We start from the raw sequence: 57,671 nt of genomic DNA, 5'->3' as shown, positions 1-57,671 counted from the left end.
CATCTGTAATTGAGCTGATTCATACTGCGACTTTAGTTCATGATGATGTGGTTGACGACAGTAATCGCCGTCGCGGATTTTTCTCGATCAATGCGCTTTGGAAAAATAAAATCGCTGTTTTGGTTGGGGATTATTTATTATCAAAAGGATTATTGCTTTCTATCGATAATGGTGATTTCGACTTACTCCGAATTATCTCTGTTGCTGTTCGTGAAATGAGCGAAGGAGAATTACTTCAGATTGAAAAAGCCCGCAGACTTGATATTACCGAAGATATTTATTATGAAATCATCCGAAAAAAGACCGCTACACTTATTGCGGCTTGTTGTGCACTTGGTGCAAAATCGGTAATTGAAGATGATATTCAGGTAGAGAATATGCGTAAATTCGGTGAGTTAATCGGAATGGCTTTTCAAATTAAAGATGACTTATTCGATTACAGCGAAGAAGCTATCGGTAAACCAACCGGAATTGATATTAAAGAGCAAAAAATGACTTTGCCTTTAATTCATGTTTTAAATACTTGTACTCCGCAGGAAAAAAAGTGGCTGATAAACTCCATCAAAAACCACAACAAAGACAAAAAACGCGTTAAAGAAGTTATTGCTTTTGTAAAAGATAATAATGGTTTGGCTTACGCCGAAAATAAAATGGTGGAATTCCAACATGAAGCACTTTTACTTTTAGAGAATTACCCCGATTCTGAGTTTAAAGATGCTCTTATTTTGATGGTGAACTATGTTATTGAGAGAAAGAAATAAATTTCTTAATTAGATAATTAGAAAATTTGTCAATTAGATAATTGCACTTATTTCTTTGTTAATAAGGGTTTCGATATATCTATTTGGAATTTGGAATTTTTTTATTGAAATTTTCTCCAGTTGATGCAACCATTTCTCAGTCTAACTCGTCTATGCTAATAGAAGTCTGTTAGTAAACCAAAATCAGAACGCTTATTAATGAAAATTATTCATTTACATCAGGAAGAAACCAAACTTATAAAGCTGGCTGTCGAAAATAATCGACAAGCCCAGCAACAAATATACAGTCGGTTTTCTTCAAAAATGCTAAGTGTTTGTCGACAATATATAAAAGACATTCAATTGGCCGAAGATGTAATGATCACGGCATTCATGAAAGTGTTTACCAACTTAAACAGATTTGAACATAAAGGAAGTTTTGAAGGCTGGATTCGCCGAATAATGGTGAACGAATGTATCTCCTATTTAAGGGTTCATAAGAAAGTCAAATTTACTGAAGATGAGATTTATGTTGAAGAAAGTTTTAATGCAATTGATAGTAAATTTTCAACAGATCAAATTCAGTTTTTAATTGATGCTTTGCCGGACGGCTATAAAATGGTTTTCAATTTATACGCCATTGAAGGATACAAACACAATGAAATTGCCAAGATGTTAGGAATTAATGAAGGAACATCGAAATCGCAATTATCGCACGCCAGAAAAATGCTGCAAACACAAATTACTATTTTAAAAAAACAAGATAATGGAACCGAATAATTTTGAAAAGGATTTCCGTGAAAAATTAAACCAACGCAAAATTGAACCAAGCGATAAAGCCTGGGATCGATTAGATGCGATGTTGAGTGTTGCCGAAAACAAAAAACCTAAGAAAAAAAGAAATTGGTTGTATATCGCAGCAAGTATTGTTGGATTTTTATTGGTTGGAACTTTCTTTTTTAATCAGAAGAAAAACGAAGTTGAAACTCCAAAAAATACTATTGTAATTAAAGGAGATCAAAATAAAGATTCGGTTGTAAAACCAACTTTAAATATAATTAATTCGGTTGAAACGGAAATTGCTATTTCTGAAAAAGACGCAACTCAAACTTCAACAAAACTTTCAGTTGCAAAAAAAATAAATCGTAATCAAAACACAAATAAAAGCATTAAAAATGAATCAAATCAAATAGCGGAGTCTTCAATCATCATCAAAAACAATCAGGAAAAACAATCAATCAATAACCAAACTTCAGTTGCCGAAACTCCAAAAAAGGAAAATGTTGATCAATTGCTGAATTCAGCCGAAAAAACTGTTATAGCTGAGAATTCGGCTAAGCCAAAATCGAAAGTTAGAGTAAATGCCAACGATTTATTAAATCAGGTTGACGGCGAATTAGAGCTTTCCTTTAGGGAAAAAGTAATTACTAAAGTCAATAAAAACTATCAAACGGTAAAAGTGGCTTTGGCAAACCGAAATCAACAAGAGTAAATTAATTGCAATATCATATTAAAAAGTAAACAATCAACAATTCACAATTAATCATCATCAATCAACAATCAATTTAAAAAATCAATCATGAAAAATTTCACCATTTATCTCGTAATTCTAATCTTTTTGTTTGTTAGCAAAGTGCTGGGTCAGGAGACTTTTGAATCAAAAGCAAAAAAAATCGCCAACAAAATAGAGAAGATTACCAAAGAAGAAAAAGCAACTTTGAAAGAAGAAGTTGAAGCTGTAAACGTTCAATTATCTGAAGGAAAAATTACACAGGAACAAGCAGACAAACGTAAAAAGGAATTGGCAGAAGCCAGAGCAGTTATTATTGAAGAAAAAGTGACTTTAGCCCAAAACGAATTGAACGATTTAGTACAGCAAAAAGTAGACGGAAAGATAAAAGAACAGGATTCAACAAGAAAAAATAGATTAGTTATCTACTGGGATGAAAAAAACTGGAATAATAAAAAAAGCAAGGACTCGATTCGCGGTGAGAGAAGAACAACCTCGCAATTTGTATTTGCAATGGGTTTGAACAATATGATGGTCGACGGGAAACTTCAGGATTCGAATTATAGTTTTATAGGTTCACATTTTTACGAATGGGGTTTTACTTATAATTCAAGATTAATGAAAAATGACAATTTATTGCATGCTAAATACGGTCTTTCATTGATGTACAACAACATCCGTCCAACAGACAATCGCAGTTTTGTAGTCAATGGCGAGCAGACAAATTTAGAAGTAAACGCTATAAACCTGGATGAATCTCGTTTTAGAAACGTATATATTGTATTGCCGGTTCATTTAGAGTTTGATTTTACAAAACCTAAAGTAAGTAACGGAAAAACCTACTTCAAGACGCATGAAAGCTTCCGTTTCGGAATTGGAGGTTATGCAGGAATAAACGTGAAATCGAAGCAAATCCTAAAATACGATCAGGACGATTTAGATTATAAAACAACCATTAAAGGAGATTATAATGTAAATAATTTTATTTACGGATTAAGTTCTTACGTGGGTTACAAGGCTTTGAGTTTGTATATAAAATACGATTTGAATCCATTATTTCAGGATAATTTAACAGAGGAAAAAAATATCTCTTTGGGATTACGTTTAGATTTAAACTAAGAGCAAAGTTTGAGTTTAGTTAGTTGAAAAAGCGCTTTGAGAGAGGCGCTTTTTTTATGATTTTCCTTAAAATTTCTTTTATGGAAAACCATAAATTTCAAGAAGGATTTATGTATTTTTACAAGCTTTCAACTTTAAAAATATTTTACGTTTTGATCTCACAAAGTACAATTGATTCTGTTTTTGAAACTGCTCGTGTAGAGGAGGTTATTGGTGATTTTGTTAATTTAAAACGTGCCGGAAGTAATTTTAAAGGTTTGAGTCCTTTCTCAGATGAGCGCTCTCCGTCGTTCATGGTGTCGCCAGCAAAAGGAATTTGGAAAGATTTTAGTACAGGAAAAGGAGGGAACTCTGTTAAATTCCTGATGGAGCATTCGCAATTTACCTATCCCGAAGCCATTCGCTATTTAGCTAAAAAATACAACATAGAGATCGAAGAAACTGAACAGACTGATGCTGAAAAAGCCATAACAGATGTTCGTGAAAGTATGTATCTGGTTTCAGAATTTGCAAAAGATTATTTTCATAAAACACTTTTAAATTCAGAGGAAGGAAAAGCAATTGGACTTTCTTATTTTAAAGAGAGAGGCTTTACCAATGAAACCATCAAAAAATTTAGTTTAGGATATTCACCGGAAACCTGGGATGCTCTTACCAAAGAAGCATTGGGTAAAGGATATAAACTGGAATTTCTGGAGAGCACAGGTTTAACAATTCCTCGGGAAGATCGTCCTTTTGATCGTTTTAAGGGTCGTGTAATGTTTCCGATAGAAAGTATGTCGGGACGTGTTTTGGGTTTTGGAGGGCGTATTTTAACGAATGATAAAAAAGCAGCGAAGTACTTAAACTCGCCGGAAAGTGATATTTACCATAAAAGCAAAGTCCTTTACGGGATTTTTCAGGCCAAACAATCCATCGCCAAACAAAATAATTGTTATTTGGTTGAAGGATATACGGATGTAATTCAGTTTCACCAGTCCGGGATTGAAAATGTTGTAGCCTCTTCAGGAACTGCTTTAACGCCAGATCAGATTCGATTAGTGAATCGTCTAACCAGAAATATTACCGTACTTTTTGATGGGGATGCAGCTGGATTAAGAGCTTCTATCCGTGGAATCGATTTGATTTTGGAAGAAGGAATGAACGTAAGGGTTTGTTCTTTTCCTGATGGAGAAGACCCGGATAGTTTTGCCCGAAAAAATTCTCACGATGATTTAGTCGCTTATTTAGAAGAAAACAGCAAAGACTTTATACAGTTCAAAGCTTCAATTTTGATGAAAGAAGCCAAGAACGATCCTATTAAAAAAGCAGATTTGATTCGGGATATGGTAACGAGTATTTCTAAAATACCAGACCGTATTCAACGAGAGGTATATACTCAGGAATGTGCACGAATAATGGATATCTCTGAGCAGGTTTTGGTAAGTACATTAGCGCAGTTGATTCAAAAAGATATTGCAGAAGTTAATAAAAAGCAAAAGCAGGACCAGAAACCTTTTCAGGTTTATAGAAACCAAAATCCAAATGCTGGTTTTTCAGGAGGAGATCCGGAAGATCCAAGAGTAGGGCCGCCAGAAGGTTATCCGGGAGAACCAGGACATCCGGAACAGCAACAGGCTGAAAAAGTTGATATTCTGTATCGTTTAGAGCGAAAAGTGATTGAAATTCTATTGCTTTACGGAGATAAAACCGAAGAGTTCGAAGATGTCCTTTTGAAAAGTAATGACGAAGGAGAAATCGAAATGGTTACGGAAAAGAAACAATATAAAGTTCATCAGCGTATTTATTTGAGTTTGCAGGAAGATGAAGTTGAGCTTTCTAATAATTTATTCCGTGATATTTTTACAGATATAATGGCATTTTATCACCAAAATGAAAAGTTTAGCCTGGAACAATATTTAATGCGTTTGCAGCCTGATTTTGCTCAGGAAGTAACGGATATATTGATGGAAGATGAAAAAGTAACGCTGCACAACTGGGAGGGGCAGAATATTTTTGCAAAAGACAAACAAGCAGGTATAGCCCAATATGTTACCGAAACCATTATGTCTATGCGCTGGTTTTTGGTCGACCGAATTATCGAAGAATTAAAAAGCTCTATACAACCTGATAATTCAGATAATACAGAGCTTTTGTCTATGGTTGTCGATTACTCAAAACTAGTTAATTCATTCTCGAAAAAACTCGGAAGAGTTATGTCGAGATACCATTAAATAATTTCTAAAGTCTTCGCTTTGTTAACTAAGTCAACTAAATTAGTAACATTCAATTTAGTCAATAATCTTAATTTGTAAGTACTGATCGTTTTTTCGTTCAGATTTAAGATTTTAGAGATTTCATTGTTTTTCTTACCATCACTTAAATAGCGTAAAACTTCAATCTCGCGATTTGACAGTTTTCTGTACAAACGTTCGCTTTTGCTTTGTTTAGCAATTAGAGCCATGTTTTTACGAACAGTTTCGTTGATGATAATTTTTCCTTCGTGTACTTTAATAATAGAAAGACCTAAAGTTTCAAGTTTTTCTGTTTTGTGCACATACCCGGAAACTCCTGCTTTGATTGCATTTGGAGCATACATTTGTTCAGCGAGGTCACTAAAAATTACAATTTTTGTTTTTGGGAAGTTTTTCAGGATTGATTTAACTTCAAAGATGCTCGAAAGACCTTCTAATTCTAAATCTAGAATTAGGATGTCGATCTCCTTCGTCTGAAGAATATCTCTAACCATTGAAAAATTGCCTACATTGGCAACAATTGAAATTTGATCGTGGTCTTTAAAATAAGACTTAACGCCAAAGTGAGTCACAGGATGATTGTCTGCAAGACATACTTTAATCATAATTTTTACCTTTTTAGAATTGTTTTATCATGTTTTTGGAGCTGTAAAATTAATAAATAAATTCTGTAATTAATCGATGGTAAATGTTAAAAAGTTTTATTTTAACGTTTTTGGTATTATGCAGACCGGTATTGCATCCATTTTATGCTTGTTGCTGGTGTTTAACCTTTTATAAATTTCAAAGACAGATTTTTCTCTCCCATTGAAGTCAGCTGCCGTCTTTCCTGACTCCGCTGATAACATCGCCCATTCAAGTTCGTCGTAACTTGCTCCTAATTGATCTTCATCGGTTCTGTTGTCACCAAATAATCCATCTGTTGGAGCTGCTGTTAAAATTGATTGTGGAATTGCTAAAAATTCCCCAAGAGCATATACATCGGATTTCATTAGATCGGCAATCGGACTTAAATCGACACCTCCATCGCCATATTTAGTATAAAAACCTACTCCAAAATCTTCGACTTTGTTTCCTGTTCCTGCAACTAATAGTCCATGCAATCCAGCCAAATAATATAATGAAGTCATTCTCAAACGGGCGCGCGTATTAGCCAAAGACAAGCTTACCTTAGCTTCGTCATCAGTTTTTGGAACGGAGCCTTTAAAAGCTTCAAAAGTGGCCGTCAAATCTGTTTTTATATCTGAAACGTTTGGAAAACGTTTTTTTAATTGTTCAATATGCTCTCTTCCTCTCGAAACCTGACTTTCAGCCTGATGAATTGGCATTTCTACACATAAAACCTGTAAACCGGTTTGAGCACACAAGGTAGAGGTTACTGCCGAATCAACTCCGCCAGAAATTCCGATTACAAAACCATTTACTTTTGCGCTGCTAGCATAATTTTTTAACCACTCTACAATATGGGTATTTACTTTTTCTGTCTGAATAGTGCTTTTTTTAGTCATAATAGTTCAAGTTTTAAGATACAGGGATGTATATTTGCACAAATATTTTAAATAAGTGTTTATTTAAATTATGCAACACAAATCTAATTAAAATAAAATGAAAATATATCGCTTTGCAGTGGTTCTGTGCTTGTTTTTTTTGTCTTGTGATCAAAAAAGTAAAGTAGAAAAAGAAGTTGAAGAAATTCCTGTTGATATTAAAGTAGAACGTTTTGATAAGGTCTTTTTTGAGACAAAACCAGAAGATCTTGCTAAAGTAAAAAGACAATATCCTTTCTTTTTTCCGGCTGGTAATGATGATAATGTTTGGTTAAATAAAATGCAGGATCCTTTATGGAGAGAAGTTTATACTGAAGTACAAAAAAAATATTCGGATTTTGAGCCTGTACGCGAGGAGTTCAATTCTCTTTTTCAACATGTAAAATATTATTTCCCTAAAACTAAAACACCTAAAATAATTACAGTAATTGGAGAAATGGATTATAATGCCAAAGCAATTTATGCAGACAGTCTGGTAATTGTTGCTTTGGAATTATATTTAGGAAAAGATCACAAGTTTTATGAATTCCCGAATTATCTGAAACAAAATTTTGAAGAAAAGCAAATTATGCCGGATGTGGTTTCGAGTTTTGCCTACAGAAATATTCCAGCTTTTCCGGATAGAAATTTAGTTTCTCAAATGATTTTTGAAGGAAAACAATTGTACGCAAAAGATTTGCTTTTGCCTGAATATTCAGATGCTGATAAAATTGGGTATACACCTGAACAGATAAAATGGTGCGAAGAAAATGAAGCGTATATGTGGCGTTATTTTATGGAAAAGGAAATCTTATACAGTGATGATCCTAAATTAACAACCCGATTTATGACACCGGCGCCGTTTTCTAAGTTTTATTTAGAAATAGATAATGATTCGCCCGGAAGAGTTGGTGCATGGATTGGATGGCAAATGGTACGCTCGTACATGAAGAACAACAATGTTACTTTACCGGAATTATTAAAAACAGATAATAAAGAGATTTTTGAAAAGTCAAAATATAAACCTAAGAAATAATGTCAGATACAATAAACTCAGAAATTAAATTCAATATAGAATTAGACGAAAACCGCGTTCCGGAAAAATTAACATGGAGTGCGCAGGATGGCGGAGTGCAGGCTGAAGAAGCAAAAGCAATTATGTTGTCTATTTGGGACAGCAAAGCTAAAGAAACAATGCGTATTGATTTATGGACAAAAGATATGCCGGTTGATGAAATGAAAATTTTCTTTCACCAAACTTTAGTAGCAATGTCAGATACTTTTAAACGTGCAACTGATGATGAGAAAATGTCGGACACAATGAAAGATTTCTGTGATTATTTTGCAGAAAAACTGGAACTTACGAAGTAAAATTTATTTAAAATTCCAATAAAAAAATCCCAAATTCCAATTTGTAAAACTTGGAATTTGGGATTTTTTTATTGTATTAAAAACTTATTTAGAGACTGGTTTTAGAGATTTCTCTTTTATGTCATTTATAATTTTATTGTAAGTACCTATTATAATCGCTGTTGTAGGTTTATTTGTGAAACTGTTCTCGTCTTCTATCGAGCCTCCCGATGTTTGAGAATAAATTATTTCTCCAAGATTTAAATCATATACTTCTAATGTAACTTCTGCAAAAGACATTTGTTTTTTATAATAAAAATGATCTGCAAAGTCAAAATCACTCAAATCATTTTTTGCATTTTTACATTTAATATTTACATAATAATCGAAATTAGCTCCTTTTTTCAAATCTAAAATTGTTGATTTACTTGGATTAAGGCGAACTTGTTGAGGTAGTAATAATGATTTTTCATCCAATGAATATTTTACTCTCTCACCTAGATATTCTGAAAAATCTTTTAAAACCAAATTGGTAATTTTGTCCTTAGCGTATGGATTTACGGCAATTTCACCGATTAACCATTTTCCGTTAGAGAAATCTATGCCTTGCGTATGGCTTTTACTGATTACGAAATAATGAGTAGTGTTGCAAGAAGTAAGGAATAATAAGAATAGAAAGTAAAAAAAAATCTTCATAATGATAAGTTGGTTTTAAGCAAATATAATTTATTTTCTTTGTTGAGAATTTTCTGCAAATAAAAAATCCCAAATTCCAATTAATACTTGGAGTTTGGGATTTTTTTTGTTCTCATTTCTGAATTGGAATTTTCAGATTTGGAATTTATTTTTTAAAATTGACTATTGTTTTTAAAAACCTCCTGATTAACTTCATCAATATAAGATAAAAGTTCTTCTTTTCCGGTTGATTCTGTTGATGAGGTTACAAAATATTGAGGCATTTCTTCCCAGTTGTTTGCAAACATTTGCTTTTTGTAAGCGGCAATATGTGAGTCAATTTTTGTCTTGCTGATTTTATCTGCTTTTGTAAAAATAATGCAAAACGGAATTTCGCTTTCTCCCATGTACGACATAAATTCGATGTCAATATTTTGAGCTTCATGACGAATGTCAATCAAAACAAAAGCGCAAACTAATTGCTCTCTGGTTTCAAAATAATCGGTAATAAACTGCTGGAAAACTGATTTGGTCTTTTTGGATACTTTCGCATAACCATAACCTGGTAAATCCACTAAAAACCAATTATTATTGATTTTGAAGTGGTTTATTAATTGAGTTTTTCCGGGTCTGCCTGAAGTTTTTGCTAAATTTTTATGATTAGTAAGCATATTGATCAACGACGACTTGCCTACGTTTGATCTTCCGATAAAAGCATATTCCGGCAAAAATTCTGCAGGGCATTTTGCCACTTCAGAATTGCTGACAATAAATTCGGCGGTTGTAATTTTCATGTTTTTTGTTTTTAAACCTCCTAAAAGTCGAAAGTTAGATGCTATAAATTCTTTTTAACGAGCCATTCTTCAAGAAGTTTGTTGAATTCCTGAGGATGTTCCATCATAGCAGCGTGTCCACATTTGTCTATCCAGTACAAAGTTGAATTAGGCAATAATTTATCAAATTCTTCGGCAACATTTGGTGGTGTAACGGCGTCATTTTTACCCCAAATAATACAGGTTTCCACTGTCATTTTTGGTAAATCTTTGGCCATATTGTGACGAATTGCACTCTTGGCAATCGTTAAGGTTTTAATTAATTTGATACGATCGTTCACAGTTGCGTAAACTTCATCAATAAGTTCCGGAGTAGCAATTGAAGGGTCATAGAACACATCTTCTGCTTTCTTTTTGATGTATTCATAATCACCTCTTTTTGGGTAACTATCTCCCATAGCGCTTTCGTAAAGACCAGAACTTCCGGTAATTACAAGTCCTGCTACTTTTTCAGGATATAATTTTGTATGATAAAGAGCAATATGTCCGCCTAACGAATTACCTAATAAAATTACCTGATCAAAGCCTTTAAAAGTGATGAAGTCTTTTACGTATTTCGCAAAGCTTTTTACATTGGTTTTTAAAATGCTTTGAGTGTATATTGGCAAATCCGGGATGACAACTTTGTATCCTTTTGTTGGAAAATATTCGGCTACAGCATCAAAGTTGCTAAGGCCTCCCATTAAGCCATGTAAAATAACGATAGGAGTTCCTTCTCCAGCTTCATAATAGCTGTATTTGCCTTCTTTTTTGTAGTGTTTGTCCATCTAATTTAATGCCAATTTCAATTTGGACAAATATAGGGTTTAATAAATAAAAATGAATTTTTGCTACCGTTTTTTAACTAGATAATTTTCGTAGAATATCTAACTGCTTATAAATCAGATTTTAGAGATGTTTTTGGTCGAATTGCTAAATGTTAAGAAATATGTATAATAGACATTTTTTTAAGAAAAATGGTGCATAATTTTTTTGATTGATTAGTGTAATTAGGAATTCAGTAATAATTAGCTAAGGGATTGATTGATCGTAATTTAGGCGTAGTGGTAGGAAAGTGGTTAAACTTATTAACAAAGTGGTATATTGTGGTAAAATGTGGTAATATTTTTTATATTTTTGTCCTATAACATATTAATTGATTTTTCTTGAACACAATTGTTGGAACATATGAGTGTAAAGTCGATGCTAAAGGGAGGCTAATGATGCCTGCGCCTTTGAAAAAGCAATTGGCTTCTTCTCTTCAGGACGGATTCGTTTTGAAGCGCTCTGTCTTTCAGCCATGTTTAGAATTGTATCCGATGGATGAATGGAACCTGATGATGCAAAAAATCAACAAGCTCAATCGTTTTGTAAAAAAGAACAATGATTTCATTCGAAGATTTACTGCCGGAGTTAAAATGGTAGAAATTGATGCATTAGGAAGATTATTGGTGCCAAAAGATTTGGTAGCTTTTTCAGGTATTGCTAAAGATGTGGTTTTTTCATCTGCAGTTAATATTGTGGAAATTTGGGATAAGGATTTATATGAAAAATCAATAAGCGGCGAAGATATGGATTTTGCAGATTTAGCCGAAGAAGTAATGGGAAATATTAATGACGACGACAATGGAATATCATAATCCGGTTTTGCTTCATCCTACAGTTGATGGTTTAAATATTAAACCTGATGGCATTTATGTAGATGTTACGTTTGGAGGCGGTGGTCATTCAAAGGAGATTTTGAAAAGATTGGGGCCAAACGGAAGATTATTTGCTTTTGATCAGGATGAAGATGCACTTGCAAATGCATTGCCGGACGAAAGGTTTATATTAATTAATGAGAACTTTAGATTTATAAAAAGATTTTTGCGTTTTCACGGAGTAAAAAGTGTCGACGGAATTTTGGCTGATTTAGGGGTTTCGTCCCATCAATTTGATGTTCCGGAAAGAGGTTTCTCAACCAGATTTGATGCCGAACTGGATATGCGGATGAGTCAGAAAAATGATTTGAATGCTTACCGGGTGGTTAACGAATATGAAGAACAGGATTTACGTCGTGTTTTTTTTGATTATGGGGAATTGAAAAACGCACCAGTTTTAGCAAGAACAATTGTAGAAGCCAGAGAGAAATACCCAATCAAAACGACAGACGAATTGAAGGATGTTTTAGCGAAATATTTACCTGAAAGAGTAAAGAATAAAATATTAGCTCAGATTTATCAGGCAATTCGAATTGAAGTAAATCAGGAAATGGATGTTTTGAAAGAGTTTATCGAACAGTCATTAGAGATTTTAAATCCGGGTGGAAGATTTTCAGTAATCTCATATCATTCTTTAGAAGACAGATTGGTAAAAAGATTTATCAAAAATGGAATGTTTGAAGGAGAACCTGAACGTGATTTTTATGGAAACTTTTCAGTTCCATTTAAAACTATCGGAAAATTAATTGTTCCGGATGATGCTGAAATCAAAATCAACAACAGAGCAAGAAGTGCAAAATTAAGAATTGCAGAGAAGATATAATATTAAGGTAGAAAAATGAAAAGCGGAGTATTTGGTATATTAAAAGCAAGGTTTCTTATAAATGATGACGCTGTAAAAAACTGGCGATTCATTGTCTTTATCATTTTACTTGCCATAATTATGATTGCCAATACACAGCGATACGAACAAAAGGTTTTTGAAATAGCAAAACTGAGCAATGAGGTAAAAGAATTGCGATCTGAATTTGTAGACCGACGTTCTGAACTAATGAAATTAAAAATGGAATCAACGATTTCGGATAAAATGCTTGAAAAACAGATTTTTCCATCAACGGTTCCTCCAGTAAAAATAGAAGTTAAAAAAGAAGAAGAAAAAAGTTTCTTTAAAAGAATATGGCAGTAGACGATAAACATATATCCTACAGAATTTACCTCGTAGCAGTTTTCATCTTCGTGATGGCAATTGCTATTGTCGTTAAATTAACCAATATTCAATGGGTTGAAGGAGATTATTACAGAAAACTGGCGAAACAGCGTACGGTTAGAAATTTTGTGATTCCGGCAAACAAAGGAAATATTTATTCGGCAGACGGAAGTTTACTGGCAACATCAATTCCTAACTATGAAATTAGATTTGATGCCAAAGCGCCAAAAACAGAAACTTTTGAAAAACACATAAAAGCGTTATCAGATTCATTGGCTACTGTTTTGGATAGACCGGGAGGTTATTACGAACAGGAATTAAGAAAAGCAAGAGCCAATAAAAACCGTTATTATTTGATTGCCCGCAAGTTAAGTTATACGGAATATGTAAAAATTAAAGGTTTTCCATTATTCAATTTAGGAGCTTTCAAAGGTGGAATTATAATTGAACAGGAAACGGTCAGAAAACATCCGATTGGGAAAATTGCTGAAAGAACTATAGGTTATGACCGAATAGATCCGGCAACAGGAGTAGAAGTTGGAAAAGGAATTGAATGGGCTTTTAAAAGTTATCTGAACGGTAAAGACGGTAAAATTCTAAAACAAAAAATTGCAAAAGGGCAATGGAAACCTATTCGTGATGTCAATGAAGTTGATCCTCAGGATGGTTATGATGTAATTTCAACAATTGATGTTTTTATCCAGGATATCGCGCACCACGCTTTATTAAAACAGCTGGAAGATTACGAAGCTGATCACGGTTGTGTGGTGGTAATGGAAACAGAAACAGGTCATGTAAAAGCGATTTCGAATTTAGGAAGAGCAGAAGACGGATCATATTATGAAACTACAAATTATGCGATAGCAGAATCTCATGAGCCTGGATCTACTTTTAAATTGGTCGATTTAATGGCAATTTTAGAAGATAAGGTAGCAGATACAAGCACGGTTTATGATAGTCACGGTGGAGAAATCAGATACTACGGACGTGCAGTTCGTGACTCGCATAAAGGTGGTTATGGAAAAGTTTCATTAGCCCGCGGATTCGAACTTTCGTCAAATACAGTAATGGTTCAGGCGGTTTATGAAAATTACAAAAATAACCCCTCTAAGTTTGTAAATCATATTAATGGATACGGATTAAATAAGACATTAGGATTGCATTTTAAAGGAGAAGGAAGGCCTTATATTCCGCAGCCTGGAGACAAACATTGGTCAGGAACTACGCTTCCCTGGATGGCTTTTGGATATAATGTTTCGGTTACGCCAATGCAGACTTTAACATTATATAATGCAGTTGCAAATAATGGCGTAATGGTAAAACCACAATTTGTATCAGAAATTAAAGAATGGAATAAAAGCATTAAAAAGTTTGATACAGAAGTGATTAATTCAAAGATTTGTTCGCCTGAAACGCTTAAAAAAGTAAAAGCAGTTTTGCAAAATGTGGTTAAAAAAGGAACAGGTTCTAAGTTATATTCAAAAGATTTTCCGATGGCAGGAAAAACAGGAACAGCCATGGTAAATTATAGTAAGGCAGGAAGAGAAGGAATGTATTATGCTTCTTCTTTTGTTGGATATTTTCCGGCAGATCATCCTAAATATTCTTGTATTGTGGTAGTGCATAAACCAAATACATCTAAAAATAATTATTACGGAGCAGATGTTGCGGGACCGGTTTTTAAAAGAATTGCCCAAAAGATTTTTACAGATGCGCCTTCAACCAATAAAATTAAACAGCTGGATTCTAAAATTCCAAAACAGGAAATCAGCTATGATAAGTTTGATAAAGAATCAAATAAAAAAACGAATCAGATTCCAAATTTAAAAGGAATGCCGGGAATGGATGCTATTGCTTTATTAGAAAACTTAGGTTTGAAAGTGAAAGTAAATGGAGTAGGAAAAGTAAAAAAACAGTCTTTACAAGCTGGACAAAATATTAGTAAAAACACAACTATAGTATTAGAATTATCGTGAAAATACTGAAAGACATATTATATAAGGTAGCGATTGAATCGGTAACAGGTTCGACAGAAATCGGCGTTCACAAAATTGATTTTGATTCAAGGAAAATTGAAGAAGATGATGTTTTCGTGGCCATTCGCGGATCACTTTCAGATGGTCATGATTATATTGAAAAAGCAATTCAGTTAGGTGCGATTGCTGTTATCTGCGATACACTGCCTCAAAATATTGAAAAAGGAATTACTTATATCAAAGTAAAAGATACAAATACCGCATTGGCTTTTATGGCAGCTAATTTTTTCGGAAATCCTTCTGAAAAATTAAAATTAGTGGGCGTTACTGGTACAAACGGAAAAACAACAATTGCTTCATTATTGTTTCAATTGTTTGAAAAAGCAGGATTTAAAGTTGGTTTATTATCAACTGTAAAAATCATGGTAGATGAAACCGAATACAAAGCAACTCATACGACACCAGATTCTATTACGATCAATTATTATTTAAATGAAATGATTGAGGCTGGTGTGACACATTGTTTTATGGAAGTGAGTTCGCATGGAATTCATCAAAAGAGAACAGAGGCTTTGCATTTTGTAGGCGGAATTTTCACTAATCTTTCGCATGATCATTTAGATTATCATCCAACTTTTGCAGAATATAGAGATGTAAAAAAAACATTTTTTGATTCATTGCCGAAAACAGCTTTTGCTTTATCAAATATTGATGATAAAAACGGAACTGTAATGCTTCAAAACACAGTTGCCAGAAAATTTACATACGCCTTAAAATCTTATGCCGATTTTAAAGCAACAATATTAGAAAGTCAATTATCTGGTTTGTTATTAAAAGTAAATGACAATGAAGTTTGGGTAAAACTGATTGGGACTTTTAACGCTTACAATGTTTTGGCAATTTACGGAACTGCAGTTGAACTGGGAATGGATAGTTTGGAAGCATTGCGTTTACTGTCTGATTTAGAAAGTGTTTCGGGTCGTTTTCAGTATATAGTTTCAGAAGGAAATATTACTGCGATAGTTGATTACGCACATACGCCGGATGCATTGGATAATGTTTTAAAAACGATTAATGATATCCGTACCAAAAATGAGCAATTGATTACTGTTGTTGGTTGTGGCGGAAATAGAGATAAAACCAAGAGACCAATTATGGCTAAAATTGCTTCAGATTTGAGTGATAAAGCAATTTTAACTTCTGATAATCCAAGAAACGAAGATCCGGAAGCGATTTTAGATGAAATGGAAAAAGGAGTGGAAGCTCATAATTATAAAAAAACATTAAGAATAACCGACAGAAAACAAGCTATAAAAACGGCTTGTCAATTGGCTCAGCCAAATGATATTATTTTAATTGCCGGAAAAGGCCATGAAACGTATCAGGAAATAAATGGTGTTCGTCATCATTTTGATGATATGGAAACGGTAAAAGAAATTTTAGATCAACTAAGAAAATAACAAAAATGAAAATTCCAAATTCCAAAAAACCAATTGAAACGTTGGAATTTGGAATTGAAAAATTGGATTTTAAAATAGAAAAATATGCTATACTATTTATTTGAATATTTTGACAAAACATTAGATATACCTGGAACGGGAGTTTTTCAGTATATCACTTTTAGATCGGCTTTAGCATTAATGCTTTCGTTGCTTTTGTCTACGATTTACGGTAAGCGAATCATCAACTTTTTGAGAAAACAGCAAGTAGGTGAAACGGTTCGTGAGCTTGGTCTACAAGGACAAAATGAAAAAGCAGGAACGCCAACAATGGGGGGACTGATTATCATTTTTGCAACACTTGTGCCTGTTTTGTTATTTGCTCGTTTGCATAATATTTATATCGTATTGCTTATTGTTACTACGCTTTGGATGGGAATAATTGGTTTTATTGATGATTATATTAAAATATTCAAAAAAGATAAAGAAGGTCTTAAAGGAATTTTTAAAGTAATTGGCCAGGTTGGTTTGGGACTTATTGTTGGAACAGTGCTTTATTTTAACCCGGCTGTAACGGTGCGAACTGATACAGGAAGAACTGACATTTATAAAAGCGGAACAAATACAACGGTTGTTTTGCCAGCTCCTATTGAAGAGAAATCGACGGCAACTACAATTCCTTTTGTAAAAAATAACGAATTTGATTATGCTGAAATATTAGCATGGACAGGTGAAGGATATGAAAAATGGGCTTGGTTGATCTTTATTCCGGTTGTAATTTTTATCATCACAGCAGTTTCTAACGGCGCTAATTTAACAGACGGAATTGATGGTCTCGCGGCCGGTACATCGGCAGTGTCTGTCCTCGCGCTCGGAATATTTACATTCGTTTCGGGAAATATTATTTTTTCTAATTATTTGAATATCATGTATATCCCAAATTCGGGGGAAATGACGGTATTTATATCAGCTTTTGTGGGAGCTCTAATTGGGTTTCTTTGGTATAATTCCTATCCGGCATCTGTATTTATGGGAGATACGGGAAGTTTGACTATTGGTGGAATCATTGCGGTTTTAGCAATTGCAGTTAGAAAAGAATTATTGATTCCGTTATTGTGTGGAATCTTTTTGGTGGAAAATTTCTCAGTGGTTTTACAAGTGAGTTATTTCAAATTCACTAAAAAGAGATATGGTGAAGGACGCAGAATTTTCCTGATGTCGCCACTACATCATCATTATCAGAAAAAAGGATATCACGAAAGTAAAATCGTGACCCGTTTCTGGATTGTTGCCATCATGTTAGCCATATTATCAATCGTTACTTTAAAATTAAGATAGATGAGGCTTGTAGTATTAGGTGGTGGAGAAAGTGGTGTAGGTACTGCTATTCTCGGGAAGAAAAAGGGATACGATGTTTTTGTATCCGATTTTGGAAAGATAAAAGAGAGTTATAAAGAAGTTCTTATCATTAATAAAATTGCGTGGGAAGAAGAACAGCATACAGAGGACCTGATTTTGAATGCCGACGTGGTAATGAAAAGTCCGGGAATTCCAGAGAAATCTCCCATCGTAAAAAAGCTTATTGAAGCTGGAGTAAAAGTGATTTCTGAAATTGAATTTGCAAAACCTTTTACAGAAGCGCTCACAGTTGGAATTACAGGAAGTAACGGTAAGACAACAACAACAATGCTGACGTATCATTTATTGAAATCAGCAGGTTTGAATGTGGGCCTGGGAGGGAACATCGGAAAAAGTTTTGCCTGGCAGGTAGCCGAAAATAAATTTGATGCATACGTACTTGAACTCAGCAGTTTTCAACTCGATGGAATTATAGATTACCGGCCGGATATTGCCATAATTACGAATATTAGTCCGGATCATTTAGACCGATATGAGTATAAATATCATAAGTATATCGATTCAAAGTTTAGAATAACAATGAATCAGACCGAAAGCGATTATCTTATTTACGATGCAGATGATGAGGCAAGCGCAGAATGGTTAAAAAACAACACAACAAAAGCAAAATTAATTCCTTTCTCGCTGACTAAAAAATTCGATGAAGGGGCTTCTATAAATAACAACAAAATGGAAATAAAGATCAACCAAGAAGAGTTTACAATGGAAACAGAATACATTGCGTTAGAAGGAAAACATAATATGAAAAACGCAATGGCAGCAAGCTCTGTAGCAAAATTGATGCAAATTAGAAATGCAACAATTCGCGAAAGTTTATCAAATTTTCAAGGTGTCGAACACCGTTTAGAGAAAGTATTAAAAATTCAGAATGTTCAATATATCAATGATTCAAAAGCAACAAATGTTAATGCTACATTCTTTGCTTTAGATAGTATGAACGTTCCAACAGTTTGGATTGTTGGTGGTGTTGACAAAGGAAATGATTACAATGAATTGATGTCATTAGTTCGTGAAAAAGTAAAAGCAATTATCTGTTTAGGAATCGATAATCGTAAAATCATCGAGGCTTTTGGCAACGTAGTGGATATTATGGTTGAAGTAAACAATATGAGCGACGCTGTAAAGACAGCACAAAGATTAACAGAAAAAGGCGACGCTGTTTTATTGTCTCCAGCCTGCGCAAGTTTCGATTTATTCGAAAACTACGAAGACAGAGGAAAACAATTTAAGCAAGCTGTACACAACTTGTAGAAAAAATGTTGTTTCAAGTTTCAGGTTTCACATTAGGAGAAACCTGAAACCTGAAACAAGAAAAACTTGAAACTAATAATTATTATGAAAGAGCTAGTAAACAAATTAAAAGGAGATAGAGTAATATGGTCATTCGTGGCTTTATTAGCGCTGTTTTCGTTTATGCCTGTTTTTAGTGCAAGTAGTAATCTGGCTTACATTGGTCATGGAACCGGAAACACTTTGGGTTATTTGGTAAAACATTTAGCACATATCTGTATTGGTTTCCTGATTATTTATTGGGTGCACAAAGTGCCATATCATTATTTTAGGGCGATTTCAAAAATAGCTTTGCCGGTTGTTTGGTTCTTATTGCTTTATACATTACTGAAAGGAACTGTAATCGCCGGAGCAAATGCAAGTCGTTGGATTCAGGTGCCATTTATCGGGATCACGTTTCAGACTTCAACTTTGGCTTCTATTGTGCTGTTTATTTTCGTAGCACGTTATTTGTCAAAAAAGAAAGAGGAAAATGAACCTTTTCAGGTTTCATTCATACAGCTTTGGGTACCGGTTTTTATCACATTGGCACTTATTTTACCAGCGAACTTTTCGACTACAGCGTTGATTTTTGCTATGGTTATGATGTTAACGTTCATTGGAAAATATCCATTAAAATATATTGGTTTTATTATAGGTTCAGGAATTGCAATGTTGGCGTTTTTCCTTTTGGTAGCTAAAGCTTTTCCGGATTCGAGATTCTTCAGCAGGGTATCAACCTGGGAAAGTCGTATTACGAACTTCACCACCGACAAACCTGATGAAGATGATTATCAAATTGAGAAAGCAAAAATTGCGATTGCATCTGGAAGATTAGGCGGATTAGGACCAGGGAAAAGCGTTCAGAAGAATTTTTTACCACAATCTTCTTCCGATTTTATTTATGCCATTGTAGTTGAAGAATATGGTTTAGTGGGAGGAGTTTCGATATTGCTTTTGTATTTATTGTTATTGTTCCGATTTGTCATTGCATCTCATAAAGCAACGACGTTATTTGGGAAGTTAGTTGTCGTCGGACTCGGTTTTCCGATGATATTTCAGGCGATGATTAATATGGCGGTTGCAGTTGAATTATTACCTGTAACGGGGCAGACGCTTCCGCTGATTAGTAGTGGAGGTAGTTCGATTTGGATGACTTGTTTCTCTCTCGGAATTATCATTAGCGTTACTAAAAAGGACGAAGAAATAGCTGAAGAAAAAGAAGAGAAAGAAAGACGAAAAGAAGCACTTCAGAGATTAATTGATAAAGAATTGGCAGAAGAAGATTTACCTGCTGATGAAATATACGAAGAAGAAGGAATGATGTATTCAATTGAGGACAATTCGAGAAATCCTATGAATGCAGTTTTAAATAAATAAGTTAAGAACAGTATAGTTTTTAAAGAGTAAAATTTTTAAAAGATGACAAATTATAAATTCATATTAAGCGGTGGCGGTACAGGAGGACATATCTATCCTGCAATTGCAATTGCGAATGAATTAAAATTACAATTTCCTGATGCTGAATTCCTTTTTGTAGGTGCGCAGGATAAAATGGAAATGCAAAAAGTACCTCAGGCAGGTTACGAAATAAAAGGGCTTTGGATTGCTGGTTTACAGAGAAAGCTAACGTTGCAAAATTTGATGTTTCCATTAAAACTGGCAACAAGTTTATTAGAGTCCAGAAGAATCATTAGACAATTTAAACCAAATGTAGTTATAGGCACAGGCGGTTTTGCCAGTGGGCCTTTATTGCAAGCCGCAGGTCAGGCAGGAATCCCAACAGTGATTCAGGAACAAAATTCATTTCCTGGAATTACTAATAAATTATTAAGCAAAAGGGCAAATGCAATTTGTGTTGCGTATGAAAATCTAGAGCGTTTTTTTCCAAAAGAAAAAATTGTTTTGACAGGAAATCCGGTTCGTCAGGATTTGATTGATATTGAAAGTAAAAAAGACGAAGCAATCGCTTTTTATGGTTTAGATCCGAGTAAGAAAACGCTTTTGGTTTTGGGTGGAAGTTTAGGCGCCAGAAGAGTGAATCAGTTAATTGAAAAAGAATTGCAGAATATGCTTTCGCAGGATGTTCAGATTATTTGGCAATGCGGGAAACTATATTTTGAGGATTATAAAAAATACAATCAGCAACACGTAAGAGTTGTTGATTTCATTGAAAGAATGGATTTTGTTTACGCTGCAGCAGATGTGATTATTTCACGTGCCGGAGCATCATCGGTTTCGGAGTTGTGCATTGTGGGGAAACCGGTAATTTTTATTCCGTCGCCAAATGTAGCCGAAGATCATCAGACAAAAAATGCACAGGCAATTGTAGAAGCAAAAGGCGCTATTTTATTGAAAGAATCAGAATTAGACAGTCAGTTTAGTATTGTTTTTGAAGCTTTATTGAAAGATGACGGAAAGCAGAAACAATTAAGTGCAAACATTAAAAAATTGGCTATGCCGAATGCTACTAAAGTTATTGTAGACGAAATTAAGAAGTTGTTATAATATAAATTTTGCTCAAAATTATACAACACAAGAAAGAAAACAGAATGCTATTTTAGTCATTTTGGGTTATTAAAGAAGATAAAATACAAAGGCTTAAGCGCTAGTTTTTTACAAAAGAAAACTAGATGTAAATAGCCCAAAAAATAAAAATAAAAATGAATTTAAATCAAATACAGAACGTTTATTTTATTGGCATTGGAGGCATCGGAATGAGTGCTCTGGCCCGTTATTTCAAATATATCGGGAAACAGGTTTCAGGTTACGATAAAACGCCATCAATGTTGACAAATGAATTGATTGAAAGCGGTATTGATATTCATTTTGAAGATAATATTAATTTGATTCCAGGTGATTATTTTGTAGAGAATACGTTGGTGATTTTTACGCCTGCCGTTCCAAAAACACATTCGGAGTGGAATTATTTTATCGAAAGAAATTATGAAATTAAAAAGCGTGCTGAAGTTTTAGGAATCATTACGAAAGACACTTTTAGTTTCGCAGTTGCCGGAACACACGGAAAAACAACAACCTCAAGTATACTAGGACATATTTTATATGAGAGTGGAGCAGATGTAACTGCATTTGTGGGTGGAATAGTTGAGAATTACAATTCTAATTTAATTGGAACCGGAAAAACAGTAACTGTTGTAGAAGCGGATGAATTTGACCGTTCGTTTTTGCATTTGCATCCAAATATTGCTTGTATCACTTCAATGGATGCGGATCATTTAGATATTTACGGAACAAGCGATGCTATTGAGGCTTCGTTTGTAGAATTTGCTTCTAAAGTTGAAGACAAAAGTAAACTCTTTATAACCAAAGAATTGCCTCTTGAAGGTGTACAATGTGCTATAAATGAAGATGCTGTATATAAGGCGTTCAATGTTCGTATTGAAGATGGAAGTTATGTTTTTGATGTACAGACGCCATCAGAAATCATGAAAGACCTGCATTTTGGATTGCCTGGAAAACATAATTTAATGAATGGATTGATGGCTATTGCAATGGCCAAAACGTTTGGCACCCCGACCGACTCCATTGCAAAAGCCATTGCTTCATTCAACGGAATCAGAAGACGTTTTTCTTATCAGATTAAATCTGATAATTTAGTTTATATTGATGATTATGCGCATCATCCAACAGAAATAAATGCTGTACATCAGGCTGTTAGTGAATTGTATCCCGGACGTAAAGTTTTGGCAATTTTTCAGCCACATTTATTCAGCAGAACGAGAGATTTTGCTGATGGATTTGCTGAAAGTTTATCACAATTTGATGAAGTGTTTTTAATGGATATTTACCCGGCACGCGAATTACCAATGGAAGGAATTACATCTGATTGGTTGTTAGGGAAAATGACAAGTTCGAACAAAAAAATTGTTGCAAAAAATGATTTATTAGCGGAAATCAAAGCCAGTGATGCGCCAATAATTGTGACAATAGGAGCTGGTGATATTGGTGAAATGGTTCCGTCAATTAAAAAGATGCTAAATGAAAATATTTAATTGGACAAATATTCGATTGGTTCTCATTTTTGGGCTTGTACTTTTTTTGTATTCGTTCGCACAACATCGAAATGGAGATCGGAAATTGAAAAAATCCATGGTCGTTTTTGTAGGAGAAAATACGCTTTTTGTAAAGCCTGAAATGGTTAATAAATTGTTGATAGAAAATAAAAGAGACGCTTCCAGTATCCGAAAAGATGAACTAGATTTGAATAACATAGAAAAAACCCTTGATACGCAAGACATGATTGAGAAGTCAGATGTTTTTGTAAGTATCGACGGAGTTCTAAAAGCGATAGTAAAACAGAAGACACCAATAGCGAGAGTTTATGATGGTGATAACTCTTTTTATATTGACTATGAGGGTGATAAAATGCCTTTGTCAGACAATTTTACGGCGCGGGTTCCTCTTGTTTCGGGGGCAATAAATGAAAAAAATAACGAAGATTTAGCTACCTTATTTCGCACAATTTATGACGATGCGTTTTTGAAAAAAAACATCATTGCAATTCAAATTATGCCTAATGGTAGCCTAAAAATGTTTAATAGAAATTATGATTACTTCATCGATTTTGGCAGAACGATGAATGTTGATAAGAAATTTAGAAACTATAAAGCCTTTTTTCAAAAAGCAGTTTTAGATAGTTCGTTATACAAATACAAAAAAATTGACCTGAGGTTTACGGAACAAGTAGTTTGCACAAAATAATAGAAAATGGAAAAAGATAACATTGCAGTAGGTCTAGATATTGGAACAACCAAAATAGTTGCCATGATAGGCAAGAAGAACGAGTATGGCAAGTTGGAAATTTTGGGTATTGGAAAATCCAAAAGTTTGGGTGTTGCAAGAGGTGTTGTAAACAACATTACGCAAACCATCCAATCGATTCAACAAGCTATTTTAGAAGCAGAGAATAATTCAGGTTACAAAATAAAAGATGTGGTTGTGGGGATCGCAGGACAACACATTAGAAGTATTCAGCATACAGATTACATCAGCCGTAGTAATCCGGAAGAAGTAATTGGCGAAAAAGATATTCAGCTTTTGATTGACCAGGTAAATAAACTGGCCATGTTACCGGGAGAGGAAATTATTCACGTTTTGCCGCAAGAATTTAAAATCGACGGGCAATCTGAAATTAAAGAACCAATCGGAATGTACGGTGGAAGACTGGAATCTAGTTTTCACGTAGTAGTTGGACAGGCTTCTTCTATCAGAAATGTTGGAAGATGTATTCAGAGTTCAGGAATTGAATTATCTGGCTTGACATTAGAGCCATTGGCTTCGGCAGATGCTGTTTTGAGTCAGGAAGAAAAAGAAGCTGGTGTTGCGCTTATCGATATCGGTGGTGGAACAACAGATTTAGCCATTTTTAAAGATGGTATTATTCGTCACACTGCTGTAATCCCTTTCGGAGGAAATGTAATTACGGAAGACATTAAAGAAGGCTGTTCTATTATTGAAAAACAGGCAGAGCTTTTAAAAATAAAATTCGGATCAGCATGGCCGGGTGAAAATAAAGACAACGAAATTGTTTCTATCCCGGGATTAAGAGGCAGAGAGCCAAAAGAGATTTCGCTTAAAAACTTATCTAAAATTATCCATGCACGTGTGGTGGAAATTATTGAACAGGTTTTTGCAGAAATTAAAGCTTACGGACACGAAGATCCTCGTAAAAAATTAATTGCAGGAATCGTTCTTACGGGTGGTGGAGCTCAACTAAAACATATTAAACAGTTAGTAGAGTACATTACCGGAATGGACACCAGAATTGGATATCCAAATGAGCATTTAGCAGGAAATTCAAGCGAAGAAATTTCCAGCCCGTTGTTTGCAACAGCAGTTGGTTTGGTAATGAACAGCATCGAAAATAGCACACAAAGTGCTGTTAGAATGGAGTTGGTTAACGAGCAGCCAAAAGTGGTTTACAGAAATGTTCCACCACAGGCACAACAACCGGTACAACAACGATACGAAGTTGAAGAAAACTACGTTGAAAGAGTAGAAACTATAGAGCAGTCAAGAGAAGTTAGAAATAATACTACAGTTGAAGCAGAATCTACCGAAACAAAAATAAGAAGATCATTTTTTGATCGTTATGTCGATAAAATCAAAGATTTTTTAGACAACGCAGAATAAAATAGTAATAAACGAAAAGGATTACTTTTTGCCCCAAGTCAAGAAGTAAAAAATGTATTTAATAAGAATTTCAAAACCAAAAAGATGATGAGCAACTCAGAATTTGGAAGTATTTCATTTGATTTACCAAAAAACCAATCAAATGTAATCAAGGTAATAGGTGTAGGAGGAGGCGGAAGTAACGCGATCAACCACATGTTCAAACAAGGTATTAAAGGGGTAGATTTTATCGTTTGTAATACAGATTCGCAAGCACTTCAAAACAGTGCTGTACCAAATAAAATTCAGTTAGGAATGAACTTAACAGAGGGTCTTGGAGCAGGAGCAAATCCTGATGTAGGGCAACAATCTGCTATTGAAAGTATCGCCGATATCGAAAAAATGTTAGACCGTGGTACTAAGATGGTATTTATTACCGCTGGTATGGGTGGTGGAACAGGTACAGGTGCTGCTCCGGTAATTGCACAATTAGCAAAAGAAAGAGAGATTTTAACGGTTGGTATCGTAACAATTCCGTTTCAGTTTGAAGGGAAGGTTCGTCAGGAACAAGCCCTTTTAGGAATCGAAAAATTACGTAAGCAAGTCGATTCGTTAATCGTAATCAATAATAACAAATTAAGAGAAGTATACGGAAATCTTGGTTTTAAAGCCGGATTCTCTAAAGCGGATGAAGTTTTGGCAACAGCCTCAAGAGGTATTGCTGAAGTAATTACGCACCACTATACTCAAAATATCGATTTACGTGACGCAAAAACTGTTTTGTCAAACAGTGGAACTGCGATCATGGGATCTTCTGTTGCTACAGGTGAAAACAGAGCGAAAGAAGCTATTATTTCGGCTTTGGACTCTCCGTTATTAAACGACAACAAAATTACAGGAGCCAAAAACGTATTGTTGCTTATCGTTTCTGGATCTAATGAAATCACGCTTGATGAAATTGGAGAAATCAATGATCATATCCAGGCAGAAGCAGGTTATAACGCTAATATTATCATGGGAGTTGGTGAAGACGAAACTCTTGGTGAGGCCATTGCGGTAACTATTATTGCGACTGGTTTTGATGTTGAACAACAAAATGAAATTGTAAATACAGAACCTAAAAAAATCATTCATACGTTAGAAGATGAGCAAAGAAGTGTTCATAATTTAACGAATAAATCGGTTACATCTTTTGACTTAAATGCTGAAACACCTACTGCGAAATCAGAAGAAAAAGTTGTCTTTGATTTAATGGAAGATGAGCCTTTTGCTAATACTCATAATCCTGTAGTTCCAACTCCTGTTGCTCCAGTTGCAGTTGCTCCAACTATCAATCAGGAAGAATTGGTGGTGATGTCAGAGTTTATCAAAAATCTTGATGTAACTTTTGAAATCGTTTCGCCAATTACAGATATCGATTTTACTATTTCAGCTCCGGCAGCAGAATTTGTTCAGGAAGTAAAACCAGTTCAGCAAAGAACTTTTGAAAGAGAAGAACAAACAACTTTCTCTTTTGATTTGCCTCTTTTCAGATCTGAGCCAGAAGTTAAAAAAGAACCTGTTGTTGAAGAGACTAAGATTTTATTCGAATTGACAAACGAAACACGTAATATCAAAGTTAACGACCCTGTACAGTTTGTACCGGTAACAGAAGTTGCTGAAAACGGAGTTATCAAATATTCTTTAGAAGAATATATGGAGGTTGAAAATGATTTGATGACATCAAAACCAATTGAAAAAGCGGTAGAAGATGTTGTTCCTGCAGAATTAAATATCACTTTAAAACCTAAAGTTGATTTTGCTCAGGAAGCTGATTATTCAACAACTTCAAATGTTTCTCCAATGGAATTGACTATAGAAGAAACGTTACGTTTGCGAGCTGAAGAAAGAAGAAAGAAACTGAAAGAATTTAACTATAAATTCCATAATAATGTTTCAAGAATTGATGAACTTGAAAAAGAGCCTGCTTACAAAAGATTAGGTATTGATCTTTCAAACAATCAATCGAATACAACCAATTCAAGAATATCTGTTGGTACTGATAGTAATAACGATTTACAATTGCGTTCAAACAATTCATTTTTGCACGATAACGTAGATTAGTTTTACATTCATAATATTAGGATAACCCGAAAATTGGATTTAATTTTCGGGTTATTTTTTTTATCTTCGCACAGAATTTCGAAATTTGACTTTTAAAAGAATGTTTTAAAAGAAATATTGTCACCCTGAGCGAAGTCGAAGGCTCATTACCTTAAAAGGGCTTCGACTTCGCTCAGCCTGACAGCTGATCAGAGTCAAAAACAATTCAAATGAACATATCAATATATAAGCCCGGCTTATTTAAATAAAATAAAACAATGAGTTTACAAACATTAATCATGGACGAGATCAAAACCGCCATGAGAGCTAAAGATACAGTTGCATTAGAAGCATTAAGAGCTATTAAGTCTGAAATGTTATTGGCTGCAACAGCTACAGGTTCAAAAGAAGAGTTAACTGAAGACGATGAAGTTAAATTACTTCAGAGACTGGTTAAAACCCGTAAAGAAAGTGCCAGAATTTTTACAGAACAAAATCGTCCTGATTTAGCTGAACCAGAATTGGCTCAGGTTGCTGTAATTGAGAAATTCCTGCCTGCTCAATTAAGCGAAGAAGAAGTAGAAGCAGTAATAGCAAAAATCATTGCTGAAACTGGAGCTTCAGGAATTGCTTCAATGGGTAAAGTTATGGGATTAGCATCTGCTCAATTAGGCGGAACAGCTGAAGGAAAAACCATTTCTGCAATTGTGAAGAAACTTTTAGTATAAAAAAATTTAGATTTTAGAGTTCAGATTTTAGATTGAATCTGAACTCTAAAATCAACAATCTACAATAAAAAGACCGCGTAGTTCAACTGGATAGAATATCAGATTTCGGCTCTGAGGGTTGGGGGTTCGAACCCCTCCGCGGTCACTAAAACAATAAAAAAGCCTGTAAATTCAATAATTTACAGGCTTTTTTATTGTTTTATAAAATTATCGATAGTTTTTGAATTATCATTAATCTCTTATTTTTATTAACATCACTTGTTCGAATCCTTATAGGACTCTGAGCCTTTGTTTTTTATTCTGGCAATTGCATCATAGAGTATAGCGAGGGAGAAATAAAAAAATAAACGGAATTTCATTACTTGCCGCAAGACAAGTGCCACAGGTTTTATTCGCTCTTTCTTTGCATAGTATTAAACAAATAAATATTATGCAAAACGAAAAAAACAACACACATGAGGAATTAAATTCCTCATCTTCTACAAGTACAAACACTATTGTAATTGTACATGGAGCATGGTCATCTGCAAACGACTGGCATTACGTTGCCGGCTATCTTAACTCCGCAGAAAATAATCTTATTGTAGTAAATCTTCCGGGACATGGTAGTGATGAAACACCCGTATCTAAAATTAGTTTGCAACTTTATGTATATGAAGTTTTAAAAGCAATTGGCAATGCAACGGATGTTACCCTTATCGGCCATAGTTTTGGCGGTATAGTTGTGAGTGAAGTAGCCGAACTGATTGCTCCGCAGATTAAAAAACTAATTTATATAGCTGCCTTTGTTCCTAAAAACGGAGATAGTTTGCTGTCACTTGCACAAACTGATTCGGAAAGTCATGTAGGTAAAAATCTTATTGTTGATGAGCAAGCTGGAGTTGCCAGTATAACTAAAGAAGCAATTACAGACGTTTTTTTAGCTGATGCTCCAAAACCAGTTGCAGAATATGTAACCAATAATCTAAGACCTGAACCTTTGGCTCCACTATCCACTCCAGTTACTTTAACAGAAGGTAATTTCGGAAAAATTACTAAGGTATATGTCCACAGCCAAAATGACCATACCATTGGTTATTCACTTCAACAAAAAATGGTTGAAGATGCAGGGATCTTAAGAACTTACTCGCTTCCTTCAAGCCACACACCATTTATAGTATTTCCTCAAATATTATCAGCAATTATAACTCTGGAATCTAAGTAAAACACATTTCAAAAAATAAATAACAGTTTAATATTAAAATCATGAAAAAATTAAAATTGATTCAACTTCTCGTTGTAGCTTTTATCTTCATTTTATCATCATGCTCAAATGACGATAACCAGCCTGAAAATCCAAAAAATTATGTCCTTGTTCATGGAGCATGGCAAGCTCCCTTTGTATGGCAGGGAGTAAAAGCTAACCTTGAAAAACAAGGTAATAAAGTAATCGTTGTTGAGTTACCGGGCCATGGTGATGATGTTACTTCTCCAGCTGCAATAACATTAGATGTTTATAAAGAAAAAGTTATTGATGCAATCTCCACAATAGATGGTAAAGTTATTTTAGTAGGTCATAGTCTTGGCGGTATGATAATTTCTTCGGTTGCAGAAGCGATGCCTTCTAAAATTGAAAAACTGGTTTATGTTGCGGCTTATTTACCGCTTTCAGGCCAAACATTAGATAACCTGGCACATATGGATCCTGATTCTCAGCTTGGGGTTGCGGGTAATCTAATTTTTAATTATGATCAAGGTATTGTAGATGTAAAACCGGACCAGATCGTTAATCTATTTATTCAGGACGGCACTCCGGAAATTCAAAACCTTGTAGTAAAGAACTATCGAACAGAGCCTTTAACTCCATTTATCAATCCTGTAGTACTTACTGAGCAAAATTTTGGATCCGTTAAAAAAGTGTACATCAAAACTTTACAGGATCACGTTGTGTCACCGTATTTACAAAACAAAATGATTGAAACAGGGAAAGTTGAATCTGTATACCAGATCAATACAGGGCATAGTCCATTCCTTTCACAGCCCGACGAGTTGTCATTGATATTGACAAAAATAGGAGCCAATTAAATAATAACAAATAATAACAAATAATAATCAATTAATAAATATATCATGAAAAACTCAATTTTATTAGTAGCATTGCTATTGCTTACAACTATTACAGCTTCATCACAAACGAATAAAGCTAAAAACGAAAACACTATTGTAATAATCCATGGTGCCTGGTCATCGTCAAATGATTGGCAGCACGTTTCAGAGGACTTAATTGCTGGTGGCAATTCAGTTGTTTCCGTTAATCTTCCCGGACATGGAAGTGATAATACTCCAATTTCAGCAATTAGTTTAAAACTTTATGTTAATGAAGTTAAAAAAGCCATTGGAAACAAACAAAATGTTGTGATAGTTGGGCATAGCTTTGGCGGGATTATAGCAAGCCAGGTTGCAGAAGATATTGCGCCTCAAATAAAAAAGATAATTTACATTGCGGCTTACGTGCCAAAAAACGGAGAAAGCCTGTTGACTATCGCTCAAACTGATGCAGATAGCCACGTTGGTAAAAATCTTATTGTAGATGAGAAATCGGGCATTGCGAGTATAAAAAAAGAAGGTATTGCAGATGTTTTCCTTGCCGATGCTCCTAGGCAGATTGCAGACTACGTAAGCAATAATTTAAAACCTGAACCACTAGCTCCTTTAGCTACTCCGGTAACGCTGACTGACGGCAAATTTGGCAAAATCAATAAAGTGTTTGTTTATAGTTTAAATGACCATACGATAGGTTATCCACTTCAGCAAAAAATGGCAAAAGATGCTGGTATAGAGAGATCATATTCTCTTCCATCGAGCCATACACCATTTATCATGTTCCCACATGTTTTGGCTCAAATCATCGCTTTAGAAGCAAAATAAATATCAATATCAATATCAATATAAAAGTTAAGAATCATTTTACTCAGTAATCTTCGGTTGAGTTTTTACGGAAACATAATGATCCATCACTTAAATTATAAATAACAAAAACAAATGGAAACAATAGAAAATATTTTAGAAGCAGAAAAATTTACGCACAAAACTGCACCAACAAAATCTATAAACGTAAATGGTAGCGATTTTACCTACCGTTCTTTTGGAAGACAGGAAGGAATACCAGTACTGTTTTTGCAACATTTTACAGGGAACATGGATAATTGGGATCCTGAAGTTACAAATGCAATTGCCAGTAACTACCCTGTAATACTATTTAACAACAGAGGAGTTGGAAGTTCTAAAGGTACTACTCCTGACAATGTATCTGAGATGGCACAAGATGCTGTTGATTTTATCCGTGCCTTGGGTTACAATAAGGTTAACATTTTAGGTTTCTCACTTGGTGGTTTCATCGGGCAAAAAATAGCCACAGATTATCCGGAACTGGTCAATAAGCTTATATTGGCAGGTACAGGATCCATAGGTGGAAAAGCGATCGCACAATTGGAATCACATCTGGAAAAAGCGTTTGTTGATGGACCGGACAGGGTATTAATTAATCTTTTTTTTAACAAAACGCCAAGCAGTATTAAAGCTGGTGAAGCTTTCTTAGAAAGGCTGGCTGAAAGGAAACTAGACAGGGATTTGCCGACCAGTCAGGATGCAATTGCAAACCAGGCAAGAGCTATCATAGGCTACGGTTTGGCGACAGATGAAGACAACAAACAGCTAAAGTCTATTAAACAACCTGTACTTATTGTTAATGGAATTCAAGATAATATGGTTGATTCTATAAATTCATATATAATGCTTCAGAATATTCCAGATGCAAAACTGGTACTTTGGAGTGATTCGGGTCATGGAGGAATTTTTCAGTATTCAAAAGATTTTGCCCAGGAGGTAAACTCATTTTTATTGAACTAAAATCGTATTACAATTATATAATTATAGGAATTTATAAATTGAAAATCCGGTTGCTGCGCTATTGACAGAAGTGAATTCTTGTATTGAGTAACAGAATGCAAATGTTTTAGATGTAGATCAATGAAAGCAGTAATCGATTTTAACTATAGTACATGATGCCAATTTTAGTGCCTGCGCAAATAGAAAATGACTGTAAATTTTATGGGTTGTTAATTATAGTAATCTTGTTCACAGCTATTTTTATAATGTTGATACAAAGACAAAAAAAAATAGTAATACAAATGAAAAATCTGGAACTGGAAAAGCGAATTAATGAAAAGGACAGGGAACTGAAACTACTCCAAAAAGAAATTGAATTGCGAAATCGGAAACTTTCTGCCAGAGCATTATATCTTTCCGGTAGAAATCAACTTATCAATAATTTGATTTTATTTATAGAAACTATCCCTGAACTTTCCATAGTCCCAGCTTTAGACAAGCAGATAAAACATTTAAAAGATTATTTAAGAGACGATAATGAATGGGAAACATTCATTTCCCATTTTGAAGAGGTAAATCCGGGTTTCCTGGCAAGACTTCGAAAACTGCATCCAGCATTAACATCTAATGATATGCGTTATATTGCCTATATCTATATGAATTTGTCGACGAAAGAAATTTCAAGTCTTTTGAATATAACAATATATGCAAGTAAAAAAAGAAAAGAAAGAATCATTGCGAAGATGAATCTTCCTAATTACATAACCCTATATTCATACCTTTCAAATACTTAGAAAAAATGTCTCCAATTTGTCTCTTAATTGTATCCTTTTTTTTAAGCGATTTAGAATTGTGTTTTACTTACTTCTTAAGTAATTGATTAATTTTGACACAACAGTCTTGTAAAGAAGTTTTTGAATATAATATTAACAATAAAATAATGGACAAACAGGGACTAAAAAATTACATCATAAAAAATTTGCCATTTCCAGATCGCACTTTAGATGATGTAGTAGAATATTTTGAAGAGATTTCTATTTCAAAAAATGATTTTTTTCTTAAGGAGGGAAAAATAAATGAGCACTATTTCTTTTTGCAGAGTGGTTTCATGAGAGCCTTTACATATGATAGCAATGGAAATGAAATAACTACAAATTTTTATCAAAAAGATAGCGTGGTATTTGAAGTTTCATCATTTTATTTAAAAACTAAATCAACTGAGAATATACAAGCTGTTACAGATTGCAGAGGTTATGCAATTAGCTATGAACAATTAAATTTGTTGCTGCATGCTATTCCGGAATTTAGAGCATATGGGGTAAAAATGCTGGCTAGAGAATATGTATTATTTAAGAAAAGAGCATTAGAATTAATTAATCTTAGTGGTGAAGCACGATATGAGAACCTTATCACTACTAATAAGGAAGTATTTCAGTTTGCCCAGCTAAAACAAATAGCTTCTTATCTAAATGTCACGGATACTTCATTAAGTAGAATAAGAAGAGAATTTTTAAAAAAATAGATCAAATCTCGGGAATCAATAAATAAATTATTACATGGTAAATACTACCAGATTTTTTATAATCACTTTTTTTTCTTTCTTATCATTGTCTTTTTTTGGTCAGGGAAATGTGAATGAATTGATGATTAAAAAACAACTTTCCTTTAGTACAAAACAGACAATTGATATTAATGGAAAACCTTTAGATTTCACTGCTATAGCGGATGAAATATTTCTTAAAAACGATGATAATAAAATTATAGCTAGTGTATTTAGCTTTTCTTACATAAAAAAAAGTAAAAAGAATGAGGTCAGACCTGTTGTTTTTGTATTTAATGGCGGTCCCGGCTCATCATCTATTTGGCTTCATCTGAGCAGTATTGCACCTTGGAAAGTAAAATTGACTCCGGAAATAAATTCTTCTAATTTACCTCCATTTGAATTAGAAGATAATGCAGATTGTTTGCTGGATGTAGCAGATTTGGTTTTTATCGACCCTGTCGGTACTGGTTTTAGTCATATCATTGAACCTGGAACTCCACAGAATTTTTATGGAGTAGATCAGGACGCCGAATCGATGGCTCAATTTATAGAAAAATGGTTAATTAAAAATAACAGATGGAATTCACCAAAATTTCTGATCGGAGAAAGCTATGGAAGTCAGCGAGTTTCAGTTCTTCCCAGAGCACTTATGGGTGGGGTAACTTATACTGGTGCAATGAGAGGCATAACACTAAATGGAATTATTATGTTGGGAACTACCTTAGAATCACCTTTAAAAAAGTTAACAGCTGATGAAAAATTACAAAGAGCAGCATCATTACTTCCAACGTTAGCAAATACTGCATGGTATTATAATAAAGTAAATAAAACATTATATACTTATGAGGAATTTCAAAAAGAAGTTTTAGCATTTGCAGAGAAAGATTATTTAAATGCACTTTTACTGGAAAATCAGCAAAAACTTTCAGCGGCAGAAAAGATTGCTATAATTGATAAACTTTGCACTTATACAGGATTGTCTGGAGATTTTTTTTTGTCAACCCTTGAAATAAAACCAAATCTTTTCGCAGACGGACTTTTGTCTAAAGAAAATTTACAGATTGGAATCTATGATACAAGATATAATCTTCCACTTCTACATTCGGGTAATGATCCAGTTGCAGACGATCCGGCAATGGGAAGGTACGTTCCTGGATTTACTGCAGCATTTAGAGAGTTGCTAGTTTCAAAATTAGGCATTGACATTCAGGATTCTTATAGAACTATTGACTGGAAAAATATTTCGTTTCAATGGCAATGGTCGCGAAAAGAAACAAAAGAAGGTCCTGATTTTACAGACGATTTAAATGTCGTTTTACGCAGAACTCCCAATCTAAAAGTATTTATAGCGGGAGGAAGTTATGATTTGTCTACTCCGGTTGGATATGCTAAAAAAACTACCGAAAAAGCAAATTTTTCTGGGAACAGAGTCATTTTTAAAGAATATGAATCTGGTCATATGTTATATTTAGGCAAGACTGGAAAATTATTTAGTGATGATCTAAGAACGTTTATTTTAAGTTGTTCAAAATGAAATTGAGATAATCTATAAAAAATTAGAAAATTGTAGAGTCAGAGTCCTATTTACTTTTGCATCATAAAAGGCCAGCAAAGAGTCTGCTATTCTAAATAAAAGGTTCGAATTTTGTACCATCAGGATCACTATAAAAATAAAAAAGCCTGAGAATCTAGATTCTCAGGCTTTTTTATGCTTCGAAAATTCTTTCTATTTTTTTTAGTTTTTAGAAAGCCAGTGTTTGTAAACAATTATTCTTCACAAATTTCTTTCAGCTTGTCAAGAGCCTTTGGATACTTCTCGTTCATATAATCTACAAACTCTTCTGTTGTGTCTAAGTCAACAGTAACGGTTGTAGTGCCATTGTTTTTTTCGAAGGTATAGTTTTCGAATCCGTTTGCCCATTTTTCTACTTCTGGTCCTTCTGTTATTTCCTTATCATCTTTTAAAAGTCCATAATGTTGAATAGAAACAAACTGGTTGGGAATGTTTATGGCTATCCTGGAAACCATACCTCCCTTTTCTCCTTTTTCATCTACACCTATAAACAGCATTTTACTTCCCTTGTCCCAACTTCCTTCATAGGTAGAGGTGGGGTTGAACAATGCGGTCCATTGTTCGTAAGTTGATTTATTGGTAATGCCAAGCATAAAATCATATATTTTGGCTACAGGTGCATTGATGCTTACTTTAAATTGTAACTTTTTCATAATGTTAAATATTTGGTTAGACTTTTTTTCAAATTAATCCTATTATAAGTTTTTTAATTTTCGTGCTTGCAATATCCAAGATAAAACATTGGTTTAGGGTATTTTATTTTATCAACTGATTTCCCAATTGGATTTAAATAACCATTTGCAATTAAAATTGTGTCTCCAAGTTGTTCAATATTTTTATCATCATATTTAAGCAGTAAAATATTTCCTTTTTTCTCCCACTTTCCTGTCCACCATTCGTTATATCCAAAAACACCAGTCCAGTTCAGCTCAAAGGTTTTGTCTTTACGAAATAGGATGTATGCTTGGTTTTGAGTTCCTTCATAACAAGCTCTAAACTCGACTTTACTTTCAAGCTTTTCAGAGTCAAGTCTGTAAGGAGATAAAAAAGTATACAAAATTGTTAATGAGCAAATTACTACTGGAAAATAATTTTTGAAATTTAAACTATGTCTGTTTCGAACAATATTAATAATTGCTTTAATTCCATAAAGTATGATTGTTATGAATGTTATTGGTATTAGTAATGTCAAAATAATATAAATAACCCCTGATAGATTTTTATTAATGTGATGATAAAATATTGTCAGCAACAGATAAACGCAACAAATTATTGTCATCCAAATTATTGATCTTTTTATCTTCTTCGTTTCTTCCATAAAAATTACTGCCTAAGGTATTTATAGTTGTCATTAAACAGCTTCAATTTACTGTATTTAAAAGATTCATACATTTGTAATGCTTTACGAAATGAAGTTAAATAAATAGAGAATTTAGTGACAGTTTCCTATTTCTCAGATCCCTTTTTTAGAATTTTTCACCAGAATAAAAATTGCAAATACAAAACACAGTAGGTAAATAACTGCTAGTGCAGGCTTCTCAAATTTTAAAGTTTCAAAATCGAATTGCTTGTACAATGTGACGCCTAAAATGATGGCAACAATCCAAAAGATAAAGTTTACTACTTTTTTATTTTCCATGATTTCAATGTTTTATAAATATGTGAATTATTCTTTCTATTACAATTTCAAAAAAAAACTAATAACGAAGATAGGAAAGAATAAGAAATTATTTATGTTTTTTTTGGATATGCATTTCTCAAAAAAACAAAAGCCTCTAATCTAGCTCCGATAGCAGTGGTATCCTTTTGTGGTGGGGTTCACCCACAAAAGATATAGCGGATAGCGGGACAAAACGTGTATTGAAAACGTGATTCTTCTGCTCCAAAACAAAAATAGAAACAAGAAAAAAGGTCTTAATAAACATACTTTCATGTCAATTAAAACCTTTTTCAGTAAAATGAATTATATAATTAATCAATCACAACTTCTGCCAGATTTTGATTTTCTTTGATTTTACCAAGCTGAATCGTTTGCAGTTTTCGTTCGGTAACACCGTTTTTAGACGTATAAACTTCAACCATAACTGTTGTTGGGCCATTTTCGGTTAAGGTTCTTTCGCCAAAATAATTCGATTTAACTATGTATTTTCCTTTAACAGCATTTCTCAATAAATATTGTTCCGGACCATAACCTTGTGTGAAATCTTTAGAGAAACGGGCACCAATTTCGGTGTCCCGATGTCCGTAATAACATTCTTCATTGGTTGGTTCTATAATATGCAGGTCAATATCGGTATCCATTTGATTCCAGTTTAGGATAATACGAATGGCAACTGGCATTTTGTTCAAATATTTTTTATCCAGTTTGTCTGTTTTAATACCGCTGTGTTCCTGAATCATTCTGTTTAAATCCATTAAAATAATATCTTCAACGCCAGAATATTGTCCGCTCATTTCGCCGAAATAATTTACTTCTAAGGCTTTGATTAATTCATCAAAAGCAGCCTGATATTGTTTGTTGTCTTCCAATGTCAAAGCTAAATCACGATGCGCCTGCGGTTCCTGTTCTCTCCATTTTGCAACCTGGCCGGCGGTAAACAAAGCATCTTCATACGTTCCCCATTGGCGCAATACATAAGTCAGGGATTTGTATAATTGATGATTCTCTAAACCTAAATCGGCGATGTTGCTTAGTACTAACAAGGCTTTTTCTTTGTCGCCATTGTCATAAAAGTAGTTGGCCACATCAAAATAGAAATTCGGATTGTTGATTTGGTCGTCGCGCAATTCAAGATATACATTGTATCTTTTTTCTGCCGGGGCATTGGCTAAAGCTTTCAAATAGATTCTGTCCGGATTCCAGGTGTTTGTTTTTGTTTGATTAAGGCTCGAATAACCAACCGTAACATCCAGATTCGAATCTGCCACATTTTGACTCTGGATTGCATTATCAGCAACAATTGCAGTACCAGAACCAACGGCAACCCCTGCCACTTTTCCGGCCAGTGCTTTTTGAATACTCGTAGCAGGAAGTGTTATGCTCTCTGAACGTACCATCATGGCAGAAGCAGCGGGTAAATCTCTTTTTTCTTTTCTATCTTCTTCTTCGTCTGCTCCAACAGATTCTCTTTGGCGTTGGGTTCCGTATCCAACAGTCACAACTTCCTGTAATTCCTGATGCGCGTCTTTCATTGTAATATTGTAATTTCTTCCACTTGCAACTCTTATTTCTTTAGTATCCATCCCAACATAACTAACCTGAAGCTTATCGCCACTTACAGCATCAATACCAAATTTGCCATCAAAATCTGTAGTGGTGCCATGACGAGTGCCTTTTACTAAAACAGTTGCTCCTGGTAACGGCATACCACTTTGATCCAAAACAACACCTCGTATATTCCCACTAATATTGCTGACATTTTTTGGATTCTTTGGCACAGGTACAGGCTTCGGAATATTGTATTTAGTATTCTTTTCCCACCAGGTTTTAAGCTGTTCGTAATAACTGGCTACATTTTCCCAATTGCTAAATTTCTTTGCCTGTGCGCTCGCCATTTGCTGCTTCATGACGTTATCAAACTCCGCTCTTAATTCGGCAGGCGGAATAATATCATATTGAATATAATCGTGCAGACTTTCTAAAACGATAAGTGAGGTGTTTTGCGTTACAATACCGTATCGTTTTCCGAGAGCTTCAATCTCGTCAGCGTTTGTTTTGTATTGAATTTCAAGATTGGCAATTTTCTTTTGTGCCCACAATTTTTCGATACTAATTTCGCCCGAAACCGGAATTGTAGCATCAATATGAATCGTTTTTTCTAAAACAGGTTTCTCGTCATAACCAAAAAGCAAAACCACATCATTTTTGCTTTTTAATGAAATTCCTGCAACACTAAAACTTCCAGAAACCGGCGTTCCGGCCATTGGATACAAATCGGTTATTAGATAGTTTTCTTTGATTCCAAGAAATTTCAAACTTTGATACATTAATTTGTCGTAAGCATCTTCAATTTTTAACTGATTCAGGTTAATGAAATTTCCGCCTGTTTTTATCGCGTTGTAATTCAAAAAAGCATAATCTGATGAGCCTAGCGAACTAATCGTATAAATAGGTTTTTTGCTCGTAGTCAATACGTTTGCACTCAAAGAAGACAAGCCGTCCGTAAAGAATAAATACTCGTCATGAACCGGCAATTTTATTTTTGAGAATCGGGTACCGCCATCATAAACCACGTTTCCCAAAACTGATTTCAGGGCAGACCAATCACCATTTTGAATTGTATAAGTATTCTTTTTATCAAAGTTATAACCGGCAAAGTACAAAGTTACCGACACGTTTTTCAACTGACTAAAATAGGCTGAAAGCAATTGCAATTCTTTCTTAACGTTTCGGTTTTTACAGCTTAGCGAAACATCCCAGATTAAACCAATAGTAGTTAGGTTTTTCTTTAGTATTTTAGGATTATCCAAAATAGTATTGGCATAAAAATAATGCTGATCATCTACGCTTTGCGCAACGACACTCGGAATTTCAGCACGAATCGGAATCGTAATAACTAATTTATCCTTAAGCTGATAATTTACTTTTTTAACTGAAGTCACATAAGACTGATTCTGATTTTCTAACGCCAGAATTCCTTCATCATTGGCAATGGTTGGTGCCACGGTTGCCCCCAAAACCGCGACATTCAACTCAAAAACATCCAGTTTCCCGGAAGAACTGCTCAGCATTTGATACGATAAATGTGTGGAATCAAAACTGCTTAATTCCTGTTCATAACCAATAATTACAATGCGTTCTTTTCTCGGCATTAAAGGATAAATGCGGGTTCTGAAATTATTTCCTTCTACTTTTTCGAGTAATCCTGGATCGACACGACGATGTTCAACGGCTTCAAAAACCTGTTTTCCTTTGTTTTTATTTACCGGAACCGCCTCACGCATTTTTCCGTTGATGTCAATCGCATATCGCGAAACCGAAACTCCTTCCGGCAACGGAAACATCAATTCGGCTTCCATCTGGCGATTGGTTCCGTTATAAAAATGCATTTCAGTGGTCGTGTACGCAATATTACCTACGATTTTTACAGCGACCTTAAGTTGATTCAGCCTTACCAAAGAAGAATCTTTACCTTTTACATTCAGTTGCGGACTTTGAGCCTGAGTAAAAAATCCGAAGAATAACAGCGAAATTAGAAGTATGTTTTTCATAAAATATAGTTTTAAGTTTTCCAGAAGAAACTTCTCTATTACTATAGAGTACTATTTTTATAAAAAGGTTGGGACGAATGAAAAAACTTCTTCATAAAAAGTCTTATAAAGAAGTTTGTTTTAATTTTTAGTAGTTTTTTAAGGAGCTATTTACTTCGTCAGTCGCTATCGCTCGTGTCCTGCTGTCCTTCCAAATCTTTTGTGTCCGTCGCGGCGGACACAAAAGGATTTTCCCTCCCATCAGGGCTAGGGCACTCTTTTTCAAAAGAAATATCATTTTATTATTTTATACTATTTCGATTTTACTTTGAATTTTCCAGAAAAGCATGAATATAATTCACCACCAAATTCACATGCTGATGTTGTGGCGCATGTCCGGTTTGTGGCAAAACAATAAGTTGCGCTGTCGGCAATTGTCGCGTTAACGGATACCAATTTTCGACTGCAAAACTAATATCGTGATCGCCGCAAATAATTAATATTGGCGTTTTTGTCGTTTTAAGTTTTCCTTTAAAATCATCTTTGTCTTCGGTTAAACCGGCGCTGCCCTGAAAATAAAGCTGAAAAACATCCATAGTCGACGGAATTTTAGAAACATCAATTCTTTGTGCAATTCGGTCGTGCGACGCTTTGGCTTCGATTTTACTGCCTTCAGATAAGGGCTCAAAAAACAAGACAATTTCATCATCAAAATCATTTACAGGTTTTAAAGCTGCATCCAGAAAAGCCTGTTCCAGTGGAACGACTCTTTCACCCGGAGGCCCTGTTCCTAACAAAACCGTTTGTGTAATAAGATCATCAAATAGGAGCGTGGCAACTTGTGTTACCAATCCTCCGTAAGACCATCCCATAATGATCGTTTTTTTGATTTTCAGAAAATCGGCGAGATCTTTTACATCTTTGGCAACTTCTTTTAAATCGGTTGCTAAAGTTCCGGTCGAATAACCAATTCCGCTATAATCAAACGTAATAACCTGATAATTTTCAGCCAACTGATCTAAAAATAAAGGATCCCAGGTATCAAGTGTTCCTCTGAAACGGTTTACTAAAATAATTGGCGTTCCTTGCCCGATAGAGCGATACGCAATTTTACGTCCTGGAACATCGGCAAATTCGGTGGTTGAATTTAGCGCGCTACTTTTTTGTGCATTCATAATGGATAAGTTTGTTATAAGCATCAAAAAAACAATTGGAAATGTAAATGTTCTCATTGCTTTTGAATTTCGGGTTAATGATAAACTTCAAAAACAATTTTAATGCCTTGATTAAAAATATTTATAATCCTGTATTTTTGAGGTATGGGGCAGCTTAACAGTTTTATTTTCTGCTTTATTTCGCTAAGCGAAAATGTTTTTTAGCGATATTTAGAAAAATTATATTTCGATTGTACTGCCTATTTTGGGTAAATAAAGCTGAAGATTGGTATTGGTAAAATCTGTGATTGCTTTTTCATGATCCATTACAATGAAGCCAAAAGTGTCATAATGCACTCCTAGAATTTTAGTAACCCCAACCAATTTTGACGCTTCAATCGCTTCTTCAACTCCCATAGTGAGGCCATCGCCAATTGGGAAAACGGCAAAATCAAGTTTGGTGAATTTCGGAATAATCTGCATGTCCAGAGTTAGCGCTGTATCGCCGCTGTAATAGAAATTTCCGTCAGAAGTGGTGAGCACAAAACCGCAGGCAATTCCGCCATAACTTCCATCCATAAAACTGCTCGGATGCTGTGCAATAACGCATTTTACGCGTCCAAAATCGAAATCAAATTTTCCGCCCGGATTGATCGGATGCGCATTTTCGATGCCGTTTTTTAAGAGCCAGTTATAGATTTCGAAATTCCCCAGAACCTTGGCTCCGGTATTTTTGGCGATTCTTTCCACGTCCAGAATATGGTCATAATGCGCATGCGAAATAAAAATATAATCAGCTTTGATGGCATCAACATCAATATCTTTTGCCAGTTCATTGGGCGTAATAAAGGGGTCAAAAAGAATGTTTTTTCCATTGGCATAAACAGAGAAACAAGAATGCCCGTAATAAGTTACTTTCATAATAAATAGATTTATAAATTAATAATGGTCTATAATCAAAATAGTTAACTTCTTTTATCCAAAAAATATACCACTGAAATAGCTTCCTGCTATCGTAATAACAAGTGACTATTCTTCAAATACTTTTTCGGTATCTACAGGATTATTTTCCTGATACAGTTTTTTGCCAATTTCACCACTGTCACCTAAGGCACGACCTTTAATCAGCCAGGCGATTCCGAAAGCAAATAGCGCAAGAGCCTCGAGAATCAAAGTGGAATATCGGAACAGTTTAAAGGTCTCAGAAATGGGAACCAGAACTACAAAAACAATAATCGAATAACCACAAAAGCGATAAATATTGTTTTCATTTAACATGCTTTTCGGATCTCTGGTTTCGTTTTCCTGACCAATCGTAAAAACATTAATAGCTAATAAAGCCATGATTAAAAAAAGAAGAGCCGCAAAACCATAATGAAGCCAGCCCAGCCACTTTTCCGGATACGGAATTAAAGTGTAAATTTTAACTGCAAAATCATCAGGATTCATAGGAAACAGTGCTACACCAATTGCCATAATTCCGGCGATATTGGTGAGTAAATTGTCATTTTTCCAAAACGAAGCATTGCCTTGACCTCTGTACCGAATCATAAATAATCCGACAGCGGCCAGAGTTCCGGTAAAGATCTCCCTGAGATTGGTATAATAATAATTGCTGATAGAAGGCTGAAGTGGCGTTTTGAAAAAAGAGATATAAGATAATCCAACTAAAAGTATCGGCAGACTAATACCTAAATACCCAATCGCGCGCCTGATTCTTCTGTAGGTAAAAATATCAAAGCTTTCAATTTTAACTTCTTTGTTATTTATCTTCATGGCTGTTGGGGTAAATTCTGGATTAACAATTTTATCTGATAATATCAGTGTCGACAGGAGTATAACCTAAGTGCCTGCTGAGAGATAAAATTTGTCCTTTATGGTGGTATTCATGTGTGGTTACATGTGTGAAAAGCTTAAGTGGTTTTGCTGAACTTTTTACATTTTGGATTTCATACTGTATTTCAGAATCAAATTGATCTATGGCCGAAATAAAATCGGCCATTAGATTATCTATTGTATCAAAAAGCAGTATTACTTCCTGTATCGTTTTATAATTTTCGTATTCGGCATATTTTACATTCTTTTTCAAAGTAATATTTGCAATCCAGTGTTCGTATATATTTGCGATATGAACTAATAAATTCCTCATACTTCCGCCACGGCCAAATGACGTATTTTGATTCACAAAATCTTCTGGCAATATTGTTTTACAGTAGGCAAACAATACTTTTCTGGAATCCTTTACATATTCATATTGTTCCTTTGCATATGTAGAAATTAGGTCCATTACTTTCTCGAAAACAAATTCTCAACAACCCAGGCCGGGCCAATCATTAAAAACTGAAGATCTTTTAAGAACGAAGGTTTTTTGCCTTCAATATTGTGTCCATAGAATTGCCCAATCCAGGCGATGACAAACACACCAATGGAGAATATCCACAACGGCACAAATTGTCCGATATAATAGTTTACAACCAGACAAATCGCTGAGAAAATCGAAATCTTAATCGCCATCGCAATAGATAAGCGAATGTAAAAAATCAGTACAAAAAGCAAGACAACAACCGCCCAATTTTCGATAATAGGCGCGTTTAATTTTAATGTATTAGCAATTATCCCACTCGGAATACTCATTAGTAAACCAACGATAGAAAAGTAAATTGCAGGCACACAAACATAATGAATTGCCTTGTTTTTTGGGTTTTGATGACTTACAGCATATTCTGCAAACCATTGGTCTAAAGTTCTCATCTTTTTGGTTTTAAGGTTAGTTGCGTAAATCTAATAAATTTTTCTTCAGTTTATAAAAAGCAAAAAGAATTATACAGATGATTAAAAGATATTATTAGTATCTGTAACCTGAATTAATTTTTTAAATCGGCTTCTGTCATAATCAATTCGGCTTGCTTTTACGGCAATTGGAAAAGAAATCCCAATATTTGAGTTCATTTTTAATTTATTTAAATCACTTGTCGAAAAATCAAGTTTACCGTCAGCGACGTCATTAAGGCTGGCAACAAAGGCGGCGTTCAAAGTAAAATCCGTTTCAATATCGACCACAAGATTTTGGGCAAAAACGGTTCCTGTTGTCAATAAAAGATAATTTTGGTTGATGTTCCTTAAAAGAGAAGGATTCGGATGCAGAAAATCGGCGCCGTAAAAATATTCTTCAAGATTCCCTATTGTATATTCTTTGGTAACCGAATTTCCGTAACTAATCGTTACTGTTTTTCCCGATTGTATTTTTGATGTTATTCCGAATGTTCCGACTCCGAGCGTTTTCAGGATTTCTCCCAAAAGTGTAATCCCGATATTAAATCCGTATTCATCTTTTTTGGTGTAATCGACATTAAGAGCTGCGTTCTCGATTTCGTTCAGTACAATATCGCTCTTAAAAGCATGGCCGATATTGTCGTAGTAAAGCTGAGCCTCATCAAAAGGTTTTTTCAGCCATAATTGCAATGGTTTATGATTTCTAACTGGTCCTTCAATTAAGTCATAACCTTGTTCGCTTAAAAAATTAGTAAGTCTCATTGTAGTGGTATTTAAAGTTCTTAGTAGTTTGGGTTATCCGATAAAATTTGTTTTTGGTTAATCTTTTTTAAAAAATTAATTGGCGTTTAATATTCTCATTTATAGGATTTAGCTACCAGAAATTTATTAAATATTTATAAGTTAATTCGCAATTTTATGATTCCTTTATATGTTACCGACTGATAAATAGTAACTTAAAAAACGAGAATAATTTAGGGCTAAAATTTAACTCAAATTGTGAATATCTATTTCGCAATTAATCGATTTTATTTGCGTTAAAATCTATCTTTGACATCCTTAAAATTAATAGAAATGAGCGCAGTTTGGTACGAATGCAAAGTAAAATATAGAAAAACAGATGATATTGGAACACAAAAGGTTACGACAGAACCTTATTTGGTAGATGCCATATCCTATACAGAAGCAGAGAGCAGAATCAACGAAGAAATGGCGGCGTATGTAAGTGAAGAATTTAAAATCACGAACATCAAAGTGGCAAATTATGCTGAGATTCACCCGTTCGAAAATGCGGATCGCTGGTTTAAATCGAAGGTTTCTTTAATTGCTTTTGATGAAGAAAGTGGAAAAGAACGTAAAACCAATATGTATTTGTTAGTTCAGGCTAACGATGTAAAAGAAGCTTACGACAATACAGTTTCAGTAATGAAAGGTACAATGGGCGATTATACTATCCCAGCCATTTCAGAATCGCCAATTATGGATGTTTTTCCATATTTTAGCGGAGAAGAAGGAGATCTGGAACAAATCGAGAGATTCAACGCACTTAAAGGTTCAAAACCAGAATTAGTAGCGGTAGGAGATATGGGCGAAAATGTAGAAGATTTGGTTGAAGCTGATAGCGAGTAATCTATCAAAATCATAATTTATAAAAGAGGGCTTTTTTAAGTCCTCTTTTTTTTATAATAAAGAGCTGTTTACTTCGTCAGTCGCTATCGCTCGTGTCCTGCTGCCCGCTGTATCTTTTGCGCCTCCCGAAGCCTCGGGAGCGGCACAAAAGGATGCCGATCCCATCAGGGCTAGGGGAATCGTTTTCATAAGATGTTTTGGTAAAGTTTGTCATTTCTAAAACTCACAACTCACAACTCACAACTCACAACTCACAACTCATAACTCAAAATTATCAATTATACTCAAAAACTCCATCCCATAAAGCATCAATAATAACAAGCGCTTTATCTAACGAAACCACTTCCCATTTTCCATTAGTTTCTATACCAAGACCAGTACTTTTTAGTTTATCCAAAGCGTCTTTTACATCAAAATCAAGAGATGTTTTCAATGTTGTTTCAAACCACGATTCAATTTGCGTATCGAGTTCTTCCGCAGTTAAAGGAGTTTCGCTTTTGTATAAAAAAGTATAAGCCAGAATCGTTTCCTTAAGTACTTCTTCTTCAGACGAATTTAAGAGCGAATAAAAAGCGCCGCTGTTATTTCCGAGATTCTTGAAATACAAACTATCCGAAAGAATTTTCGAATATCTGATTTTCTTGTTTACAAAATTATTGTATTGACGAAAGCAATAAAGAGATAAGATTCCCAAGGCTATTAATCCCTGATTTAAGGAAGTTTTACTGTTCAGTAAATCAATCGCTTCGCCGGTTTCATAAGCCTTATACATATTGACCAATGCCGGAATTACTTTCGCGCTTAATAATGAAATTCCACCAAAAATTCCCGGAACCCAAAGTAACAATTTGTCAGTAGTAGACATTCTCGGAATCGCGTTTGGAAAAATCGTTTCCAAATCGTTTTTAGGAACACGCTTGAAGATTTTCAAAACAACTGAACCCGGTTCAACTGGCATTTTACCCAATTTAACTTTCTTTTCTTTCAGGAAATTCGTGTCGTTATAATGCAGGTAAATCAGTACGCGATCGTAATATTCGATTTCGACTTCTTTCTTCCAGAAGAAATATTTCTTTACCTTTTCTTTGGCAGTATGTTGCCCGCGCACATACATTTCATAATCCTTAAAAGCATTAAAATCTATTGAAAGATTCAGGCCAATCAAATCAGATTCCTTAAAAGCAACATCTAAAGTTTCCTGATCAATTCGCGTGTAATTTCCGAGTGCTAAAACGGTTAATAGTGTTTCTTTAAAAACGGAGAAATCACTTTTGCCTATAAAACTTTTACGCTCTTTGTTGCTCAAATCCGGATCAAACAAAGCATAGTTTTGTTTTAGATTTCGGTTGAGGTTAAAAGCTTCGTAATGAAAATAATGTTCGATAATATCAAACAATTTTTTAAAATCATCAACCTTTTTGGGATCTTGAGAGAAAGTGGCAAGTTGCTGTTCGAGTAAGAATTCCTTATTAAAGGGAATATAATGTTCTCGTGTCATGTTTTGTAGGTTCTTGGGGTACTAGGTTTCAAAGATACATCTTTTAAAGGTTCATAGGGGCATAGTGACAAAGGTGCAAAGAAAAAGATACACGACAAATGTATCTTAATCTTATTGAGTAAATAACTAATTAAATTTGATTACAATCTATTGTTGAGATAATTCAGTCTCCGTATGCATTGCACAAACCCAATTGTTATTTTCTTTAACCCAGGTAGAAGTGCAGGCACATTTCAGAGATTTTTGTTTATCGTCTGCCATTTCTAATTCTATCTGGTAGGCTGTTACCGCAGTATTTTCAGCAAGTAACTGTGTCTCTACATCAGAAATACTCAATACTTTTATTTTATTTCCATCTGTTGATTCAAACATCTTTTTAAACGTGGCTTCATCTACACTTTGTAAGCCCGTTTTGCCGGCTACTATACAAGGAAAATGAGTAAGATTTTTTACCGTTTCATAATCGTGATTTTCCATTCCCTGCCAATATTTTTTTTCCAGGTCCATAATTTGTGTATCCATAATCGTCTTTATTTTAGTTAAACAGTAATACAAAGTTTATAATTATATTAAAATACAAGTACATTTTTAACATACATTTAATTGATATACAGATTAATAATGTCATTTTTGATTAAATAAAAAACAAAAAGAGAGAACCGCAGCAGTTCTCTCCTTTCACAAAAAAATATCAATTATATAGATAGAATGATATTGTCTAAAATTTAGTTAGTCATTAAAAATAACAACCGTAATTCTTGCTACCATAGCTTGACTGTCACTTGCAATAGCTCCGACATAAGGCACATTAACAGGATTAACATTTGTTGTTGTTGTATTAAACCAGGATTTTAAATTAAGACCAATAGTGTGTGCTCCCGCTGGAAGACTGACGATTTTTTGTGCAGTTGAATAATTACCAAGCCTGTTTAATCCACTAGGAGCATCAGCAGCAGAATAATATGATGATATTGTTTTATTATTATCGATAATCAGATCTATACTACCTTGTACAGGTTGACTTACATTGAGAGGTAGTGGTAATAAAGAATATGTTATAAGAACTTTTCCTGATTTATTTAATGTAAATGAATTTCCATTCATAGGTACTTTAGTAGTAGTACCTGCTGGAACATTTATCGTGTTTGTTCCTAAAAACTCATATACACCTGCAATAGCTCCTGCAACAGTTTGAGGAGTAGTCCAAATTATATTACCATTTGCGTCTGCAGCAGTTGCAATTGCGCCAGCTGCCGGAGTTGATCCATCAGTACCTTTAGTAATTTGTCCCGAAGTAAGTGTAGTTTTATTTGTGGTTTCATCTATTGTTAAAGCATTAGAACTTTTCATATTATTCCAAATTCCAAATAATCCGTTGTTTTTATAAATACCGAAATAGTTTGTATTTGTGGTAACACGATCTAATATTTGAGCCTCATTTTTAAAATACCCATTGTAAATATTTAAAATATTTTTAGAAGACATATTCAAATCCTGCGTCGCAATATGGTTTCCTAAATTATCAGCACCTCCTCCTAAACTGGCTCTGGTTACATATTTTAAAACCCCATTAGCATCAGCCACCAAAACGTTGTCTGAAGCGGCACCGGTTTGTAATCCTTGTATGGCCAGCGTAGAAGCAGCTGTTGTGGTTAAAACCGAAGGCTTTGTTAAGGCACCACCTAATTGTACATTGCCATTGGCGGCGGTTAATCCGTTGTTGAAAGTAAGTTCGTCGCTTTTTGCAATTCTCGACCATTTTTGTCCATCCCAATAGTAGTATCCTGGTGTCACATCATTGCTGGTTGCGGTGTTGTAAACCATTAAACTTGTTGCAGGAGCTGTAACCGGACTTTGTTGGGTCGTTCTTACTAAGGCTACCCTTGGCATTAAAAAACCAGTTTTGTCTGAGTAAATATCTAATCGTGCTGATTTGTCGGGGGTAAAAGTTCCAATTCCGGTTTGTGCGTGCGATAAAACACTTAATCCTATTGCGGCAAACGTAAGCGCCATTTTCTTTTTAAATTCCATTTTCATTTTCATTATTAATTATTTCATTTTCTATCGTGGTATTGTTTTATAATTTATTAACCCGATTTTCTATTGCCTTTATAGACTCCTTATTTAGTTTATTGTATTCTGCTTTCAGCATGTCGCTGGTGAGGCCAACCCGATCGCCACGAATCGATTTTCGAATGTAATCATACGAATATCCATGTCTCTCTTTTATAATCTTTAAGACATCTTGGTTATAACTTGGTTTAGATTTTATATTTTTGTCCATTGCCATGTTTGTATTAAAAATAAGACAAATGTAGCGTAAAATCTTACAAATACAAATATTTAATGTAAAAAATTACACTAATTTTATGGGGGCAACTGAAAGAGTTAAGGAATTTATTGATTTTAAAGGCATTACTAAGTATAGGTTTTGCCAAATGTTAGGTTTTTCTAATAAGTTTTTGGACAATACTAGTAATATTGGTACTGATAAGGCGGGTAAAATTATACATCATTTCCCTGATTTAAATCCGGAATGGCTTTTAACGGGTAACGGAAATATGTTAAAATCGGATGTTTTAAATGAAGAAAGAGCTTCGTATACTAAAATTGATCAGGAAGATTTAGAAGATGCCCTTAATTACAAAGAGCTGGCGGAAGCCAGAAAAGAAACAATTGAAAGTCTTAAAAAATTAATTGTATATCTCGAAGCTCAAATAGCAGAAAGCAAACAAAATAAAGAGTGAAATTTCTAAGCGATATACGTCAGTAATTTATATTCCTTTTGAAGTATATAAAAAGCGCGAATGTCTCTGACGTTCGCGCTTTTTTTAAAGAAACTATTTGGAAGTTGGTATGGTGTAAAACTAAAAAGTGAGATCTTAATCGTTGTCGATTGTGATCTCACCTTTTGCCCCAAAAAATAGTATTAAACAATCAAGGTTTCCTACCTACAGAAAAACCATGATAAAATATGTTCCACCATACTGATAGCAAGTTTAAGAATTAATTTGGAGGGAGCACCACGTATTTATACGTGTTTTTAATATCATGCAGTAAATTTAATATTGGGATATTTTTATTTAACTCCAGCTTGTCTTCCTGATGAAGGAAGGATTAATTGTTCCTCAGGATGACAATATTGCGAGGTAGTTGTAGTGTATATTCGCGCGATCGGAGCAAAGCGACAAAACCTGAAACCTGAAACCTGAAACCTGAAACCTGAAACCTGAAACCTGAAACCTGAAACCTGAAACCTGAAACCTGAAACCTGAAACCTGAAACCTGAAACCTGAAACCTGAACTTCTTTCCCAATAAAACCACAATTGTAGCTGGAGGTATTTCTATTAGCCTACCTTACAAAAAAACAAATGTCAATAGAAGAGAAGGTTAGGCAGGTTGAAGCATTGTTTGATCGTCTTGAAATTGAAATTAGGGCTTTTCAGTCTGAAACACATTTGCATTGCAACGTCGGTTGTGGCAAATGCTGTTCGACTCCTAATATCGACGCTTCGCCTTTAGAATTTTTACCCTGGGCCTTTCATTTATTTTTGAATGGCAAAGCCGAAGAAACCCTGAAAGAGCTAAGCGCTATTTCGACTAAAAATTGCTTTTTATACCGCTCGCTTTCGCTTTTGGAATACCACAAAGGAAGCTGCAGTAATTACCGTTATCGCGGTTTAATTTGCCGTCTTTTTGGTTATGGCGCGACTACAGATAAATTTGGAAAACTACGATTGGCCACCTGTACTATTATAAAAGAAGAACAACAGGAAAACTTTACTAAAGCCGAAGTAGCGATCAACAAAGGAACATCAATTCCCATTTTTGCCCATTATTATATGCAGTTGGCTCAAATTGATCTTAGAATGGGAGTTAACCTGCTTCCCATAAACGAAGCTTTGAAAATTGCTATTGAAGAGGTCTTGCATTATTATGCTTACAGGCCATTTCCGGGTGGGCTGGAGAATATTGCTTAGATTAAAATGTTGAATTTAAAGATTTACCAGATGGATATTACACAATGTTCTGTCCCAAATCGTGCAAAGGGTTTGTTTTTTTATTATTGTAAATTTGAGAGTAATTGCGATACTAAAAGCAATGGCATCATAAACAAATCACTTCGATATGGAAAATACGGCAACTACTAAAACTCAAAATTTCTTCAGAATACTTTTGGGAATCTTTATGATAACAGCAGCTATGGGGCATTTTACTTTTCAGCGAACCGATTTTCAGGCACAGGTGCCGAATTGGGTTCCGATGGATAAAGATCTCGTTGTTATACTTTCGGGAATTGTCGAACTGGCAATAGGTCTGGCTCTGATTTTTCTAACGCGTTATAAAATACAAATGGGAATTTTTCTGGCCGTATTTTATGTATTGGTTTTTCCGGGTAATATCGCCCAATACTTAAATGGAATAGACGCTCTGGGCATGAACACTGATCAGGCCCGATTGATTCGATTGTTTTTTCAGCCTGTTTTGATTTTGTGGGCTTTGTGGTCTACGGGGGCGGTTGGGGTTTTGTTTAGGAGGAGGTAGTTTTTTGGTATGGGAATTATTATCTTGACATTAGAATAAAATCTAATAAAGTTTCGACAATTATTTTTATCCAATTTCTTTCTTTAGTTGCTTTTTCGGTCTTTTTCATGTCTGCTTGATTTGGAATATTCGAAAGTACAAATTATTCTATTTCAGAATACCATATTTAATATTACTGCTCTCAAATATTGATTTAAGCATATCATACTTTGTGTTACAATATTCGCCGATGCTAAATCTTTTGTCACTAGATCTGAAATGCTTACAACTAAAACAAAGTTCTAAATAGGCAATTATTCTATTGTTAGCGTCCAGAAATAAAACAGCATTTCTGGGCATATAACATTTTACATCCTCCACAGGATATGGCATTTTTTTATAAGTGAAATTGAAGATAATATCAGTGAGTTTGTTTATTTGTTCTGAAGTTAAAGTAGCTGTTTCATTATACAATTCAGGATTAAAAACGTCTTTTCCTAATTTGATCGAAGTAATATGTTTTATCAGGAGCTTGTCCGGAAACTTCTTCCAGGTTGTCTTTAAAAGAAATAAGCTTAATTTGTGAACTTTTGGAGAAAGGAAATTGATTTAATCTTTGTTGTTCTGAAAGGTTCTTTGTTCTAACACATTTGGCGTTGTTTTCATATGATTGTGAAAAAGCATATTGAGCCAGTAAAAGTAGTAGAAACAGAAATTTTCTCATTTATAAATCGATGGGTTTGTGAAACGAAAATACGATTTTAAACTTAACGCTCCGCAAAGTCTCCTGACTTTGCGTTTTCATTTATTATTTCATTTGAAAACAGGAACTAAATAAAAGTCTCTGACTTTTTACTAAATCGTTGTTATGAATTCTGATAATGCATGTAAATTAAATCACTTTGCGGGCGCGAAGTCAGAGACATTCGCGCAGCGTTTGCGGTGAACTTGCGGAGCTGGGCGCTAGGTTGCATTAATTTTTAACCAATCTTTTAACCAATCTTTCCTTTCTTTTGAAGAAGAAAAAGCTATTTTATGAAAGCCATTAATTTGTTCTTGATTAAAAAGTAAGGACTTATCCATGTTTTTTAGAAATGAAAAATATTCAACTAATGGCTTAAAATGAGTATTTCCATTCGGATGAAGAGCATTGTAAAATACAAAGACTAATTCATATGCTGATAACATAGCTCGAAGTATTGATGCATACTTGTGTTTATCATCCTCCTTAATGTCAGAGTTTTTTATAAATTTTAGCATATGATATAAAAATCGGAAATAATGATGGAAGTCATGTCGATAATGAGTTTGAAGAATGTCATAAGTTTCATTTATCTTACTTATTTCATTTGATTTTTTTAATCCACGTTCGAAATCTTCGTACATAGACCTAAAACTATCAGTTCCAGTTGCTATAATTCTAGTTTCATCATTCTTTTCTCGGATATCAATGGTATCAAGGTTTCTTCTATGAAGATCAATAAGTCTAAAGAATGTATCTTCAAACCGCTGTTGTTTAATGTATTTTTCCTGTTCTTTATTTGCACGATATTGTACCCAAAATGCGAGGAATGTTAAATATGCTGCAATCATTGCAATTATTGGCCCAAGTGTCCCTCCAAAAGTATCTCCAATAGGACCAGTTACATTTTGATCAATATTTGTCATTACTGAATTTGTTAATTGTACTTTTTCATTTTTAGGTATAATTTTTACTTGAAATATTTCGGTGTATGATTGAGCAAACCATTTTGGAAAATAACAAACAAAAGATTTGAATGTAAGCATTAGAATCAAGCCAATTATTATTGGAATTCCCCATTGATTAATTATTTTTCTCATAGTTTTAGAGTAAATTTATTTTATTGTTTTAAATATTTCTAATTTTTGAATTATTTATCTCCTCCAAATATTTTGCCTGCCAAATCATTGGGCATTGTTGGTAAAGAATCTTCTTTTGATAATCCGAGTTGTTGGGTTTTTAGTTTGTTTAATTCAATAAATGTGGGCCTTATTTTTAAATTAATACATTCGTTTTAAAGCTGAATATTTACTTTATTAACAAACAGATCTAAAGTTTTTTGCCATTTTAGAACTTTATTGTAATTAATTGATTTTATTGTGTGATTACCTCTTCTTATTTCAAATTCTCGATCGGCATTGTGAACAATGTTATGTCTGCGTTTAATAAAATCATTTAAGGTCGGTAATAATTCTGTGATTTCAGGAGTCAGGTCAATAGAGATTTTTTTTAAGTGTGCTGATATGTCATTGGTATCATTGAAACTAATGTAGTTAAGGTATTCTTTAACTGAAATTTCTATAACTTTTTCAACTTTTAATTCTTTAAGAGCAACTAAGTCACCTAAATCAAATTTTGTTTTCCTTCCATTTTCAGAAGTTCCAATTAGAGGAATATTGTTTAAGGTTATTGCATCTGACGTAGGAAGTTTTATTGTTAAAATGTTACGTAAATAATCTTCTAATGTGGAATGAGTAAAAACAACTGAAGTTCTTAAAATATCAAGATTATGCGTTGGTCTTCTTCCTCGACCTTTATTGTCATCTAATTGTTTGTAAATCTTTAAAAGATTTGTTATTCTCCCATAATTTTTATCAAAAATCAACATTATATTATCTCTGTCATCTATATTCATAATTATTTATTTGATGTCGTTGTAAAATATTATAAACTTGATTAAAACAAATATCCACATTTACCAATTTACATCATTACGGAAATCCATAATCCCACAAATATTTATTTTCAAACAAGTATACCAATAAATAAATTTCAACCACCAAGTACTAATACGGGTTTTTATAAAAGTGTTTAGGGCATATCATGAAGGGTTTAGTGTTTCGCGCTAAAATTTTAAGTATCGAGGGGTAAAGTTTTAGGTCATGAACCTAAATAATTAGATATCGAGCCTAAAATTTTAGCCTATGGAATCTAAAGTTTTAAGTATATAACCTAAAAATTTTAGGATAGTACCCAAACACTAAATGGTAAGACCTAAACAGAAGAAAGTTGTCGCAATAGCCATAAAAAAAACCTCATGAAATTTTACTCTCATGAGGTTTTGATTTTAATAAAGCGTTTAAATTTATACAGCAGGATCTTCCGTATTCTTACCCGAAGAAGATCGTGGGAAAAACTGCGACAGCTCTTTTACTTTTACTTCAAAGCCTGGTGTTTTAGTCCCAGATTTATATTTGCTGTAATCGTAATCGGTTAAAGCTACATGGTAACAATCGTAATCGTGCAGGATTTTGTTACTTTTAAGGTTGTTAACCATAGCTTCTAAACGCATAATAGTGTTTTGCAAAAACTCTCTCGAATCACAATCATTTTGAAACTCAATCCAGTCAACATCCGGGCTACTCATTGCCGGTTGGCTGTTTCTAAAATCCCTGATTTTATTAATAAAGAGTTTGTTTTGTTCGTTTACGCTACCGTACTTGGTTCGCTCCTCAGGCGAAAGATTTTTAAATTTTGGTGAGAGCGCATTCTCGATACTGGTCAAGGCAGTAGTAACGGTTGTTTTTTCTGCTGCTAAGTAATGCAGTCCGTTTAAGTTTTCTAAAGGCATAATTTTTTGTTTTAATTATTATACTTGTAAACTTAAAAGGCGGGTTGAGTAAGTATGTGCCTTGATCGGGTTTTGTTTTGTTAGTTGAGGTTTTTTTAATTAAAAAATTAAAACAGGTATAAATACGTTATAATTTATGAGTCATAATTAATAGTTTTGGCAAGAAAATTATTCTTAAAAAAAAAATAATTTTTTATATAAAATAAATACTAACCAGTTTAAAACTAAAAATTATGAATTTAATTAAATTAATATTGATTGTATTTTTTTCTGTTACAATTTGTTATGGACAAGAAAAAGAAATGCGAGCCGATGGCGAAGTAGTTGAGCAAGCAGATAAAGAAGAAGTTAAGAAGGCAGAAGCAAATGGAGAAGAAGTCATTTATGAAAGACCATTTAATGTTTTTATTTCTGCAGGTATTAATGTAAGAATTGGTGAGAATTATAATGTAGCAATTTCTCCAGTTGATAATACAGTTCAATTTGAAAAAATTTCCCCTTTAAATTCTGGAATTTCTACCGGTCTTGTTTGGAATCCATTTATTTTTCCATATAAAGTTTATGATTATAAGGATAAAAAGAAAGATTGGCATTATGAATATAAAAGAACTTCATTCGCAATAGCATTATTAGTAAACGTGTTTAAGTTATCTTTTAGTGATGAACAGGCGAATACAACTTCTCCAATTGATGTCGGTTTTGGAGTTGGTTATAGAAATGATAATTTTTTAGTACTTCTGACGGCTGAATTCACTCCAATTAGACAACCACGTGAATATTTTATTGATGCATATAAAGACAAAGATCTTCCTTTAATTTTAGCAAATTCTGCTGAACCAGCTAGAACAATAAGTTCAGATGATAATTCATTATTTGTTACTAAATTATATCCTTCGATAGGGTTAAAAATCGCATATTCCTTTGGAAAGAAAAAGGAATAGTAATTTATTTTTACTTTAAATATCTATTAGTAAGGGGATATTCGTCGTTGAAGTTTATAACAATTTTTATAATTTTATTGAAGACATAAAGCTCAATTACTAAATTGGGCTTTTTTTGTATTGTTTAAAAAAATTTCTGAAATCTACTCAAATAGATAGTTTCTTTTTTGTTATTATCATTTATTGATTTTAAGCAGTTTTCGAAATAGTTTTGTTTTTAAGTATAATTTAATGTTCATTCGATAAATTATCTAATTGCCATATTTTCTCGATTCCCTAATTTTCCAATCACCAAATTCCCTAAATTTGCGGTCTTATGAAAAAAGCTTTCCAACTCTTCGACTTTACCCAAAAAGTCAATTATAAAAACGAAATTTTAGCCGGTTTAACAGTTGCCATGACCATGATTCCAGAATCGTTGTCGTTTGCTATTTTGGCGGGGTTTCCGCCTTTGGTGGGTTTGTATGCTGCTTTTATTGCGGGTTTGGTAACGGCTATTTTTGGAGGAAGACCCGGAATGATTTCGGGTGGGGCAGGAGCAACCGTGATTGTTTTGATCGCCTTGATGAAATCGCACGGAATCGAATATGTTTTTGCTGCCGTCGCATTGGGTGGTGTAGTGCAAATTTGTATCGGGCTTTTTAAACTCGGGAAATTTATTCGGTTAGTGCCGCAGCCTGTGATGTTTGGTTTTGTAAACGGTTTGGCGGTGGTGATTTTCATGTCGCAGTTGGAACAGTTTAAAACTGTAATAAACGGAGAAGTTTCATGGCTGCAGGGAACACCTTTGTATATTATGCTGGGTTTGGTTGCATTGACCGTTGGCATCGTTTTGCTTTTTCCTAAAATAACCAAAACAGTTCCTGCTTCTTTGGTGGCGATTATGGTGGTTTTTGCGATTGTACTTATCTTTAATATCGATACCAAAACAGTTCAGGATATTGCTTCAGTTCAGGGCGGTTTTCCACCTTTTCATATTCCGGAGATTCCTTTGTCTTTTGAGACCTTCAAAGTGATTTTTCCATATTCTGTAATTGTTGCTGCAGTTGGTTTGACTGAGGGTTTGCTTACGCTGAATTTAGTCGATGAGATCACCGGAACCCGCGGAAACAGCAATCGTGAATGCATTGCGCAGGGAAGTTCGAATATCTTAAACGGTTTCTTCTTCGGAATGGGAGGCTGCCCAATGATCGCACAGACTTTAGTGAATCTTGGCGCTGGTTCAAGAGCCAGGCTTTCGGGAATTATTGCTGCGTTGACTATTTTAGTAATTATACTTTTTGGAGCGCCTGTAATTGGAAAATTACCCATGGCAGCTTTAGTCGGCGTGATGATGATGGTGGCGATTACGACCTTCGAATGGGCGAGTTTCAGAATCATCAACAAAATGCCGAAACACGATATTTTCGTCGGAATTTTAGTAGCGATTGTGACTATTTTGCTTCACAATTTGGCTTTGGCGGTATTA

General features: G+C 34.2%; 59 protein-coding genes and 1 tRNA gene (2 of these 60 running past the window's edge). 35 read left to right on the top strand and 25 right to left on the bottom strand.

Annotated features, from left to right (window positions below):
- From AC6CH4_RS01210 to dnaG, 5 genes are all read left to right on the top strand, one after another.
- Positions 1 to 761, top strand: partial view of a polyprenyl synthetase family protein gene (locus AC6CH4_RS01210; RefSeq protein ID WP_498099439.1) — the 3' portion only. The gene continues 217 nt to the left of window position 1, outside the view; 761 of the gene's 978 nt are visible here — the last part of the coding sequence; its start codon lies off the left edge, out of view; its stop codon occupies positions 759 to 761.
- Between the two features lie 198 nt (positions 762 to 959).
- Entirely contained in the window at positions 960 to 1,520 is a 561-nt protein-coding gene (locus AC6CH4_RS01205; RefSeq protein WP_498099437.1) for an RNA polymerase sigma factor, read from the top strand.
- The gene (locus AC6CH4_RS01200; protein ID WP_498099435.1) at positions 1,507 to 2,232 is read left to right on the top strand and encodes a hypothetical protein; all 726 of its coding nucleotides are present in this window, start codon (positions 1,507 to 1,509) and stop codon (positions 2,230 to 2,232) included. Before AC6CH4_RS01205 ends, AC6CH4_RS01200 begins: the two co-directional genes overlap by 14 nt.
- Positions 2,233 to 2,319: 87 nt before the next feature.
- A complete protein-coding gene (locus AC6CH4_RS01195; RefSeq protein ID WP_498099433.1) occupies positions 2,320 to 3,369 on the top strand; it encodes a hypothetical protein in 1,050 nt (349 codons plus the stop codon).
- A gap of 152 nt (positions 3,370 to 3,521) precedes the next feature.
- On the top strand, positions 3,522 to 5,582 hold the full coding sequence (gene dnaG, locus AC6CH4_RS01190) for a DNA primase (protein ID WP_498100595.1): 2,061 nt from the start codon (positions 3,522 to 3,524) through the stop codon (positions 5,580 to 5,582).
- Here dnaG and AC6CH4_RS01185 read toward each other — a convergent pair.
- Positions 5,579 to 6,208: a response regulator transcription factor gene (locus AC6CH4_RS01185; protein WP_026730588.1), complete on the bottom strand. Its 630-nt coding sequence runs from the start codon at positions 6,206 to 6,208 to the stop codon at positions 5,579 to 5,581. The genes dnaG and AC6CH4_RS01185 overlap by 4 nt on opposite strands.
- Before the next feature lie 96 nt (positions 6,209 to 6,304).
- Positions 6,305 to 7,111 carry an NAD(+) synthase gene (gene nadE, locus AC6CH4_RS01180; protein WP_498099431.1) on the bottom strand — a complete coding sequence of 269 codons (807 nt, stop codon included), beginning with the start codon at positions 7,109 to 7,111 and terminating at the stop codon, positions 6,305 to 6,307.
- Between the two features lie 97 nt (positions 7,112 to 7,208).
- Here nadE and gldB point away from each other — a divergent pair, with 97 nt between their 5' ends.
- Together gldB and gldC are read left to right on the top strand one after the other, a co-directional pair.
- Positions 7,209 to 8,165, top strand: a complete 957-nt coding sequence (gene gldB, locus AC6CH4_RS01175; RefSeq protein ID WP_498099429.1) for a gliding motility lipoprotein GldB — start codon at positions 7,209 to 7,211, stop codon at positions 8,163 to 8,165.
- Positions 8,165 to 8,500 (top strand): gliding motility protein GldC, encoded by a 336-nt coding sequence (gene gldC / locus AC6CH4_RS01170; RefSeq protein WP_026985662.1) that lies wholly within the window; start codon positions 8,165 to 8,167, stop codon positions 8,498 to 8,500. The genes gldB and gldC overlap by 1 nt, the downstream gene beginning before the upstream one ends.
- A gap of 84 nt (positions 8,501 to 8,584) precedes the next feature.
- Here the strand turns inward: gldC and AC6CH4_RS01165 are convergent, their stop codons facing one another.
- The 3 genes from AC6CH4_RS01165 to AC6CH4_RS01155 form a co-directional block, all read right to left on the bottom strand.
- Positions 8,585 to 9,175, bottom strand: coding sequence for a hypothetical protein (locus AC6CH4_RS01165; protein WP_498099427.1), 591 nt, complete (start codon positions 9,173 to 9,175; stop codon positions 8,585 to 8,587).
- A gap of 152 nt (positions 9,176 to 9,327) precedes the next feature.
- On the bottom strand, positions 9,328 to 9,948 hold the full coding sequence (gene yihA, locus AC6CH4_RS01160) for a ribosome biogenesis GTP-binding protein YihA/YsxC (protein ID WP_056194695.1): 621 nt from the start codon (positions 9,946 to 9,948) through the stop codon (positions 9,328 to 9,330).
- A 41-nt stretch (positions 9,949 to 9,989) separates the two neighbouring features.
- A complete protein-coding gene (locus tag AC6CH4_RS01155) occupies positions 9,990 to 10,754 on the bottom strand; it encodes an alpha/beta fold hydrolase (RefSeq protein ID WP_192185878.1) in 765 nt (254 codons plus the stop codon).
- A 378-nt stretch (positions 10,755 to 11,132) separates the two neighbouring features.
- Here AC6CH4_RS01155 and mraZ point away from each other — a divergent pair, with 378 nt between their 5' ends.
- The 22 genes from mraZ to AC6CH4_RS01045 all read left to right on the top strand — a co-directional run bounded on the left by mraZ (position 11,133) and on the right by AC6CH4_RS01045 (position 34,862).
- On the top strand, positions 11,133 to 11,606 hold the full coding sequence (gene mraZ, locus AC6CH4_RS01150) for a division/cell wall cluster transcriptional repressor MraZ (protein WP_056194701.1): 474 nt from the start codon (positions 11,133 to 11,135) through the stop codon (positions 11,604 to 11,606).
- Complete coding sequence (gene rsmH, locus AC6CH4_RS01145) at positions 11,581 to 12,489, top strand: 16S rRNA (cytosine(1402)-N(4))-methyltransferase RsmH (RefSeq protein WP_498099425.1); 909 nt, start codon at positions 11,581 to 11,583, stop codon at positions 12,487 to 12,489. Before mraZ ends, rsmH begins: the two co-directional genes overlap by 26 nt.
- Before the next feature lie 15 nt (positions 12,490 to 12,504).
- Positions 12,505 to 12,852, top strand: a complete 348-nt coding sequence (locus tag AC6CH4_RS01140; RefSeq protein WP_341690232.1) for an FtsL-like putative cell division protein — start codon at positions 12,505 to 12,507, stop codon at positions 12,850 to 12,852.
- A complete protein-coding gene (locus AC6CH4_RS01135; protein ID WP_498099423.1) occupies positions 12,843 to 14,849 on the top strand; it encodes a penicillin-binding protein in 2,007 nt (668 codons plus the stop codon). The genes AC6CH4_RS01140 and AC6CH4_RS01135 overlap by 10 nt, the downstream gene beginning before the upstream one ends.
- A complete protein-coding gene (locus AC6CH4_RS01130) occupies positions 14,846 to 16,309 on the top strand; it encodes a UDP-N-acetylmuramoyl-L-alanyl-D-glutamate--2,6-diaminopimelate ligase (RefSeq protein WP_498099422.1) in 1,464 nt (487 codons plus the stop codon). The genes AC6CH4_RS01135 and AC6CH4_RS01130 overlap by 4 nt, the downstream gene beginning before the upstream one ends.
- A gap of 84 nt (positions 16,310 to 16,393) precedes the next feature.
- Positions 16,394 to 17,626, top strand: a complete 1,233-nt coding sequence (mraY, locus tag AC6CH4_RS01125; RefSeq protein ID WP_498099420.1) for a phospho-N-acetylmuramoyl-pentapeptide-transferase — start codon at positions 16,394 to 16,396, stop codon at positions 17,624 to 17,626.
- Complete coding sequence (gene murD / locus AC6CH4_RS01120) at positions 17,627 to 18,958, top strand: UDP-N-acetylmuramoyl-L-alanine--D-glutamate ligase (RefSeq protein WP_056194715.1); 1,332 nt, start codon at positions 17,627 to 17,629, stop codon at positions 18,956 to 18,958.
- An 84-nt stretch (positions 18,959 to 19,042) separates the two neighbouring features.
- Entirely contained in the window at positions 19,043 to 20,356 is a 1,314-nt protein-coding gene (locus AC6CH4_RS01115) for an FtsW/RodA/SpoVE family cell cycle protein (RefSeq protein WP_498099418.1), read from the top strand.
- Positions 20,357 to 20,398: 42 nt separating this feature from the next.
- A complete protein-coding gene (gene murG, locus AC6CH4_RS01110) occupies positions 20,399 to 21,484 on the top strand; it encodes an undecaprenyldiphospho-muramoylpentapeptide beta-N-acetylglucosaminyltransferase (protein ID WP_498099416.1) in 1,086 nt (361 codons plus the stop codon).
- A 155-nt stretch (positions 21,485 to 21,639) separates the two neighbouring features.
- On the top strand, positions 21,640 to 22,989 hold the full coding sequence (gene murC / locus AC6CH4_RS01105; RefSeq protein WP_498099414.1) for a UDP-N-acetylmuramate--L-alanine ligase: 1,350 nt from the start codon (positions 21,640 to 21,642) through the stop codon (positions 22,987 to 22,989).
- Positions 22,976 to 23,698, top strand: a complete 723-nt coding sequence (locus tag AC6CH4_RS01100; RefSeq protein ID WP_498099412.1) for a cell division protein FtsQ/DivIB — start codon at positions 22,976 to 22,978, stop codon at positions 23,696 to 23,698. Before murC ends, AC6CH4_RS01100 begins: the two co-directional genes overlap by 14 nt.
- 6 nt (positions 23,699 to 23,704) lie before the next feature.
- On the top strand, positions 23,705 to 25,129 hold the full coding sequence (ftsA, locus tag AC6CH4_RS01095; protein ID WP_192185866.1) for a cell division protein FtsA: 1,425 nt from the start codon (positions 23,705 to 23,707) through the stop codon (positions 25,127 to 25,129).
- An 84-nt stretch (positions 25,130 to 25,213) separates the two neighbouring features.
- Positions 25,214 to 27,211 carry a cell division protein FtsZ gene (gene ftsZ, locus AC6CH4_RS01090; RefSeq protein WP_498099410.1) on the top strand — a complete coding sequence of 666 codons (1,998 nt, stop codon included), beginning with the start codon at positions 25,214 to 25,216 and terminating at the stop codon, positions 27,209 to 27,211.
- A 257-nt stretch (positions 27,212 to 27,468) separates the two neighbouring features.
- Positions 27,469 to 27,918, top strand: coding sequence for a GatB/YqeY domain-containing protein (locus AC6CH4_RS01085; protein WP_498099408.1), 450 nt, complete (start codon positions 27,469 to 27,471; stop codon positions 27,916 to 27,918).
- A gap of 71 nt (positions 27,919 to 27,989) precedes the next feature.
- Positions 27,990 to 28,063 (top strand) — tRNA-Arg (locus tag AC6CH4_RS01080).
- 285 nt (positions 28,064 to 28,348) lie between these two features.
- Entirely contained in the window at positions 28,349 to 29,122 is a 774-nt protein-coding gene (locus tag AC6CH4_RS01075) for an alpha/beta fold hydrolase (protein ID WP_498099406.1), read from the top strand.
- A 56-nt stretch (positions 29,123 to 29,178) separates the two neighbouring features.
- Positions 29,179 to 29,982: an alpha/beta fold hydrolase gene (locus AC6CH4_RS01070; protein WP_498099404.1), complete on the top strand. Its 804-nt coding sequence runs from the start codon at positions 29,179 to 29,181 to the stop codon at positions 29,980 to 29,982.
- A 45-nt stretch (positions 29,983 to 30,027) separates the two neighbouring features.
- Positions 30,028 to 30,825 carry an alpha/beta fold hydrolase gene (locus AC6CH4_RS01065; protein WP_498099402.1) on the top strand — a complete coding sequence of 266 codons (798 nt, stop codon included), beginning with the start codon at positions 30,028 to 30,030 and terminating at the stop codon, positions 30,823 to 30,825.
- A gap of 114 nt (positions 30,826 to 30,939) precedes the next feature.
- Positions 30,940 to 31,806, top strand: coding sequence for an alpha/beta fold hydrolase (locus tag AC6CH4_RS01060; RefSeq protein ID WP_498099400.1), 867 nt, complete (start codon positions 30,940 to 30,942; stop codon positions 31,804 to 31,806).
- A 281-nt stretch (positions 31,807 to 32,087) separates the two neighbouring features.
- Entirely contained in the window at positions 32,088 to 32,579 is a 492-nt protein-coding gene (locus AC6CH4_RS01055; RefSeq protein ID WP_498099398.1) for a helix-turn-helix transcriptional regulator, read from the top strand.
- A 146-nt stretch (positions 32,580 to 32,725) separates the two neighbouring features.
- On the top strand, positions 32,726 to 33,307 hold the full coding sequence (locus AC6CH4_RS01050; protein WP_498099396.1) for a Crp/Fnr family transcriptional regulator: 582 nt from the start codon (positions 32,726 to 32,728) through the stop codon (positions 33,305 to 33,307).
- Between the two features lie 34 nt (positions 33,308 to 33,341).
- Entirely contained in the window at positions 33,342 to 34,862 is a 1,521-nt protein-coding gene (locus AC6CH4_RS01045) for a S10 family peptidase (RefSeq protein WP_498099394.1), read from the top strand.
- A gap of 233 nt (positions 34,863 to 35,095) precedes the next feature.
- Here AC6CH4_RS01045 and AC6CH4_RS01040 read toward each other — a convergent pair whose 3' ends face one another.
- The 11 genes from AC6CH4_RS01040 to AC6CH4_RS00990 form a co-directional block, all read right to left on the bottom strand.
- Positions 35,096 to 35,554, bottom strand: coding sequence for an SRPBCC domain-containing protein (locus AC6CH4_RS01040; RefSeq protein ID WP_498099392.1), 459 nt, complete (start codon positions 35,552 to 35,554; stop codon positions 35,096 to 35,098).
- Between the two features lie 53 nt (positions 35,555 to 35,607).
- Complete coding sequence (locus AC6CH4_RS01035; RefSeq protein ID WP_498099390.1) at positions 35,608 to 35,958, bottom strand: lipocalin family protein; 351 nt, start codon at positions 35,956 to 35,958, stop codon at positions 35,608 to 35,610.
- Between the two features lie 166 nt (positions 35,959 to 36,124).
- A complete protein-coding gene (locus tag AC6CH4_RS01030; protein WP_498099388.1) occupies positions 36,125 to 36,253 on the bottom strand; it encodes a hypothetical protein in 129 nt (42 codons plus the stop codon).
- Positions 36,254 to 36,354: 101 nt separating this feature from the next.
- A complete protein-coding gene (locus AC6CH4_RS01025) occupies positions 36,355 to 36,540 on the bottom strand; it encodes a hypothetical protein (RefSeq protein ID WP_498099386.1) in 186 nt (61 codons plus the stop codon).
- Positions 36,541 to 36,872: 332 nt separating this feature from the next.
- Positions 36,873 to 40,112, bottom strand: a complete 3,240-nt coding sequence (locus tag AC6CH4_RS01020; RefSeq protein WP_498099384.1) for a DUF2135 domain-containing protein — start codon at positions 40,110 to 40,112, stop codon at positions 36,873 to 36,875.
- A 302-nt stretch (positions 40,113 to 40,414) separates the two neighbouring features.
- Positions 40,415 to 41,266 carry an alpha/beta fold hydrolase gene (locus AC6CH4_RS01015; protein WP_498099382.1) on the bottom strand — a complete coding sequence of 284 codons (852 nt, stop codon included), beginning with the start codon at positions 41,264 to 41,266 and terminating at the stop codon, positions 40,415 to 40,417.
- Positions 41,267 to 41,485: 219 nt separating this feature from the next.
- Positions 41,486 to 42,166, bottom strand: coding sequence for a metal-dependent hydrolase (locus AC6CH4_RS01010; RefSeq protein WP_498099380.1), 681 nt, complete (start codon positions 42,164 to 42,166; stop codon positions 41,486 to 41,488).
- A 108-nt stretch (positions 42,167 to 42,274) separates the two neighbouring features.
- The gene (locus AC6CH4_RS01005; protein WP_498099378.1) at positions 42,275 to 43,021 is read right to left on the bottom strand and encodes a hypothetical protein; all 747 of its coding nucleotides are present in this window, start codon (positions 43,019 to 43,021) and stop codon (positions 42,275 to 42,277) included.
- A 31-nt stretch (positions 43,022 to 43,052) separates the two neighbouring features.
- Positions 43,053 to 43,532: a DinB family protein gene (locus AC6CH4_RS01000; protein ID WP_498099376.1), complete on the bottom strand. Its 480-nt coding sequence runs from the start codon at positions 43,530 to 43,532 to the stop codon at positions 43,053 to 43,055.
- Entirely contained in the window at positions 43,532 to 43,996 is a 465-nt protein-coding gene (locus tag AC6CH4_RS00995; RefSeq protein WP_498099374.1) for an Mpo1 family 2-hydroxy fatty acid dioxygenase, read from the bottom strand. Before AC6CH4_RS00995 ends, AC6CH4_RS01000 begins: the two co-directional genes overlap by 1 nt.
- 81 nt (positions 43,997 to 44,077) lie before the next feature.
- Positions 44,078 to 44,779 (bottom strand): gasdermin, encoded by a 702-nt coding sequence (locus AC6CH4_RS00990; RefSeq protein WP_498099372.1) that lies wholly within the window; start codon positions 44,777 to 44,779, stop codon positions 44,078 to 44,080.
- Positions 44,780 to 45,091: 312 nt separating this feature from the next.
- Here AC6CH4_RS00990 and AC6CH4_RS00985 point away from each other — a divergent pair, with 312 nt between their 5' ends.
- On the top strand, positions 45,092 to 45,646 hold the full coding sequence (locus AC6CH4_RS00985) for a DUF4494 domain-containing protein (protein ID WP_498099370.1): 555 nt from the start codon (positions 45,092 to 45,094) through the stop codon (positions 45,644 to 45,646).
- A gap of 274 nt (positions 45,647 to 45,920) precedes the next feature.
- Here the strand turns inward: AC6CH4_RS00985 and AC6CH4_RS00980 are convergent, their stop codons facing one another.
- The 4 genes from AC6CH4_RS00980 to AC6CH4_RS00965 form a co-directional block, all read right to left on the bottom strand.
- Positions 45,921 to 47,144 (bottom strand): TMEM143 family protein, encoded by a 1,224-nt coding sequence (locus tag AC6CH4_RS00980; protein WP_498099368.1) that lies wholly within the window; start codon positions 47,142 to 47,144, stop codon positions 45,921 to 45,923.
- Between the two features lie 147 nt (positions 47,145 to 47,291).
- Positions 47,292 to 47,666 carry a nuclear transport factor 2 family protein gene (locus AC6CH4_RS00975; protein WP_498099366.1) on the bottom strand — a complete coding sequence of 125 codons (375 nt, stop codon included), beginning with the start codon at positions 47,664 to 47,666 and terminating at the stop codon, positions 47,292 to 47,294.
- A gap of 207 nt (positions 47,667 to 47,873) precedes the next feature.
- Positions 47,874 to 49,187, bottom strand: a complete 1,314-nt coding sequence (locus AC6CH4_RS00970) for a phage tail-like protein (RefSeq protein ID WP_498099364.1) — start codon at positions 49,185 to 49,187, stop codon at positions 47,874 to 47,876.
- A gap of 34 nt (positions 49,188 to 49,221) precedes the next feature.
- Positions 49,222 to 49,434: a hypothetical protein gene (locus tag AC6CH4_RS00965; protein WP_498099362.1), complete on the bottom strand. Its 213-nt coding sequence runs from the start codon at positions 49,432 to 49,434 to the stop codon at positions 49,222 to 49,224.
- Between the two features lie 79 nt (positions 49,435 to 49,513).
- On the opposite strand from AC6CH4_RS00965, the gene AC6CH4_RS00960 reads away from it, so the two are divergent.
- Positions 49,514 to 49,891 carry a peptidase S24 gene (locus AC6CH4_RS00960; RefSeq protein WP_498099360.1) on the top strand — a complete coding sequence of 126 codons (378 nt, stop codon included), beginning with the start codon at positions 49,514 to 49,516 and terminating at the stop codon, positions 49,889 to 49,891.
- A 332-nt stretch (positions 49,892 to 50,223) separates the two neighbouring features.
- On the opposite strand, the gene AC6CH4_RS00955 is transcribed toward AC6CH4_RS00960, so the two are convergent.
- Positions 50,224 to 50,460: a hypothetical protein gene (locus AC6CH4_RS00955; RefSeq protein ID WP_498099358.1), complete on the bottom strand. Its 237-nt coding sequence runs from the start codon at positions 50,458 to 50,460 to the stop codon at positions 50,224 to 50,226.
- Positions 50,461 to 50,516: 56 nt separating this feature from the next.
- Between AC6CH4_RS00955 and AC6CH4_RS00950 the strand changes: the two genes are divergently transcribed.
- Entirely contained in the window at positions 50,517 to 51,125 is a 609-nt protein-coding gene (locus tag AC6CH4_RS00950) for a YkgJ family cysteine cluster protein (protein ID WP_498099356.1), read from the top strand.
- A gap of 148 nt (positions 51,126 to 51,273) precedes the next feature.
- Complete coding sequence (locus AC6CH4_RS00945; RefSeq protein ID WP_498099354.1) at positions 51,274 to 51,690, top strand: DoxX family protein; 417 nt, start codon at positions 51,274 to 51,276, stop codon at positions 51,688 to 51,690.
- Positions 51,691 to 52,150: 460 nt separating this feature from the next.
- On the opposite strand, the gene AC6CH4_RS00940 is transcribed toward AC6CH4_RS00945, so the two are convergent.
- From AC6CH4_RS00940 to AC6CH4_RS00925, 4 genes are all read right to left on the bottom strand, one after another.
- Positions 52,151 to 52,393 (bottom strand): hypothetical protein, encoded by a 243-nt coding sequence (locus tag AC6CH4_RS00940; protein WP_498099352.1) that lies wholly within the window; start codon positions 52,391 to 52,393, stop codon positions 52,151 to 52,153.
- Between the two features lie 239 nt (positions 52,394 to 52,632).
- On the bottom strand, positions 52,633 to 53,511 hold the full coding sequence (locus AC6CH4_RS00935) for a putative phage abortive infection protein (RefSeq protein WP_498099350.1): 879 nt from the start codon (positions 53,509 to 53,511) through the stop codon (positions 52,633 to 52,635).
- 194 nt (positions 53,512 to 53,705) lie between these two features.
- The gene (locus tag AC6CH4_RS00930; RefSeq protein ID WP_498099348.1) at positions 53,706 to 54,326 is read right to left on the bottom strand and encodes a HEPN domain-containing protein; all 621 of its coding nucleotides are present in this window, start codon (positions 54,324 to 54,326) and stop codon (positions 53,706 to 53,708) included.
- Between the two features lie 450 nt (positions 54,327 to 54,776).
- Entirely contained in the window at positions 54,777 to 55,262 is a 486-nt protein-coding gene (locus tag AC6CH4_RS00925; RefSeq protein WP_498099346.1) for a hypothetical protein, read from the bottom strand.
- Between the two features lie 233 nt (positions 55,263 to 55,495).
- Between AC6CH4_RS00925 and AC6CH4_RS00920 the strand changes: the two genes are divergently transcribed.
- Both AC6CH4_RS00920 and AC6CH4_RS00915 read left to right on the top strand, forming a co-directional pair.
- Positions 55,496 to 56,203, top strand: coding sequence for a hypothetical protein (locus AC6CH4_RS00920; RefSeq protein WP_498099344.1), 708 nt, complete (start codon positions 55,496 to 55,498; stop codon positions 56,201 to 56,203).
- Positions 56,204 to 56,519: 316 nt separating this feature from the next.
- Positions 56,520 to 57,671, top strand: partial view of a SulP family inorganic anion transporter gene (locus AC6CH4_RS00915; RefSeq protein WP_498099342.1) — the 5' portion only. 378 nt of this gene lie beyond the right edge of the window; the window shows 1,152 of its 1,530 coding nt (coding positions 1-1,152); the start codon lies at positions 56,520 to 56,522; the stop codon falls past the right edge of the window.

It is taken from the genome of Flavobacterium sp. GQ95, assembly GCF_059758655.1.
The sequence above is the reverse complement of the archived record's forward strand: the minus strand, read 5'-3'. Positions and strand labels throughout refer to the sequence as shown.

Bases quoted from the DNA above. Each gene is read 5' to 3' on its own strand.
- AC6CH4_RS00990 (WP_498099372.1), bottom strand. From the start codon at position 44,779: ATGAGACTTACTAATTTTTTAAGCGAACAAGGTTATGACTTAATTGAA.
- AC6CH4_RS00985 (WP_498099370.1), top strand. From the start codon at position 45,092: ATGAGCGCAGTTTGGTACGAATGCAAAGTAAAATATAGAAAAACAGAT.
- AC6CH4_RS00925 (WP_498099346.1), bottom strand. From the start codon at position 55,262: ATGCCTTTAGAAAACTTAAACGGACTGCATTACTTAGCAGCAGAAAAA.
- murD (WP_056194715.1), top strand. From the start codon at position 17,627: ATGAGGCTTGTAGTATTAGGTGGTGGAGAAAGTGGTGTAGGTACTGCT.
- AC6CH4_RS01005 (WP_498099378.1), bottom strand. From the start codon at position 43,021: ATGAAGATAAATAACAAAGAAGTTAAAATTGAAAGCTTTGATATTTTT.
- AC6CH4_RS01205 (WP_498099437.1), top strand. From the start codon at position 960: ATGAAAATTATTCATTTACATCAGGAAGAAACCAAACTTATAAAGCTG.
- AC6CH4_RS01015 (WP_498099382.1), bottom strand. From the start codon at position 41,266: ATGAATGCACAAAAAAGTAGCGCGCTAAATTCAACCACCGAATTTGCC.
- AC6CH4_RS01075 (WP_498099406.1), top strand. From the start codon at position 28,349: ATGCAAAACGAAAAAAACAACACACATGAGGAATTAAATTCCTCATCT.
- AC6CH4_RS01040 (WP_498099392.1), bottom strand. From the start codon at position 35,554: ATGAAAAAGTTACAATTTAAAGTAAGCATCAATGCACCTGTAGCCAAA.
- AC6CH4_RS01055 (WP_498099398.1), top strand. From the start codon at position 32,088: ATGAAAAATCTGGAACTGGAAAAGCGAATTAATGAAAAGGACAGGGAA.
- ftsA (WP_192185866.1), top strand. From the start codon at position 23,705: ATGGAAAAAGATAACATTGCAGTAGGTCTAGATATTGGAACAACCAAA.
- AC6CH4_RS01140 (WP_341690232.1), top strand. From the start codon at position 12,505: ATGAAAAGCGGAGTATTTGGTATATTAAAAGCAAGGTTTCTTATAAAT.
- AC6CH4_RS01010 (WP_498099380.1), bottom strand. From the start codon at position 42,166: ATGAAAGTAACTTATTACGGGCATTCTTGTTTCTCTGTTTATGCCAAT.
- murG (WP_498099416.1), top strand. From the start codon at position 20,399: ATGACAAATTATAAATTCATATTAAGCGGTGGCGGTACAGGAGGACAT.
- rsmH (WP_498099425.1), top strand. From the start codon at position 11,581: ATGACGACGACAATGGAATATCATAATCCGGTTTTGCTTCATCCTACA.
- AC6CH4_RS01100 (WP_498099412.1), top strand. From the start codon at position 22,976: ATGAAAATATTTAATTGGACAAATATTCGATTGGTTCTCATTTTTGGG.
- AC6CH4_RS01085 (WP_498099408.1), top strand. From the start codon at position 27,469: ATGAGTTTACAAACATTAATCATGGACGAGATCAAAACCGCCATGAGA.
- AC6CH4_RS01065 (WP_498099402.1), top strand. From the start codon at position 30,028: ATGAAAAACTCAATTTTATTAGTAGCATTGCTATTGCTTACAACTATT.
- mraY (WP_498099420.1), top strand. From the start codon at position 16,394: ATGCTATACTATTTATTTGAATATTTTGACAAAACATTAGATATACCT.
- nadE (WP_498099431.1), bottom strand. From the start codon at position 7,111: ATGACTAAAAAAAGCACTATTCAGACAGAAAAAGTAAATACCCATATT.
- AC6CH4_RS00950 (WP_498099356.1), top strand. From the start codon at position 50,517: ATGTCAATAGAAGAGAAGGTTAGGCAGGTTGAAGCATTGTTTGATCGT.
- murC (WP_498099414.1), top strand. From the start codon at position 21,640: ATGAATTTAAATCAAATACAGAACGTTTATTTTATTGGCATTGGAGGC.
- gldC (WP_026985662.1), top strand. From the start codon at position 8,165: ATGTCAGATACAATAAACTCAGAAATTAAATTCAATATAGAATTAGAC.
- AC6CH4_RS00980 (WP_498099368.1), bottom strand. From the start codon at position 47,144: ATGACACGAGAACATTATATTCCCTTTAATAAGGAATTCTTACTCGAA.
- AC6CH4_RS01155 (WP_192185878.1), bottom strand. From the start codon at position 10,754: ATGGACAAACACTACAAAAAAGAAGGCAAATACAGCTATTATGAAGCT.
- AC6CH4_RS01200 (WP_498099435.1), top strand. From the start codon at position 1,507: ATGGAACCGAATAATTTTGAAAAGGATTTCCGTGAAAAATTAAACCAA.
- AC6CH4_RS00935 (WP_498099350.1), bottom strand. From the start codon at position 53,511: ATGAGAAAAATAATTAATCAATGGGGAATTCCAATAATAATTGGCTTG.
- ftsZ (WP_498099410.1), top strand. From the start codon at position 25,214: ATGATGAGCAACTCAGAATTTGGAAGTATTTCATTTGATTTACCAAAA.
- AC6CH4_RS01135 (WP_498099423.1), top strand. From the start codon at position 12,843: ATGGCAGTAGACGATAAACATATATCCTACAGAATTTACCTCGTAGCA.
- gldB (WP_498099429.1), top strand. From the start codon at position 7,209: ATGAAAATATATCGCTTTGCAGTGGTTCTGTGCTTGTTTTTTTTGTCT.
- AC6CH4_RS01165 (WP_498099427.1), bottom strand. From the start codon at position 9,175: ATGAAGATTTTTTTTTACTTTCTATTCTTATTATTCCTTACTTCTTGC.
- AC6CH4_RS01185 (WP_026730588.1), bottom strand. From the start codon at position 6,208: ATGATTAAAGTATGTCTTGCAGACAATCATCCTGTGACTCACTTTGGC.
- AC6CH4_RS00970 (WP_498099364.1), bottom strand. From the start codon at position 49,187: ATGAAAATGAAAATGGAATTTAAAAAGAAAATGGCGCTTACGTTTGCC.
- AC6CH4_RS00965 (WP_498099362.1), bottom strand. From the start codon at position 49,434: ATGGCAATGGACAAAAATATAAAATCTAAACCAAGTTATAACCAAGAT.
- AC6CH4_RS00930 (WP_498099348.1), bottom strand. From the start codon at position 54,326: ATGAATATAGATGACAGAGATAATATAATGTTGATTTTTGATAAAAAT.
- AC6CH4_RS01115 (WP_498099418.1), top strand. From the start codon at position 19,043: ATGAAAGAGCTAGTAAACAAATTAAAAGGAGATAGAGTAATATGGTCA.
- AC6CH4_RS00940 (WP_498099352.1), bottom strand. From the start codon at position 52,393: ATGAGAAAATTTCTGTTTCTACTACTTTTACTGGCTCAATATGCTTTT.
- AC6CH4_RS01050 (WP_498099396.1), top strand. From the start codon at position 32,726: ATGGACAAACAGGGACTAAAAAATTACATCATAAAAAATTTGCCATTT.
- AC6CH4_RS00945 (WP_498099354.1), top strand. From the start codon at position 51,274: ATGGAAAATACGGCAACTACTAAAACTCAAAATTTCTTCAGAATACTT.
- yihA (WP_056194695.1), bottom strand. From the start codon at position 9,948: ATGAAAATTACAACCGCCGAATTTATTGTCAGCAATTCTGAAGTGGCA.
- AC6CH4_RS01020 (WP_498099384.1), bottom strand. From the start codon at position 40,112: ATGAAAAACATACTTCTAATTTCGCTGTTATTCTTCGGATTTTTTACT.
- AC6CH4_RS01000 (WP_498099376.1), bottom strand. From the start codon at position 43,532: ATGGACCTAATTTCTACATATGCAAAGGAACAATATGAATATGTAAAG.
- AC6CH4_RS01045 (WP_498099394.1), top strand. From the start codon at position 33,342: ATGGTAAATACTACCAGATTTTTTATAATCACTTTTTTTTCTTTCTTA.
- AC6CH4_RS01060 (WP_498099400.1), top strand. From the start codon at position 30,940: ATGGAAACAATAGAAAATATTTTAGAAGCAGAAAAATTTACGCACAAA.
- AC6CH4_RS00995 (WP_498099374.1), bottom strand. From the start codon at position 43,996: ATGAGAACTTTAGACCAATGGTTTGCAGAATATGCTGTAAGTCATCAA.
- AC6CH4_RS01030 (WP_498099388.1), bottom strand. From the start codon at position 36,253: ATGACAACTATAAATACCTTAGGCAGTAATTTTTATGGAAGAAACGAA.
- AC6CH4_RS01195 (WP_498099433.1), top strand. From the start codon at position 2,320: ATGAAAAATTTCACCATTTATCTCGTAATTCTAATCTTTTTGTTTGTT.
- AC6CH4_RS00975 (WP_498099366.1), bottom strand. From the start codon at position 47,666: ATGGATACACAAATTATGGACCTGGAAAAAAAATATTGGCAGGGAATG.
- AC6CH4_RS00960 (WP_498099360.1), top strand. From the start codon at position 49,514: ATGGGGGCAACTGAAAGAGTTAAGGAATTTATTGATTTTAAAGGCATT.
- AC6CH4_RS01025 (WP_498099386.1), bottom strand. From the start codon at position 36,540: ATGGAAAATAAAAAAGTAGTAAACTTTATCTTTTGGATTGTTGCCATC.
- AC6CH4_RS00920 (WP_498099344.1), top strand. From the start codon at position 55,496: ATGAATTTAATTAAATTAATATTGATTGTATTTTTTTCTGTTACAATT.